A 57523-nucleotide genomic window follows, 5' to 3' on the forward strand; every position below is an offset into this window, starting at 1 on the left:
GCCTCACTCCTACAGGGATTGGGGTTACAGCAACAAACCGATTTGGGTTTTCTTCGGCAACTTGCTTACCACCAGTTGATGCGAACGCTGCAACAACTCCTTCAGTTCCTCGGCAGCCAACGGGTAGGGCGGATGCATGATGATCCACTGCGCCCGCGCCAGATACGGCGCCGGATGAATCCCCGGGCGGTCGCAATGACCGAGAAACAGATCCTTGTCGACCTTGAATGCCAACGAATCTCCACGCAGCCCCTGCAAGGCAAACATCTTGTTGCCGGCAATCGAAAACACCCGCACGCCACCCCATTTGTAATCTTCCCGAGCACCCGGCAATGCCAGGCAGAACGCCGCGACGTCGGCTTCGCTCATTTTTCCCTTGCTCATAACAACCGCTCCCCACAGGCATTGAACGACTCGACCAGATGATCGATCCATGCGCGCACCGCCGGCATCACCCCGCGTCGATGCGGATACACCGCTTGCAGCCAGCCGCCGGGCAGTGACCACTCGGGCAGCATCTGCACCAGCGTGCCGTTTTCCAGTTCCGCCTCGCAATACATCATCGGCAACAGGGTAAAGCCCTGACCGGCCAGCACGCAGGCCTTGCGTACGACAAAGTCATCGATGCCCAGGCGGGCTTCCATGTTCAGTTCGAAACTGTGGCCCTGCTGATCGAGCAAACGCACATGCACCATGCGATCGGCCTCCAGCGCCCCCAACACCGGCAGATTTTTCAGATCTTGCGGATGATTGATCGTCTGGCCTTGTAAAAACGCCGGGCTGGCGACCACGACCATTTGTGCCTGACGCAAACGCCGGGTCACCAGCAGCGGATCCTCATCACCGTGTTCACGCACGCGCAATGCGACATCAAAACCTTCGCCGACCAGATCGACCCGACGATTGAGCAGGACGACTTCCAGTTGCACCTGAGGAAATTTGCCGAGGAATTCGCTGATGACCCACGGCAACATTTCCCGGGCCAGACCGGTGGGGCAGGAAACGCGCAGGCGACCGCGCGGCTCACTGGACATGCTCGCCACCGCCTCATCGGCCATTTCCGCTTCCAGCAACATCGCCTGGCAGTGACGCAGATAACGTTCGCCAACGGCGGTGAGATTGAGTTGCCGGGTGGTACGTTGCAGCAAACGCGCACCGAGGCGTTCTTCCAGTTCGGCAATACGCCGCGACAGCCGTGACTTGGGAATCCCGAGCAATCGCCCGGCCGCAGCAAAACCGCCAGCCTCGACGACTTTGGCGAAATAATAGAGATCGTTGAGGTCTTGCATCGGTTAATTCCAACTGTTCTATCAGTGGGACAAACTATCGCATTTCAGGCGGCTAATCATCCATTGGTTTCTTGCGTAGGATTGTCTCCATTCCGTCGCCACCGGCGATTCCTTCCAGGAGATTCCACATGAAACTGCTGCATATCGATTCGAGCATTCTGGGCGACAACTCGGCTTCCCGTCAGTTGAGCAGCGAAGTCGTCAAAGCCTGGCAGGCCGCCGAGCCAAGCGCAGTCGTGACTTACCGCGATCTGGCCGCCGACGCTATCAGCCACTTCTCGTCGACCACCCTGGTCGCCGCTGGCACTACTGCTGAGCTGCGTAACGCCGCACAACAGCACGAAGCCGAACTGAGCGCTTCGACCCTGGCCGAGTTCATCGCCGCCGACGCCGTTGTTATCGCGGCTCCGATGTACAACTTCACCGTACCGACCCAACTCAAGGCGTGGATCGATCGCGTAGCAGTCGCCGGTCAGACCTTCCGTTACACCGAAGCCGGCCCTGAAGGCCTGTGCGGCGGCAAGAAAGTCGTGATCGTCTCCACTGCCGGCGGCATCCACGCCGGCCAAGCCAGCGGCATCGCTCACGAAGAATATCTGAAGCTGGTACTGGGCTTCCTTGGCATCACCGATATCGAAATCGTCCGTGCCGAAGGCCTGGCGTATGGCGAAGAAGTGCGCAACAACGCCATGACCGCTGCTCAGGCGAAGATCAGCGAGCAACTGTTCGCCGCCGCGTAAGGCTTGCGTAAAGAACAGCTGATGTTCAGGTAACCCCCAAAAAACTCTGTATTCTGGTTCCGCAAGGGGCGAATACGGAGTTTTTTGTTTCTGACTGTTACATAATCTGGCCCGGGTTATGCAGTCACACAATCAGTGTCTGAATGCATTGTCGTACCGGAACACCTAATCCCCGGGGGTTAAGGCCCGCAACGCAGCGGAACTTTCGATTGAGTAACAACAGGGTGGGGCATCCCATGATGCGTCTTTGTGCAGCGTTACTGATTTGCCTGCTCGGCGGCCTGAATTCAGTGCAGGCTGCGCCTGGGCGACACCCGGTGTGGAGCGTCGGCTACCACGAAATGACCTTTCTGGATCCGCTGGATCTGCAACCGATGCGCGCGATCGCCTTTTATCCCTCCAGCGACCGCGAACACATGAGCCTGCTCGAGGGTTATTCGGTCGAGGCTGGCGAAGACACCAAAGTCGCCATCGGCCGCTTCCCGATGCTGATGCTCTCCCATGGCAACACCGGCACGCCGCTGGCGCTGCATGACCTCGCGACCTCACTGGCACGCAAAGGCTTTGTCGTGGTCGCGGTGATTCACCCCGGCGACAACTCCAAAGACCACAGCCGATTGGGCACCCTGAGCAATCTCTATGGTCGGCCAATCCAGATTTCCGAAGCGATTACCGCCACGCTTGGCGACCGCATGCTCGCGCCGTACGTCAATGCCGATCAGGTCGGGGTGATTGGCTATTCGGCGGGCGGCGAAACGGCGTTGATCCTGTCGGGGGCGCAACCGGATCTTGATCGCCTGCGTCGTTATTGCCAGGAGCGTCCAGATGATCGTGATGCCTGCAACACGCAGGGTGAATTGATCGTTGATCGAGATGACCTGCAACCGGTCGCGGATCCGCGCGTTCATGCCTTGCTGCTGATGGCGCCGCTGAGCTTGAAGTTCGGCCGTCACACCTTGGCCGATGTGCATGTGCCGGTGCTGCTCTACAGCGGTGATGGCGACAAACTGGTCGCCTTCGACAAGAACGCGGCGGCGCTGGCGCGCAAACTGCCGACGGCGCCGGATTTCAAATTACTCGCCGGGGCAGGGCACTTCGTCTTTATGGCGCCGTGCAATGAAGAACAGATTCGCGCGATGCCGGCGTTGTGTACCGATGCTGATGGCGTGGATCGCGAGGATATCCATCGCAACCTGATCTCCGAGGCTGGACGGTTCTTCTCGCACACGCTGGGCAGACCAACCCGGGCCGGCATGCAAACCGCAGATCAATAACCCCGCAAATCCCCTGTAGGAGTGAGCCTGTTCGCGATAGCGGTTCATCAGAAAAGATTATGTCGACTGACACACCGCTATCGCGAGCAGGCTCACTCCTACAGGGGGCTGCGTCGGACTTCAGGTCGTTGCCCGGCGCTGGAGCAGCAAAGTCAGCCCCAGCCCAATCACCGACAACAGTGCCGCACTAAAGAAAATCCACGAATACCCCAGATTCAACGCCACCGCGCCCATCAACGGCCCGGCAATCGCCAGCGCCAGATCGAAGAACACCGCGTAAGCGCCCAGCCCGGAACCACGGCTGGAGCTGGGCACTTGCTTGATCGCCTCTACACCCAACGCCGGGTACACCAGCGACAAGCCAAACCCGGCCAATCCCGCGCCGATCAAGGCAAAAGCGGTGGACGGCGCCAGCCACAACAGCACCAGCCCGACGGTTTCTATAGTCATACAAGCAATGGCGGACCTGAACCCGCCGAAGCGACTGATCGCCGAGATAAACATCAGGCGCGACAGGATGAAGCACACGCCGAACACCGTCAGGCAGTACGCTGCGCCGGTCCAGCCACGGTTCAGGTAATACAAAGTGATGAAGGTGGTCAGCGTGCCGTAGCCGATCGAGGCCAGGGTCAGGCTGGCGCCATACGGGGCAATCCGTCCGAATACCGCCCAGAACGGCAGCCGTTCGCCGCGTATCACCGGCACCGAGGGTTTGTTGCGGATCAGTAGCAGCGCGCCTGCCGCCAGTACCGCCAGCGCGATGCCGAGGCTGGTAAAGCCGTAATCGGCGACCATCACCACACCCAGCGGCGCGCCAATGGCAATCGCGCCATAGGACGCGATACCGTTCCAGCCAATGGATTTCGCCGTGTGTTCGACACCCACTTGGCCCATGCACCAACTGATGGTGCCGACGCCGATCAAGCCCTGCGCGATACCGAGGAGCAAACGGCCGATGATCAGGATGATCAGGCTCGCCAGCGCAAACTCCTGCAGCAGTGTGGAAAGCAACGTCAGCAAGCCGCTGAGGACAATCCCCCACAAGCCATAAATGATCGCCCGTTTGGTTCCGAGCGTATCCGACATGCGTCCCGCCATTGGCCGGCTGAGTAGGGTGGCCAGGTATTGCGAGCCAATCACCAGACCGGCAATCACCGCGCTGAAACCCAATTGTTCATGCACATAACCCGGCAACACCGCAATCGGCAGACCGATGCAGAGGAACGCAATAAAGGTATAGAAAACGATGGAGACGATCTGCAGGGTGATCGCCATGGAGCTTTGCGGTGGCAGTTGCTGCGCAGACATGAGGACTCGTTCGCGGGCGGCGGTGGGAGAGCTCGCATCATGGCTTGGGCTTGAAATAAAAGAAAGCAGGCTAACTACTTTCCCTGAGGATCGATGTTGCTGCTGATGGCCCTATCGCGAGCAGGCTCACTCCTACATTTGAAATGCGAACCCTTGTAGGAGTGAGCCTGCTCGCGATGGTATCTGAACCAATGAATTTCTGACCGAACACATGCAAAAAGCCCCGTCACATGGACAGGGCTTTTCAGTTTCAACTGCTGTTTAGAACACGACGCCCTGACTACGCAGGTAGTCATCGTAAGTGCCGCTGAAGTCAGTCACGCCATCCGGGCTCAGCTCGATGATGCGCGTGGCCAGGGACGATACGAACTCACGGTCGTGGCTGACGAAGATCAGCGTGCCCGGATAGTTTTCCAGCGCCAGGTTCAGCGCCTCGATCGATTCCATGTCCAAGTGGTTGGTGGGTTCGTCCATGATCAGCACGTTCGGCTTTTGCAGAATCAGCTTGCCGAACAGCATGCGACCTTGCTCACCACCGGAAATCACTTTGACCGACTTGAGGATCTCGTCGTTGGAAAACAGCATGCGACCCAAAGTACCGCGAATCATCTGCTCGCCCTGAGTCCACTGACCCATCCAGTCGAACAGGGTGACGTCGTCTTCGAAGTCGTGCGCGTGGTCCTGAGCGTAGTAGCCCAGTTCCGCAGCGTCGGTCCACTTGATGCTGCCGGCATCCGGGGTCAGTTCGTTGACCAGGGTGCGCAGCAGGGTGGTTTTACCGATACCGTTCGGGCCGATGATCGCCACGCGCTCGCCGGCTTCAACCTGGAAGCTGAAGTCTTTGAACAGTGGTTTGCCGTCAAAGCCTTTGGCCATTTTTTCGACGATGACCGCCTGGCGGTGCAGCTTTTTGTTCTGATCGAAGCGGATGAACGGGCTCACGCGGCTCGAAGGCTTGACCTCGGCCAGCTGGATCTTGTCGATCGCCTTGGCGCGGGAAGTAGCCTGTTTGGCTTTCGAGGCGTTGGCCGAGAAGCGGCTGACGAACGATTGCAGCTCGGAGATCTGTGCTTTCTTCTTGGCGTTGTCCGACAGCAGTTGCTCGCGGGACTGGGTCGCCACGGTCATGTACTCGTCGTAGTTGCCCGGGAACAGACGCAGCTCGCCGTAATCCAGGTCAGCCATGTGCGTGCACACGCTGTTCAGGAAGTGACGGTCGTGAGAGATGATGATCATCAGGCTGTTACGCTGGGTCAGAACGTTTTCCAGCCAGCGAATGGTGTTGATGTCCAGGTGGTTGGTCGGTTCGTCGAGCAACAGCACTTCCGGATCGGAAAACAGTGCCTGCGCCAGCAATACGCGCAGTTTCCAGCCTGGCGAGACTTCGCTCATCGGGCCGAAGTGCTGCTCGATGCCGATACCCAGGCCCAGCAACAGTTCACCGGCACGGGATTCGGCGGTGTAGCCGTCCATTTCGGCGAATTCGGTTTCCAGCTCGGCCACGGCCATGCCGTCTTCTTCGCTCATTTCCGGCAGCGAGTAGATACGATCGCGCTCGGCTTTGACCTTCCACAGCTCTTCGTGACCCATGATCACGGTGTCGATCACGGTGAATTCTTCGTAAGCGAACTGGTCCTGGCGCAATTTACCCAGACGCACGTTCGGCTCGAGCATGACCTGACCGCCGGACGGGTCGAGGTCGCCGCCGAGGATTTTCATGAAGGTCGACTTGCCGCAACCGTTGGCGCCGATCAGGCCATAGCGGTTGCCCGCGCCGAATTTGACCGAAACGTTTTCGAAGAGCGGCTTGGCGCCGAACTGCATCGTGATGTTAGCTGTAGAGATCAAGAGTTATTCCTGCGAAGCATTCTGAGTAGCGAGGGTGCGGCTGCAGCGCTTGGCCCGAGTCGAAGTGCGCTGAAGCGGGAGAGTCCCGTCATCAACCAAGGGGGGCGCGTAAAGTTTGGCGGCGATTGTACTGGTCTGGCTCTCTAAACGATAGGGCGATCACGCCACGATTGCCGATTGGCGTCATCGCGGGACAGTTTTTCACAGTTGAAGATTCACTATCGGTTACAAACTGTGGCTAAAATGCCACCTTTCACCGAGCGTCCGGTAACGGCGCGGGCCAAGGACGTGCCATTTGTAATCAGACCACTGCATAAGACGCTGAGCCTCAGGCCGCCAGGCGCGCAGTTTGTTCACTTCTGACGTGTGACGATTTCCGTGAAACTCATCATTGCTGCTATTTATGTCATTTCCATTGCATACGTTCATTTGCGTGGGCGTGTGCGCCACAAGCTCGGTCGACAACTAAGCGACCACTCGACGTTTCTGGCGCCGATCAACTGCTTTCTTTATCTGTTTTCGAAGAAGCCGAACCAGCCGTACCTGGACCCGAGCGAGTTTCCTGACTTGAGCCCGTTGCAGGCACACTGGGAGGAAATCCGCGAAGAAGGGCAGAATTTGCTGCGTGCCGGCGAGATCAAGCGCTCTAACCAGTACGACGATGTCGGGTTCAACTCGTTCTTCAAAAGCGGCTGGAAGCGTTTCTACCTGAAGTGGTACGGCGAAAGCCATCCGTCGGCGATGAAGCTGTGTCCGCGCACCACCGAACTGGTGCAAAGCATTGGTTCGATCAAAGCCGCGATGTTCGCCGAGCTGCCACCGGGCTCGAAACTGGTGCGTCACCGTGACCCGTATGCCGGCTCGTATCGTTATCACCTGGGCCTGGACACGCCGAACGACGCCGGTTGCTACATCAACGTCGACGGTGAGAGCTACCACTGGCGTGACGGCGAAGCGGTGATGTTCGACGAGACGTTTATTCATTACGCCGAAAATACCACCGACAAGAACCGCATCATCCTGTTCTGCGACATTGAGCGCCCGATGAAGTACCGCTGGGCCGCCGCGTTCAACGCTTGGTTCAGCCGTACGGTGATGTCGGCTGCCGGCGCGCCGAACGATGCAGGCGACCGCACCGGCGGGATCAACCGCTTGTTTACGCGGATCTACAAGATTCGTCTGCGTGGCAAAGAACTGAAAAAGCGCAATCGCAAGCGTTACTACATGGAGAAGTGGGCGATCTTCGGTGGTTTGCTGGCGATCTTCATTCTGATCTGAGTTCCAGGCAGACGCTGCTGACGCCATCGCGAGCAGGCTCACTCCTACATTTGAAATGCGTTCCCCTGTAGGAGTGAGCCTGCTATCGATGACGGTCTCAAGGGCAACCAATCACTATCAGGAAGCCTTCTTGGTCTTCTTCGCCGGCGCAGATTTCGCCGTTTTCTCTGCTTTCGCTTTTGGCTTCGCCACCGCTTTCCCACCCAGACTGCGTTTAAGCAGCTCGGTCAAATCGATAACATCGGCTGTCTTGCGCTCTTCCTCGCCGCCCACCGACTCAACATCCTCGATCTTGCCTTCATGGGCCTTTTTCTCGACCAGAGCCATGATCTTGTCTTCGAACTCATCCTTGTAATCCTCGGGCTTCCAGTCCGCGCTCATGTCCTGCACCAACCGTTTGGCCATGTCCAGTTCACCCTTGGCCAGTTGCGGCTTGGTCACTTCGCTGCCCAACTCCAGCTCATCGAGGCTGCGCACCTCTTGCGGCCAGCGTAACTTCACCAGCACCAAGGCAGAATCCAGCGGCATCAACGCCGCGAGGTACTGGCGCGTATGCAGCACTACGCGGGCGAGGGCGACCTTGTTGGTTTTGCTCAGGGTTTCACGCAGCAATGCGTAAACCTTGCCGCCGCGTTTGTCGGGTGCCAGGTAGTAGGGCGTGTCGATGTTCTGCAGGGGAATCTGTTCGGCATCGACAAAGGAAAAGATGTCGATGGTCTGCGTCGATACGGGATGCGCCGAGCGAATCTCTTCCTCGCTCAGCACCACATAGCGGCCCTTTTCATAGGCCACACCTTTGACGATGTGCTCCTTGGTGACTTCTTTGCCGGTGACCTTGTTGACCCGTTTATAACCGACAGGATCCATGCTGCGGCTGTCGAGCCAATCGAAATCGACGCCCTGCGACGAGGTCGCCGAGACCAATGCGACAGGGATGTGCACCAGTCCGAAACTGATTGCGCCTTTCCAGATTGCCCGAGCCATGGTGAGTTCTCCGAGTGATGATCGGATGACCTGCGGCTGTGACTGAAAGTTTCCCCGAAATGCGCGGGTTTACAGGGACTCGGTCAAGCCGTGTTACATGTTGTTTAAGGCTTGCGGGTTAACAAATCCGAACCCTGAGCGTAGCGTGGACTCGAAGGCTCTATCCCCGGCCCATCGAGAGGCAGCGTCATGAACCGAATTCTGCTTGGCATCGTCGTCCTGACCCTCAGTGGTGGTCTGGTTCATGCCGACGTCCTGTTGGCGCAAAGCCCCACCGGCAATAGCAATAACCCCTACAACAGTCCGATCCGCCGGGCCAATCCGAACAGCATGCAGGGCACTCAGCCCAGCGCTCCACCCATTCGGGGACCGAGCACTGTACCGACGCCGCGCCAGCCTACGGTCGAGAACCGAGGCATTGGTAATGGCCAGCCGATCCGCTCGGTGCCGAGCACGCCGCCCACGTTCATTCCCAACCCACCTTCGCGCAGCGGAGACAGCAACCGTTGAGCGGCAGAACTGAGGTTCTGCCGGCCCTGCAAACGAACAAAAGGAATCGTGCATGTTGCGTAAAACCGTTCTAGCCACACTGTGTGCCGGCGCGCTGATCAGCGCGGCGGCCTTTGCCGCCGCCCCCAAAGAGCTGCAAAGCGAGCAGGGCACCCTCGAAGTCACGACCATCACCGCAGGCCTTGAGCATCCTTGGGCACTGGCGTTTTTACCGGATCGCCAAGGCATGCTGGTCACCGAGCGTCCGGGTAATCTGCGCGTGGTGGCCGCCGACGGCAAACTGTCGGCGCCGATCTCCGGTGTGCCGCAGGTCTGGGCCAAGGGGCAGGGCGGGTTACTCGATGTCGCGCTGTCACCGGACTTCAAACAGGATCGTCTGGTCTATCTGTCCTATGCCGAAGGTGGCGGTGCCGGCGACAAGGCCGGCACCGCTGTGGGGCGAGGACGGCTCTCGGATGACTTGAAGACGCTGAAGGATTTCAAAGTGATCTTCCGCCAGGAACCGAAGCTTTCGGTCGGCAATCACTTCGGCTCACGGCTGGTGTTTGATCGCGACGGTTATTTGTTCATTACCTTGGGTGAGAACAACGACCGGCCGACCGCGCAGGATCTCGACAAGCTGCAAGGCAAGGTCGTGCGCATCTACCCGGACGGCAAGGTGCCGGATGACAACCCGTTTGTTGGTCAGTCCGGCGTACGCCCCGAGATCTGGGCCTACGGCCTGCGCAACCCGCAGGGTGCGGCACTCAATCCATGGACCGGCACGCTATGGGAAAACGAGCACGGCCCGCGCGGTGGCGATGAGGTGAACATCATCGAGCGCGGCAAGAACTACGGTTGGCCTCTGGCGACCCACGGCATCAATTATTCGATGCAGCCGATCCCCGAAGCCCAGGGTAAAACCGCAGAAGGCACCGTGGCACCGCACCATGTCTGGGAGAAGTCGCCGGGCGTCACCGGCATGGCGTTTTACGATGCGGATCGCTTTAAACCGTGGCAACACAATGCGTTTGTCGGCGCCTTGGTGACTCAGGAACTGATTCGTTTGCAGTTCGATGGCGACAAGGTTGTGCACGAGGAGCGTTTGCTAGGTGAACTGAATCAGCGGATTCGCGATGTGCGGCAAGGGCCGGATGGTTATCTGTATGTGCTGACCGATGAAGAGAAAGGTTCACTGTACAAAATCGGCCTGAAGCCCGAACTTTAAAGAAGATTCCCCCTGTAGGAGCTGTCGAGTGCAACGAGGCTGCGATCTTTTGATCTTGTTTTCAAGATCAAGATCAAGATCAAAAGATCGCAGCCTGCGGCAGCTCCTGCATGTGGAGGTTTACGTTTCGCGGGAATACAGCACTACTGCAGCACGCAATTTACCCCGGCCAAACCGGCACATTTTCTCGAACTCCCCATGACTCACCGGCACATGCTGGCAATCCATGGGCTGTCGATGCTGGCTGTGGTCAACATCCGGGTCATGCAGGTAAACGAAGTCTTCGTCGCAATCGGTCACGATCACCCAGTGCGGCGATTTGGAGCGGGTCAGTCGATAGCTGCTGATCAACACCAACGGCTGTCCACCGGCATCCAGCAGTCGCGGCAGATCCAGCAATGCACCGATCACGCACTCGACATCGGTCTCTTGCAATTGCGCCGTAAACTCTTCGTGGACCAGGCGCATGACGTCTTTTTTATGCGCGTCACGCACACCGTCGAGGAACAGCGGCCCACTCATGCTCAGCGCCATACGCACGCGAAATCCCCGACGCCACGCCGCCAGTGCCAATCCCTGCGGGCTGCAACCGCCATGGCCGGAGGTCATGAACACCGTCGTTGCTTCCCGCCAGACCTGCAACTCTTCCCGACGCTCCAGCAAACGCTCCGATTGCAATGCGCCCATGGCCATCAACAGACACGCCGGGCCACAGGTGAAATCGGTGGTTTGCGGGTAGTAAGGCACCTTGATGCTGCGTGAATCACGGTGCTGGAGAATGCGTTTCTCCAGACGCAGCGCATCGCCGTGGTCTTCGTAGTAATCGTGAATCAGGGCAAAACGCCGGTAGCCATTGCGCTCGTACAGCGCGATGGCCGCAGGGTTGTCGAGGCGCACTTCCAGGCGCAGGTACGCGCAGTCATGTTCCAGGGCCATCGCTTCAATGCGCTGCAGCAATGCCTTGCCCAGGCCCGTGCCGCGCGCCTCGACGGCGATGGCGATGGAATACAGCCGCGCGAGCGAAGTGCCGCGATGAAACAACACCAACGCATAACCCAACAATTGACCGTCGTACTCCGCCACCAGCAACTGCCCGTGAGCACGGGTGATCATCCACTGAAAGCTGCGACTGGTGAGCCGGTCCGTGGTGAAACATTGCATTTCCAGTGCCAGCAACGCCGGCAAGTCTTCAACTACCGCCAAACGAAAAACAGCCTTCATATGACCACCGTAAAAGTTGCGTAACGAAACGAGACTTTCAAAAAACTTCGTGCTTAATAGAAAAGGTCTTGTTCTCCAACGGATCAATCTCTATGTCAGCGGTACAGGGTCATTGGCGCGAAGTATCCGAGCAAAGTTTGCCGGCGGCAACTTATTTAAAATCAGCGATTAAAACATCCAGTCAGGTTTTGATTATTGTCGAGCGCAAGGAAGACTGGGCCTCATATTTCCCCAGCGAAGACATCCTGACGGCGCAGGAATACCTCGAGCACAGCTGTGACAGCGAGCCGGGCAAGCGCGTGCAGGTGATCAATCTGTGCCGCAGCTACAAGTACCTGGGCCACGGTTACTACTGCTCGTTGCTCGCCGAGGCGCGGGGGCACAAGGTGATTCCGTCGGTGCGAACCATCAGCGAACTGACAAAAAAATCACTGTACGGTCTGGCATTGGACGATCTCGATAAAACCCTTGAGAAAGCCCTCAGTCATCATCTCTACAGTGATACCGAAGGCTTTACTCTGACCCTGTATTTTGGCCGGACCCATATCGAGCCATTACAGGATCTGGCCCGGCAGTTGTTTGAAGTGTTTCCCTGTCCGATTCTGTTAGTTGAGTTTCGCCGAACTAACGGATGGCATATTGAAGGCATCAAGTCCGGTGCCTTGCACAAGTTGCGCGACGATCAGGAAGATCAGTTTGCCAATGCGCTGGACGGTTTCAGCCGTAAAGTCTGGCGAATGCCGCGCTCGCCACAAGTAGCGCGCTACGACCTGGCGATTCTGCATGATCCGCAGGAGGCGTTGCCGCCGTCCAACGCCAAGGCACTGGCGAACTTCGTCCGGGTCGGCAAAACCATGGGCATCGACGTTGAACTGATTGAACGCAAGGATTACGCACGTCTCGCCGAGTACGACGGTTTGCTGATCCGTGAAACCACCAGCGTCGACAACCACACTTATCGCTTCGCCAAGAAGGCCGAAAGTGAAGGGCTGGTGGTCATGGATGACCCAACGTCGATATTGCGCTGCACCAACAAGGTTTACCTGACCGATCTGCTCAACAGCCATCAACTGGGCATGCCCGCCACCGAAATCCTCTACAAGGAGCGACCCGAAGACTTCGAGCGGGTAGGCGAGCGCCTCGGCTTTCCGCTGGTGCTGAAGATTCCCGACGGCTGTTTTTCCCGCGGCGTGATCAAGGTCGAAAGTCAGCAAGCGCTGCTTGAGGCGACCGCCGAATTGTTTGAGCACTCGGTGTTGCTGCTGGCTCAGGAGTTTTTCTACACCGAGTACGACTGGCGCATCGGCGTGCTCAATCGCAAACCGATCTTCGCCTGCCAATACTTCATGTCCAAGGGCCACTGGCAAATCTACAACCACAAGGCCAAAGGTCAGGACGTCAACGGCGAATGCCGCACGATGGCGATCCACGAGGCGCCGCGTGCGGTGGTGGAGCTGGCAGTGAAGACCGCCAATCTGATTGGCGACGGCCTCTACGGTGTCGATCTGAAGCAGGCCGGCGACAAAGTGGTGGTGATCGAAGTCAACGACAACCCCAACCTCGACGCCGGCATCGAAGACGCCTATTTGCACGACGATCTGTACTCACTGGTGCTGGAAGAGTTCGTGCGCCGCCTGGAACTCAAGCGTCGCGGCCAGGCCTGGTGAGGCGCCGATGATCAACAGCTTCGCACTGAGCCACGGCGCCCTGCAGCGGGTCGAGCGACTGGACGCCGAGGTGATGCTGTTCAGCAACCCCGATGCCGCCGAGCGCGACTTGCTGCACAGTCATTTCAAGGTCGATGAACACGCATTGGCGTCAGCGCTGGACCCGGATGAGGTGTCGCGCATCGAGTTTCATCCCGACCATTTGTTTCTGATCTGGAAACGCCCGGAAAACTACTCCGGTGGCGGCAGCCTGGCATTTGAAGTGTCGTCCTGCGGATTGCTGTTTGCCCCCGGACAACTGCTGGTGATCGCCACCGACGACACGCCGCTGCACGGCCTCGGCACTCGCCAGCCGTTGAACACGCCGCTGGATGTGTTGCTTGATTTGCTGTTCAGCAATATCCATCACTACCTCGGGCACCTGAAGGTGATCAAACTGGTCGCCCGCGAACTGCAGCAGAAATTCAACCACTCGATGCAGAACCAGCATCTGGTGCAGATGTTCAACCTCAGCGAAAGCCTGATCTATTACATCAACGCGCTGCACAGCAACGGCGCGGTCCTCACGCGCCTGCGCAATCATGCCGAGAAACAGCATTTCGGCAGTGAAGCGCTCGGCCTGATTGACGATCTGATCATTGAGAACAATCAGTGCTACAAGCAGGCGGAAATCTACTCGACGGTGTTTTCCGGGTTGATCGATGCGCGCGGCAATCTGATGAACAACAGCATGAACAACCTGCTGCGCAAGCTGACGTTGATCAACGTGGTGTTTCTGCCGTTGAACCTGATTGCGAGCATTGGTGGCATGTCGGAGTTCAGCATGATGACGGCGGGGACGCCGTGGTGGATTTCTTATCCGCTGTTTCTGGCGGTGATGTTGTTGGGGGCGGGGGGGATGATGTTTGGGTTGCGGCGTTTGGCTCGATGAGTGGGGTTGTGCAATAACCCGGGTAGGAGCTGCCGAAGGTTCGGGCCGCGATCGGACGATCTTTTGATCTTGGCTCTTAAAAACAAAATCAAAAGATCGCAGCCTTCGGCAGCTCCTACAGGGGAGAACGCGCACTGCAGTCCCGCATTTGGCCGAACCGCCGCCGTGATGCCTTGTTATAGTTCGGGCCTCATTTTCTGCCCGGTAAAGGATCACTGCCATGACTCAATACTCCGCCTTCAACGTCGAACTGGCCGACAACATCGCCCATGTGCAGATCAATCGCCCGGAAAAGATCAATTCGATGAACGCGGCGTTCTGGAGCGAGATCGTCGAGATCTTCCAGTGGGTCGACGACACCGACGAAGTGCGCGTGGTGGTGCTCAGCGGCAACGGTAAACATTTCTCCTCCGGCATCGACCTGATGATGCTCGCCGGCGTCGCCAATGAACTGGGCAAGGACGTCGGCCGCAACGCGCGCCTGCTGCGTAAAAAAATTCTGACCCTGCAAGCCTCGTTCAACGCCGTCGACAACTGCCGTAAACCGGTGCTTGCGGCCATTCAAGGTTATTGCCTGGGCGGCGCCATCGATCTGATCGCCGCGTGCGACATGCGCTATGCCGCCGAAGACGCACAATTCTCGATCAAGGAAATCGATATCGGCATGGCCGCCGATGTTGGCACTTTGCAACGGTTGCCACGGATCATCGGTGACGGCATGCTGCGTGAACTGGCTTACACCGGTCGCACTTTTGGCGCCGAAGAGGCGCGCAGCATCGGTCTGGTCAATCGCGTCTACAGCGACAAGGACGCGCTGCTCGAAGGTGTGCTGGACATCGCCCGCGAGATCGCTTCGAAATCGCCGATCGCGGTCACCGGCACCAAGGAAATGATCAGCTACATGCGCGACCATCGCATCGACGACGGCCTCGAATACGTTGCCACCTGGAATGCCGCCATGCTGCAATCCACCGACTTGCGCGTGGCCATGGCTGCCCATATGAGCAAACAGAAACCCGAATTCCTGGACTGAGAAACCATGACATCTCGCTGGACCACTGCAGTACTGGACACCGATCAACCGGGCGGCTGGGCCGTGGCGCGCAGCCCGGAAGGCTTTTTGTTCGACGACAACGGCGCGTTGTTCCCTCGGGAATGGCTCAAGCGTCAGGACTTGTCGGTTCTCGCCGAGCATGGCATTGGCCATCTCGATGGCGAGCCGGTGTATTTGCTGGAACTGCGCAGTGCCAGCGAAGTGTCGGGTTGCAACTGGAAAGGCCTGCGGGCGTTCATGCTCGACGGCGATCACACCATCTACAAGGTGCTTGGGTATGCCGCGCAGATCGGCACCTGGGCCCGTGAGCACCGTTTCTGCGGCAACTGCGGGCAGGCCATGACGCAGGTGCCGCGCGAGCGGGCGATGTATTGCCAGCCGTGCGACCTGCGCAGTTATCCGCGGATTTCGCCGAGCATGATCGTGCTGATCACCCGTGGCGACGAAATCCTGTTGGCGCGCTCACCGCGTTTCGTCACCGGGGTTTACAGCACGCTGGCCGGGTTCGCCGAGCCGGGCGAGTCCGCCGAGGATTGCCTGATTCGGGAAGTGCGCGAAGAAGTGCAGATCGAGGTGAAGAACATTCAGTACATGGGCAGTCAGTGCTGGCCGTTCCCGCATTCGATGATGCTCGGCTTCCATGCCGAATACGCCGGTGGCGAAATTGTCTGTCAGGAAGACGAGATCGAAGACGCCCAGTGGTTCAACGTGCACGACTTGCCGCCGTTGCCAGCGTCCAAGTCGATTGCCCGTTACCTGATCGACGTCTACGTGGCGCGGCGTTTAGGCCACGCTGAACCAGTGCTGCCAGGCTAGGCGTACGGTCAAACCCAGCACCACGGTGATGAACACCGGGCGAATGAATTTAGCGCCACCGCTGATTGCGGTGCGCGCGCCAAAGAACGCGCCGACCATCACCGACAGGCCCATGCTCAGGCCGATGATCCAGTCCACCTGCCCGGAAAACACGAACACCGACAGCGCCGCAATGTTGCTGACGAAGTTCATGCTGCGCGCCACGCCGCTGGCCTTGACCAGATCGATTGGGTAGAGCAGCAGGCTGCTTACTGTCCAGAATGCGCCGGTACCGGGGCCGGCCACACCGTCGTAGAAACCGAGGCTGAAGCCTTGGGTCGATTGCCATTTCTTTTTGATCGGGGCGTCGCTGTCCAGTGGCGCTTTTGGCGTGCCGCCGAACAACAGATACAGGCCGCAAGCGAAGACGATTACCGGAAGCATCTTGTTCAGCCATTCGGCCGGCAGGTAATGGGCGACGACGGCGCCGGTCAATGCGCCAACCAGTGTGCCGACAATGGCGTGGGTCCACTGTCGCGGGTGGAACAATTTGCGTTTGTAGAAGGTGAAACTGGCGGTGGCCGAGCCGAAGGTCGAACTCAACTTGTTGGTGCCCAGCACCAAGTGCGGCGGCAGGCCAGCGGTCAGCAGCGCAGGCGTGGTCAGCAGACCGCCACCGCCGGCGATGGCGTCGATGAAACCGGCAATGAAAGCGACAAGGGCCAGTATGGCGAGGGTGGTGAGGTCAACGCTGAGTTCGAAAGGCATGGAATCGGCTTATTCGGCAGGGCGCAGAACGTGAGCTGCGGGGAGGGCGGTCATGTTACTCATTTCCAAGTGTTGCGGCGACCCGTCTGACGCCATCGCTGGCAAGCCAGCTCCCACAGGTTTTTGCGTTGCACTGAGGATCATTGTTCACCCCGATCCTTGTGGGAGCTGGCTTGCCAGCGATGAGGGCAGTCGAGCCAACAAATAAACCAACTGTTGCCCACACAACAACCCGCCAACAAATCCCCCTTCCACAAAACATCAACCCCATCCCGAAACCCAACAAAACCGGACATTCCAAGGCTGGCACGCTTGCTGCTCTATGACTCCCATCTCCGCAAATGTCCCGAGGACACGCCAATGAGTCAGCAAGCCGTAAAATTTGCCTACTGGGTGCCGAACGTCAGCGGTGGGCTGGTGGTCAGCAAGATCGAACAGCGCACCGATTGGGGCATCGACTACAACCGCAAACTGGCGCAGCTCGCCGAGACGGCCGGGTTCGAATACGCGCTGACGCAGATCCGTTTCACCGCCGGGTATGGTGCGGAGTTCCAGCATGAATCCGTGGCGTTCAGCCACGCGTTACTCGCGGCCACCAGCAAACTCAAGGTGATCGCCGCGATTCTGCCCGGCCCATGGCAACCCGCGCTGGCGGCCAAGCAACTGGCAACCATCGACCAACTCACCAATGGCCGTATCGCGGTGAATATCGTCAGTGGCTGGTTCAAAGGCGAGTTCCAGGCCATCGGCGAGCATTGGCTGGAGCATGACGAGCGTTATCGCCGTTCCGAGGAGTTCATTCGCTCATTGCGCGGCGTGTGGAGTCAGGACAACTTCAGCTTTCGCGGCGACTTCTACCGCTTCGACAATTACAGCCTGAAGCCGAAACCGCTGGGCCGTCCGGAGATCTTCCAGGGCGGCAGTTCCCGTGCGGCGCGCGACATGGCCGCGCGGGTTTCGGACTGGTATTTCACCAACGGCAACAGCGTTGAGGGGATCAAGGCGCAGGTTGACGATATTCGTGCCAAAGCAGCGGCGAACAATCATTCGGTGAAGGTTGGTGTGAATGCCTTTGTCATCGCCCGTGACACCGAAGAAGAGGCCAGAGCCGTACTGGCGCAGATCATCGATCAGGCCGATCCAGAGGCAGTGAATGCTTTTGGCGACGCGGCGAAGCAGGCGGGCAGGGCGTCGCCGGAAGGTGAGGGCAACTGGGCGAAATCGACGTTTGAGGATCTGGTGCAGTACAACGATGGCTTCAAAACCAATCTGATTGGTACGCCGCTGCAGATTGCCGAGCGGATTGTCGCGTTGAAAGCGGTGGGTGTGGATCTGGTGCTGGCGGGGTTTCTGCACTTTCAGGAAGAAGTCGAATATTTCGGCCGGCGGGTGTTGCCGCTGGTGCGTGAGCTGGAGGCCGAGAAGACCGCCGCCGTCGCTTGAACCCCACACATCCCCTGTAGGAGTGAGCCTGCTCGCGATGGCGTCTGAACATTCAACTTATATGTTGACTGACACACCGCTATCGCGAGCAGGCTCACTCCTACATTTGGAGCTGTGTTGGCTTACAGGTCGAGGTCGGACAGGCCTGGGTGATCATCCGGGCGCCGGCCCAGTGGCCAGTGGAACTTGCGTTCGCTCTCCTTGATCGGCATGTCGTTGATGCACGCGTAGCGCTGGAACATCAGGCCTTGCTCGTCGAATTCCCAGTTTTCATTGCCATAAGAGCGGAACCAGTTACCCGAGTCATCGTGCCATTCATAGGCGTAACGCACGGCGATGCGAGTATCCGAGTAAGCCCAGAGTTCCTTGATCAAACGGTAATCCAGCTCTTTCGCCCATTTACGGGTGAGGAAGGCCTTGGCTTCTTCGCGGTTGTTGGCGAACTCGGCGCGGTTACGCCACTTGGTGTCGAGGGTATAGGCCAGCGATACCCGTTCCGGGTCGCGGGAGTTCCAGCCATCCTCGGCCAGACGAACTTTCTCGATCGCCGATTCACGGTTGAAGGGCGGCAATGGCGGACGTACCTGGGCTGCAGTAGACATGTTCAGTCTCCCAATCTAATTAATAATTGAACAACAAGTCCGGCTTATTAAGGCGTTACAGGTCCAATAACTTTCGCGCCATGCATTGCGCATTATCGGCGGCACTGTGATCACCCATCACAAGCGCTACGGTAATGGCACCGTCAATCAGGATCAGCAACTGTTTGGCCAGCAGTTGCGGGTCCTCGGCGCCATGTTCGGTACACAGCTCGCACACGTAGTCGAGCAGCTTCTGTTTGTGTTCTTTGGCGACCAGGCGCACCGGGTCCTGTGGATCGCCGGTCTCGCCGCTGGTGTTGATGAAGGCGCAGCCACGGAAACCTTCCGAGGCGAACCAGCTCTTGAGCACCGTGAACAGGTTAAGCAGGCGATCGGCCGGGGTTTCGGCCTGATCGACAGCGCTGCGGTACCAGTGCATCCAGCGCACGTCGCGACGCTGCAAGGCGGCGACGGTCAGCGCGTCTTTGTCGGCAAAGTAGCGGTAGATGCTTTTTCTGGAGACGCCGGCGGTTTTCACCAGAAGGTCCATGCTGGTGGCAGCGATGCCACTTTTATAGATCAACTTTTCGGTGACATCCAGGATGATGTCGCGTGTGTCGTTGCTAGTGATTTCGTTCATGTGGCGAACAGTAGAACGATTGTTCTCCTTTGGCAATGGTTTTTTAAAATCAAAAGATCGCAGCCTTCGGCAGCTCCTACATTGGCCTGTGTAGGAGCTGCCGAAGGCTGCGATCTTTTGATCTCATTACGGGCACTAACAAGACCCGAAGGATGCGATGGTGTAAGCTCTCGGGTTCTTCGGATTCGACCCATTGCGAGCCCTATGCCGTTGCTTTTCAAACGCTCCTTGCTGCCCAAATTGCGCAGCTTCCCGCTGACCGCCGAGGCCGTGACCATTCTGTCCGGCGCCGCTGAATTTCGTCGTTGCCTGCTCGAGAAAATCGCTGCAGCGACCCAGCGCATCTACATCGTTGCGCTGTATCTGCAGCAAGACGAAGCCGGTCAGGAAATTCTCGATGCACTCCACGCCGCCAAGCTCAAGCGTCCCGAGCTGGAAATCGCCGTGGTGGTCGACTGGTTGCGCGCTCAGCGCGGGCTGATCGGCGCCGGCAAGCAGCCGGGCAATTCGGCGTGGTATCAGGAAATGACCCGCACGCACCAGAGCGAAGTGCCGGTGTACGGCGTTCCGGTGCAGACCCGCGAGTTGTTTGGTGTACTGCATTTGAAAGGCTTCGTGATCGACGACTGCGTGGTCTACAGCGGCGCGAGCCTGAACAACGTTTACCTGCACAAGTTCGACAAATACCGTTTCGACCGCTACCACGTACTGCAAAGCCACGAGCTGGCGGACTCGATGCATCACTTGGTCAAGCACGGCCTGATCGAATCGAAAGCGGTGCATCGCCTCGATCTGCCGAACCTGCCGACCACGCGTAGCTTGCGCAATGACATCGGTGATCTGCGTAGCCGCCTCAAATATGCAACGTACGACACGGCCACCGGCAGCACCGCCAGAGACAGTCTGTCCGTTACCCCGTTGCTCGGCGTCGGCAAGAACAACCCGCTGAACCGGGCGATTCTCGAACTGATCGCCAGCGCGCAAAAACAGCTGACCATCTGCACGCCATACTTCAATCTGCCGCTGGGGGTGATTCGCGAGATCAACCGCGCATTGGCCCGTGGCGTGAAAATCGACATCGTCGTCGGCGACAAAACCGCCAACGACTTCTACATTCCGCCGAGCGAGCCGTTCAAGGTGATCGCAGCGTTGCCGTATCTGTACGAGATCAGCCTGCGGCGCTTTGCCAAGCGCCATCAGCGCAACATCGACAGCGGTCAGTTGAACCTGCACCTGTGGCGCGACGGCGATAACACCTATCACCTCAAGGGCATGTGGATCGATCAGCGTTATACGCTGCTCACCGGTAACAACCTGAATCCACGGGCGTTCCGCCTGGATCTTGAGAACGCGTTGTTGATTGATGACCCGAAGGGCGAGTGGCTGGAGCCGCGAGCGAAGGAACTGGAGGAGATTTTCCGCCATACCACGCGGATCGACAGCTTTCAGAGTCTGGAGACGCTGCCGGAATACCCGGCCGGGGTGGCCAAGTTTCTCAAGCGCGTGAGTCGGGTGCGGATTGAGCGGTTGCTCTACCGGATTTTGTAAGGCTGCTGAAAATGCCATCGCTGGCAAGCCAGCTCCCACAGGTTCTATGGCGTACACAATATTTGTGAATGACCGAGAACACTGTGGGAGCTGGCTTACCAGCGATGGGGCCCGCTTAGACGCTACAAAAAATCAATTCAGACCCAGCTTGCCACGCAACGTGGACAGGTCTTCCGCCAGTGTATTCACCGGCCCGACCAGCGCCTTACGGTCGTTATCCTTTACCTTGTCATAAGTCTCGAAACCACCGTCCTTGGTCTTGTACTTGGCCAGAATCTTGTCGACCGTGGCAAAGTTCTTGTCCACTTTCGCTACAAACGCCTTGTCCTGTTTTTCGATCTGCGGACGGAACAGATCAACGATTTTCTTCGCGCCGTCGATGTTGCCCTGGAAGTCATACAGGTCAGTGTGGCTGTAGCGATCTTCTTCGCCGGAGATCTTGGTCGCGGCCACTTCTTCCAGCAGCGCGGCAGCACCACCGACGACTTTTTCCGGCGGGAAGGTCAGCCCGGCGACGCGGGTCTGCAGGTCTTTGACGTCGCTATTGAGCTTGTCCGCCAGTTCGTTCAGGCCTTGGGTGCTTTTCTCCGAAAACAGTGAGTATTCGATGCGGTGGAAACCGGTGAAGTCATCGGCCTTCACGCCTTTCTCGTGGTCGTCGACGCGGGAGTCGATGGACGCATCGAGGTCACTGAACAGTTCGGCAATCGGCTCGATCGACTCGTAGTAAACGCGGGTCGGTGCGTAGAGCTTTTGCGCGGTGGCCAGGTCACCTTTCTTCACGGCGTCGGTGAATTGTTGGGTGTGGCTACCCAGTTCATCCAATTGCTCGGTGACGTAAATCTTGTAGTCCGAAACCGGCCCGACCAGATCCAGCGGTGCCATGGCGGCGAACGCCGACAGCGGGGTGTTGAGCAAACCTAGGGTCAGCAATAACGCGAGTGGCGTCTTTTTCATGGGGGCGGCTCCAGTGTTGAGATGTGGTTTCAGGCAGCGGTTTTCGGTTGTGTGGCGTTGAGCAGCGAGCGGCCGATGAAGTCCTTGTCGCCCGTGACACCCGGCAGGGTGAAAAAGTACCCGCCGCCGACCGGTTTGAGGTATTCCTCCAGCGGCTCGCCGTTGAGGCGGGTCTGCACGGTGATGAAGCCTTTTTCCAGGTCGGCCTGGTAACAGATGAACAGCAGGCCCATGTCGAGCTGGCCGTTCTTGTTCACGCCATTCGAATAGTTGAACGGCCGGCGCAGGATCAGATTGGCCTGGGTTTCAGCCGTACGCGGATTAGCCAGGCGAATGTGCGCGTCGAGCTTGGTCAGCTTGCCGGCCGGGTCTTTGCTGTAATCCGGGACTTCGGTCTCATGCTGCGCACCCATCGGCGCGCCGGTGGTCTTGACCCGGCCGATGATGCTTTCCTGTTCCTGCAACGGCGTACGGTCCCAGCGCTCGACAAAGTTGCGGATGATCCGCACCGCTTGGTAACTGCCATGGGCAGCCCAGGCCGGTTCATCGCTGCCCGGTTGCACCCAGACCAGACGATCCATGGCTTTGCTGTCGTTGGAGTCGGGGTTGGCCGAGCCATCACGGAAACCGAGGAAATTGCGCGCCGATTGCGCTGGCAACCCCGGTTTCGCCGGGGCTTGCGGCGGCACGCTGCCTTCCTGTTTCCAGCGCACCAGCAGCAGGTCGGGGAGGTTTTTGACGATGTCGCGCAGGGCGTGAATGTTGGTGTCGGCGGTGTTCGAGCAGAACTGCAAACTCAGATCGCCATGGCAGCAATCGGCGTCCAGCGCATCGTTGGGAAAACCGACCATGCGCATCAGGCGTTTCGGTTTGGCGTCGGCCAGACCGAAGCGCTCGTCGAACAGCGATTCACCGACGGACACGGTGATGGTCAGGTTGTCCGGCGTGACGTTCGGGCCGAGGATGCCAGAATCCGGCGGCGGCAGTTTCGGGTCGATTTGTGCGACCGGGCCGCCCTTCATCAGAAAGGCAATGCGCTCGTTGAGCGTGCGGAACAGCCGCTCCAGATCTTCGCGATCACTGGCCAACACATCGAATGACACCAGCATGCCCGACGCCGGACGCGGAGTGACGATGCCGGCCTGGTGCACGCCGTGGAAATCGTGGCGGTCTTCGGTCTTGTCGCTGCTCGGTGCTTCGGTGACCTGCGCCGGCGCGGCGGCCATGGCCGGGCAGCTCAGGGCGGACCCGGCGAGGGCGACACCGGCGGCGCCCATGCCCATCAAGACACGGCGGCGTTGCAGGTTGAGCGTTTCTAAATCTTTCATCGGGAATTCTTCTTCTGCTTACAGGCCGGAGAGGCCGAGGGCGGGATCGATGCCATCCAGTGCGTCGGCCAGAGCCTGGGCCTTGTCGGCGATCTGCTTGCGTTGTTCGCCGCTGACGGAGTCGTAGCTGGCGTAGCCGTCCTTGATCTTGTAGCTGTTGAGTTCGCTGTCGAAGTCGGCCAGTGCCTTGTCGATTTTCGGCAGCAGGTCGGCGGCAGACTTGGTCAGCATCGGCCGCAGCAGATCGACGACTTTGCGCGCGGTCTGTGCGTTGGCGGCGAAACCGTTAAGGTCGCTGTGGCTGTAGCGTTCTTCTTCGCCACTGGCGGCGCGTACGTCGGCCAAGGTGTTGAGGTTGCGCACGATGATGTTGACCAGTTGCTCCGGTGGCAGCGACTGCGCGAGCAATTGCTGTTTGAGCGCGGTGACGTCGCTGAGCAGGCGCTGGGCCACGGGTGTCAGCTCGTCGAGTTTGCGTTGCTGGAACAGCGCGTATTCGAGGCGGTGGAAACCAACGAAGGCCGGATCCTGCTCGCGTTTCTCGAAGTAATCGGCGCGGGCGTTGATGCTGTTGTCCAGTTCGGCCAGACGTTGCGCGGCCGGGGCCAGACGTTGATAAGCCGCACGCGCGGGCAGGTACAGCGCCTGGGCCTGGCTGAGATCACCGCTTTCAATCGCTTGATCGAGTGCCGTGACGGCTTTGATCAGCGCGCTGCTCTGGCTGGCCAGGTACACGCGAAATTCCGACAGCGGCCCGACGAAGGCGACCATCGACGGTTTGGCTTTGGCCGCAGCATCAGACGCGGCAGTCGGCGTCACGTGCAGGGTGCCGCGCGGGTTGCTCAGCAGGCCGCAGGTGATCGCGTAATCGCCCGGTTGCAGGTTGGCGTTGATCACTTGGCTCAGGCCCGGCGCGATGTTTTCGCGTTCTTCAACGACGAGTACGCCGTCGAGAATTTCCCATTCCACCGCACGGTCGGAGCGGTTGACGATGCGGAAACTGGCGCGGCCAGCCGGCACCGTCAGCGCATTCGGCTCGCAGCTGCCCGGATGAATGTTCACCACCACTTCATCGTGGTTGTGCTGACGCTTGGCCGCAGCCATTTTCGAGGCGTAATAAAACAGACCACCGGCGGCGATCATCACCACCACTGAACCGGCCACCGCCCAACGCAAGGCGCGAGGAGGGGAGGCCTGAGGAGTATTAGGCTTTGACATGGATGCCCTTATTGGCTGGAAACGGAAGACGATTGCGTGGAGGGCTTGGGCGCGGGAAGGAAGAACATCACCAGCGCCACCAGCAGATAAAGCAGATAGGCACCGAGGGTGCTGACGGTCGGCGCATCCTGATAACCGAACATGCCGGCCAGCACCGAGCCCAACGGGCCATCCATCGGCAGCGTCGCGCTGAAGTCGAAGAGCACGGTCTGCAGGTGATTCCACAGCCCGGCTTCATGCAGGGCCTGCACCGAGTTGGCGAGAATCCCGGCGGCGACCACCAGAATGAACAGGCCGGTCCACTTGAAGAACGCCGAAAGATTGAGGCGCATGCTGCCGCTGTAGATCAGGAACCCGACGATGATCGCCAGAATCAGCCCGAGCAGGGCACCGATCGGCGCGCCCGGGCCTTCGCTCTGCTGGAAAACCGCGAGCAGGAAGAACACCGTTTCCAGACCTTCACGGGCGACCGCGAAAAACACCATGGCGATCAGCGCGATCACTTGATGTCTGGAAGATGTCAGCGCGTGATCGAGCGAGGCTTGCAGCGAATGTTTGATTGAACGCGCGACCTTGCGCATCCAGAACACCATGGAACTGAGAATGCCCACGGCCACCAGCCCGACGATGCCTTCGAACAGTTCCTGCTGTTTTTGCGGGAATTCAGCGCTGACCAGTTCCAGGCCACCACCGACCAGCAGGGCGAGGGCGGCAGCGAGAAACACGCCGATCCACACGGCAGGCATCCATTGACCACGGCCAGTCTGTTGCAGGTAGCTGGCGATAATGCCAACGATCAGCGCGGCTTCAATGCCTTCGCGCAGCATGATCAGAAAGGGAACGAGCATTCGGCATCCAAGAGGTCATTTCTAGAGGTTACAAGTTGTAACATAATGAAAGTCATTCTCACATGACATTGATTGACATAAACCTGAACAGTTGCTGAACGACCTCAATTTTTGCCTCGCATTGATCCCTGTAGGAGTGAGCCTGCTCGCGATAGCGGTGTGTCAGAACATTCAGCGCTAAATGACACGACGCCATCGCGAGCAGGCTCACTCCTACAGGGGATTCGTGTTGAATTCGTGTCCTGCGGTAATATGCCTGCCACCCAAAACAACAAGGTTTATCGCGCTCCATGTCGGAAAAAGACACCATCGCCGTTCAACTGGTGCGTGAAGCGCTGCTGCAAAGTTGTGCCCCGGGCGTGGCCATGGAAGAAGTCTTGAACAAGGTCGGGATTGATCCGCTGCTGCTGCAAACCGAGCACGGCCGGGTGCCGGCCTCGCAGTACGCGAAACTCTGGCGGTTATTGGCGCGCCGTGGCGATGACGAGTTCTTTGGCATGGACCCGCGCAAGCTCAAGTCCGGCAGCCTTGAATTCCTGTGTCGCAGCGCGATGGCGCAACCGACGCTGGCAGCGGGTTTGAGCACGGGTTTGAGCTTTCTGTCGCTGATGCTTGAGCGCATGCCGGCGCAACTGGTGCACCAGCAAAGTCTGGCGGAAATCGTTCTGCTGGAGGATGAGCCCGAACCGCGCCGCGCCTTCACTTATTTCACTTATTGGATGATCGTCCACGGTGTGGCCTGCTGGCTGGCCGGGCGGCGGATTCCGATTCTGGCGATTGAACTGCGCTGCCCCGAACCGAATTTCACCGATGACTATCGGGTGATGTTTTCGGAAAACCTGCGTTTTGATCGGCCGCGAACCCGGATGATTTTCTCTGCCGATTGCCTCGACCTGCCGATCAAACGCACGGCCGAGGAGTTGAAGCGTTTTCTCGCCCACGCTCCGGCCAATATTCTGGTGAAGTACCGCGACCCGGAAAGCCTTGCCAGTAGGATCAAGCAGGATTTGCGGCAACTGCCGGCTGAACAATGGCCGGAAACCGAGGCGCTGGCGCAACAATTGTGCATGTCAGCCTCGACGTTGCGCCGGCGACTGGCTGAAGAAGGGCAGACCTATCAGGGCCTCAAGGACAGTGTGCGCAAGGAGCTGGCGATCATTTGGCTGGCGGAGCCTTCGATCAGTTTTGTCGAGATTGCCAGCCGCTTGGGCTTTGCTGATGCGAGTTCGTTTTACAAGGCGTTTCGCAAGTGGTCGGGTTCGAATCCGGGCCATTACCGCACGTTGATCCTGAACGAGGTTGTCTGATCCAACACATCCCGCCGCTTGATCGTCCCCACGATCTGCGTGGGAATGCCTCAAGGGACGCTCCGCGTTCCAGCTCTGGAGCGGACGCAGAGCGTCCAAGGCTGCATTCCCACGCAGAGCGTGGGAACGATCAGTGTGGTAGCAGTATTGGCCAAACCAGTCAGCCACATTGATGGCTTTGACCATTGCCGCCGCTGCCCCACAGCGCGACTATCTCCCTGTTGTTTACGCTTCCCAGCCTAATAAAAAACAGAGGGATTCTGGCAATGCGCGATTACTTGTCTGCCACCGCACAGTTCAACTATCAGCACACCGTGGATGCCGCGCTTAGCGGTACGCTTGAGGCGCTCAACGCCTGCGTCGAATGTTGCGACCGCCACGCCTTGCCTGGGCGCATTGCGCTGTTCTGGGAAGGCCGCGACGGTGCCAGTGCGACGTACACGTTCAACGATCTGCAGGACAAAGCCGCGCGTTTCGCCAATTTCCTTCTCGCCCAAGGCGTGCAGAAGGGCGACAAGGTCGCCGGCCTGCTGCCGCGCAACGTCGAATTGCTCATCACCGTGTTGGCCACCTGGCGCATCGGCGCGGTGTATCAGCCGCTGTTCACCGCGTTTGGCCCCAAAGCCCTCGAACATCGCCTGAACAGCTCCGGTGCCAAAGTCGTGGTCACCGACGCGGTCAATCGGTCGAAACTTGCTGAAGTCGCCGATTGCCCGACGCTCGTTACCGTCGGCGGGGCCAAAGGCCAGGGCATCGTCCGTGGCGATTTCAGTTTCTGGGCCGAACTGGCCAACTATTCCAGCGTCTGCGAACCGGTGCTGCTGAGCGGCGAAGACCCGTTTCTGCTGATGTTCACCTCGGGCACCACCGGTCCGTCGAAAGCGCTGTCGGTGCCACTCAAGGCCATCGTTGCCTTCCAGAGTTACACCCGTGATGCCGTGGACCTGCGCCCGGAAGATGCGTTCTGGAACGTCGCCGATCCGGGCTGGGCCTACGGCATCTACTTCGGCGTCACCGGGCCGTTGTCGATGGGCCACCCGATCACCTTCTACGATGGCCCGTTCACCCTCGAAAGCACCTGCCGGGTGATCAACAAGTACGGCATCACCAACCTCACCGGATCGCCAACCGCTTATCGCTTGCTGATTGCCGGCGGCGACGAGTTCGCCAAGTCGATCAAAGGCAAATTGCGCATCGTCAGCAGCGCCGGTGAGCCGCTGAACCCGGAAGTGATCCGCTGGTTCGCCGACAACCTCGACGTGGTCATTCATGACCATTACGGCCAGACCGAACTGGGCATGGTCCTGTGCAATCACCACGGCCTCGACCACGCGGTTCATGTCGGCGCCGCCGGTTTCGCTTCGCCGGGCCATCGCATCGTCGTGCTCGACGACCAATACAACGAACTCGGCGTCGGCCAGCCGGGCATTCTTGCCATCGACCGACCGCAATCACCGATGTGCTGGTTCGGTGGCTACGAAGGCGCGCCGACCAAAGCCTTCGTCGGCAATTACTACCTCAGTGGCGACACCGTGGAATGGAACCCGGACGGTAGCATCAGCTTCGTCGGCCGCAGCGACGATGTGATCACCACCTCCGGCTACCGTGTCGGGCCGTTCGACGTGGAAAGTGCACTGATTGAACACCCGGCCGTGGTCGAGGCGGCGGTGGTCGGCAAACCCGATCCGGAGCGCACCGAACTGGTCAAAGCTTTCGTGGTGCTGAGTGCGCAATACCGTGCGGCTCCGGAGTTGGCCGAAGAGCTGCGCCAACATGTGCGCAAACGTCTGGCCGCGCATTCGTACCCGCGTGAAATCGAATTTGTCAGCGAATTGCCCAAGACCCCAAGTGGCAAATTGCAGCGCTTTATCTTGCGCAACCAGGAAATCGCCAAAGCTCAAGAGGCTGCGGCGCATAACGTTTCAGCTTGAATCAGGAAATACAGTCATGCAGATCGAGAACAAGGTTTTTATCGTCACCGGCGGCGCATCGGGCCTCGGTGCGGCCACCGCTGAATTGTTGGTCAGTGCCGGCGCCAAAGTGATGCTGGTGGACATGAACGCCGAAGCCGTCGCCGCTCAGGCTCAGCGTCTGGGCGCACAAAGTGTGGTCGCCGACATCAGCAACGAAGCCGCCGCTGAAGCTGCCGTGCAGGCCACCGTCAAAGCCTTTGGCAGCCTCAACGGTCTGGTCAACTGCGCCGGCATCGTCCGTGGCGAGAAGATCCTCGGCAAGAACGGCCCGCATGCGCTGAGCAGTTTTGCCCAAGTGATCAACGTCAACCTGATCGGCAGCTTCAATATGCTGCGCCTGGCCGCTGCGGCGATTGCCGAATCCGAGGCGAACGCAGACGGCGAGCGCGGTGTGATTATCAACACCGCCTCGGTCGCGGCGTTCGACGGTCAGATCGGCCAAGCGGCGTACTCGGCCTCCAAAGGCGCGATCGCCAGCCTGACGCTGCCAGCCGCCCGCGAACTGGCGCGTTTCGGCATTCGCGTGATGACCATCGCCCCGGGCATTTTCGAAACACCGATGATGGCCGGCATGACCCCGGAAGTCCGCGATTCGCTGGCCGCCGGCGTGCCGTTCCCGCCGCGTCTGGGCAAGCCTGCCGAGTACGCCGCGCTGGTTCGGCATATCATCGAAAACAGCATGCTCAACGGCGAGGTGATCCGTCTCGACGGTGCCTTGCGCATGGCCGCCAAGTAAGGAGGAATTGTCATGACTATTTCCAACGATCCGATTGTTATCGTCAGCGCTGTGCGCACGCCAATGGGTGGATTTCAGGGCGAACTGAAAAGCCTCACCGCGCCGCAACTCGGTGCTGCGGCGATCAAGGCTGCGGTTGAACGCGCCGGTGTCGCCAGTGATGCAGTCGATGAAGTGCTGTTTGGTTGCGTATTGCCTGCGGGCCTCGGTCAGGCGCCTGCGCGTCAGGCCGCTTTGGGCGCCGGCCTGGATAAATCGACCCGTTGCACCACGGTCAACAAAATGTGCGGTTCGGGTATGGAAACCACCATTCTCGCCCACGACATGCTGGTGGCTGGCAGTGCCGATGTGGTCATCGCTGGCGGTATGGAAAGCATGTCCAACTCGCCGTACCTGCTGGATCGTGCCCGCGCCGGTTACCGCATGGGCCATGGCCGCGTACTCGATTCGATGTTCCTCGACGGCCTCGAAGACGCCTACGACAAGGGCCGACTGATGGGCACCTTCGCCGAGGATTGCGCCGAAACCAATAGTTTCAGCCGTGAGGCGCAGGACGCTTTTGCCATCGCCTCGACCACCCGCGCGCAGCAGGCGATCAAAGACGGCAGCTTCAAGGACGAAATCATCCCGCTGACCGTGACCGTCGGCAAAGAACAGGTGCTGATCAGCAACGACGAACAACCGCCAAAAGCCAAACTGGACAAGATTGCCTCGCTGAAACCGGCGTTTCGCGAAGGCGGCACGGTGACGGCGGCGAACTCCAGCTCGATTTCTGACGGTGCGGCGGCACTGGTGCTGATGCGTCAGTCGCAGGCGCAGAAACTCGGACTGAAAACGTTGGCCGTGATCCATGGCCACGCCGCGTTCGCCGATACCCCGGGCCTGTTCCCGGTGGCGCCGATTGGTGCGATCAAGAAGCTGATCAAGAAAACCGGTTGGTCGCTGGGTGATGTCGATCTGTTTGAGGTCAACGAGGCGTTTGCCGTGGTTGGCATGGCGGCGATGACACACCTGGAAATCCCGCATGACAAGTTGAATGTGCATGGCGGTGCTTGTGCCCTGGGCCATCCGATCGGCGCGTCGGGTGCGCGGATTCTGGTGACGTTGCTCTCGGCTTTACACCAGAGAAAGCAGAAACGCGGCATCGCGGCGATTTGCATCGGCGGCGGCGAAGCCACGGCCATGGCCGTGGAATGCGTCTACTAAACGCACTAATCCTGTAGGAGCTGACGAGTGCAACGAGACTGCGATCTTTTGATCTTGTTTTTAGATCAAGAGCAAAAGATCGCAGCCTGCGGCAGCTCCTACAGGGGACCGCGTGTAACCCGGATTAAGGATTCACCATGATTCCCAACGAAGACCAAACCCAGATCCGCGACATGGCCCGGCAGTTTGCCGAGGAACGCCTCAAACCGTTCGCCGCCGAGTGGGATCGCGAGCACCGCTTCCCCAAGGAAGCCATCGGCCAAATGGCTGAGCTGGGCTTCTTCGGCATGCTCGTGCCGGAGCAGTGGGGCGGTTGCGACACCGGCTACCTGGCCTACGCCATGGCCCTGGAAGAAATCGCCGCCGGTGACGGTGCCTGCTCGACGATCATGAGCGTGCACAACTCGGTCGGCTGTGTGCCGATTCTCAAGTTCGGTAACGACGATCAGCGTGAACGCTTCCTCAAACCGTTGGCCAGCGGCGCCATGCTCGGTGCCTTTGCGCTAACCGAACCGCAGGCCGGCTCCGACGCCAGCAGCCTGAAAACCCGTGCACGGCTGGAAGGCGATCACTACGTGCTGAACGGCTGCAAACAGTTCATCACCTCCGGGCAGAACGCCGGGATCGTGATTGTGTTTGCGGTGACCGATCCGAGTGCCGGCAAACGCGGCATCACTGCGTTTATAGTGCCGACCGATTCGCCGGGCTACAAAGTCGCTCGCGTCGAAGACAAGCTCGGTCAACACGCGTCCGACACCTGCCAGATTCTCTTCGAAGACGTCAAAGTGCCGGTGGCCAACCGTTTGGGCGAGGAGGGGGAGGGCTACAAAATCGCCCTGGCCAACCTTGAAGGCGGCCGCGTCGGCATCGCCTCGCAATCGGTGGGCATGGCCCGCGCCGCGTTTGAAGCGGCGCGTGATTACGCCCGTGAGCGCGACACCTTCGGCAAACCAATTATTGAGCATCAAGCCGTGGCATTCCGCTTGGCCGACATGGCCACGCAGATCGCCGTCGCCCGACAGATGGTGCATTACGCCGCCGCCCTGCGCGACAGCGGTCAACCGGCACTGGTCGAGGCGTCGATGGCCAAACTGTTCGCTTCGGAAATGGCCGAGAAGGTCTGTTCGATGGCGTTGCAAACCCTCGGTGGTTACGGTTACCTCAACGACTTCCCGCTGGAACGCATCTACCGCGACGTGCGTGTCTGCCAGATCTACGAAGGCACCAGCGATATTCAGCGCATGGTCATTTCGCGCAATCTTTGACAAGGAATTTTAATCATGACTTACGAAACCATCCTGCTCGAAACCCATGGCCGCGTTGGCCTGATCACCCTGAACCGCCCGCAGGCGCTGAACGCGCTGAATGCGCAACTGGTCAGCGAAGTGAACCAGGCCCTTGATGCGCTGGAAGCCGATGCGAACATCGGTTGCATTGTCCTCACCGGCTCGAAAAAGGCCTTTGCCGCCGGCGCCGATATCAAGGAAATGGCCGAGCTGACCTACCCGCAGATCTACATGGACGACCTGTTCAGCGACAGCGATCGCGTGGCCAACCGCCGTAAGCCGATCATCGCGGCGGTCAACGGTTTCGCCCTCGGCGGTGGCTGTGAGCTGGCGCTGATGTGCGATTTCATTCTGGCAGGCGACAACGCCAAATTCGGTCAACCGGAAATCAATCTCGGTGTGTTGCCGGGCATGGGCGGCACCCAGCGCCTGACTCGCGCCGTCGGCAAGGCGAAAGCCATGGAAATGTGCCTGAGCGGACGTTTGATCGATGCAGTGGAGGCTGAGCGTTGCGGGATTGTCGCGCGGATTGTGCCGAGCGATGAGTTGCTCGACGAAGCGCTGAAAGTGGCGGCGGTGATTGCCAGCAAGTCGCTGCCGATTGCGATGATGATCAAAGAGAGCGTGAATCGTGCCTTTGAAGTGAACCTGACCGAGGGCGTGCGCTTTGAGCGTCGGGTGTTCCATGCAGCGTTTGCCACGCAGGATCAGAAGGAAGGGATGGCGGCGTTTATTGCCAAGCGTGAGGCCGACTTCAAGGGCAAGTAACGCGACTAAAGCGAAAAGCCCCTCACCCCAACCCTCTCCCGGAGGGAGAGGGGACTGATTGGGGGATATTTCAGATTTACGCCGACCTGGGTGCTCATCACCGAATCCGTAATCGACTCAGTCTTTCAGGTCGACGTATAACGCCAGACACCTCGGTCGGCTCCCTCTCCCAGAGGGAGAGGGACTGATTGGGGGATGCTTGGAAGGTACGCCGACCTGAAAGAGTTTTTACCGAATCCCTGATTGACCTGGCTTACCGAATCGATAATCGACTCGGTCTTTCAGGTCGACGTATGACGCCAGACACGTCGGTCGGCTCCCTCTCCCAGAGGGAGAGGGACTGATTGGGGGATGCTTGGAAGGTACGCCGACCTGAAAGAGTTTTACCGAATCCCTGATTGACCTGGCTTACCGAATCGATAATCGACTCGGTCTTTCAGGTCGACGTATGACGCCAGACACCTCGGTCGGCTCCCTCTCCCATTGGGAGAGGGCTGGGGTGAGGGAAAGGGGCCAACACCGTTACAACTGATAGTTCTTCAACTCCCGCGCAATCACCATCCGCTGAATCTCGCTCGAGCCTTCATAGATCTGGGTAATCCGCGCATCACGGTAGTACTTCTCGACTGGGTAATCCTCCAGATACCCATACCCGCCATGAATCTGAATCGCCGACGAACACACCTTCTCGGCCATTTCCGAGGCAAACAGCTTGGCCTGCGACGCTTCAGACAAACACGGTTTACCCGCCGTGCGCAGACGCGCTGCGTGCAGGATCATCAAGCGCGCCGCGTTGATTTGCATGTGCATGTCGGCCAGCAGGTTGGCGATGCTCTGATGTTCGTTGATCGGTTTGCCGAACTGGATGCGATCGCGCGAATACACCAACGCCGCCTCAAACGCCGCCCGAGCAATACCCAGAGCCTGCGCGGCGATGCCGATGCGTCCGCCTTCAAGATTGGACAGGGCAATCGCCAGGCCTTTGCCGCGCTCGCCGAGCAGATTGGCCTCTGGAATGCTGCAGTTGTTCAGCGTCACCGCACAGGTGTCGGAAGCGCGGATACCCATTTTGTGCTCAGTACGATCAACGATAAAACCGGCGGTATCGGTCGGTACCAGAAACGCCGAAATACCTTTCTTGCCGAGGTCCGGATCGGTCACGGCAAAGACGATCGCCAGCTTCGCCCGTTTGCCGTTGCTGACAAATTGCTTGGCGCCGTTGATCACCCACTGGCCGTCACGCAGTTCCGCGCGGGTGCGCAGGTTGTGGGCTTCGGAACCGGCCTGCGGTTCGGTCAGGCAGAAGCAGCCGATGGTTTGCCCACTGGCCAGATCCGCCAGCCAGGTCTGTTTCTGTGCTTCGCTGCCGTAATTGAGTACCGGGCCGCAGCCCACCGAGTTGTGGATGCTCATGAAGGCGCCGGTCGCGCCGTCACCGGCAGAAATCTCTTCCACGGCCAATGCATAAGCGACGTAATCGACGTAAGTGCCGCCCCATTCTTCAGGCACCACCATGCCAAGCAAACCGAGCTCACCCATCTTCGCAACGAGCGCATCGTCGATCCAGCCAGCCTTTTCCCAGGCCTGCGCGTGCGGCGCGATTTCACCACGGGCGAAGTCCCGGGCCATGTCGCGGATCATCACTTGTTCTTCAGTCAGTTCGAGATCGTGCATGGCTCAGCTCCCGCTCTCAGCAAACCCGTGGAAGAAACTCGCGACATGCGCAGCGTCCAGCGCAGCGAGGGTCGGCGGGTTCCAGCGAGGTGTCTTGTCTTTATCGATCAGCAGGGCGCGGACGCCTTCGATCAGGTCGCCGCGGGCGAACCACTGGCGATCCAGATGCAACTCCAATGCGAAGCACTGTTCCAGGCTCAAGTGGCGGCCGCGACGCAGCATTTCCAAGGTCACCGCCATGGCCAGTGGCGAGCGGGTTTCCAGCAGGTCAGCGGTAGTGGTCGCCCATTCGTGGCTGTCGGCGACGGTCACTGCGCGCAATTGTTCGACCATGCTCGGTACGTCCGGCAAGGCGAAGAAATGGTCGATGGCCGGGCGCAAAGCCTCAAGTGGCGCATCGGGCAAGGTTTGCACGGCGTGTTTGGCCAGCAGGTTTTGCAGTGCTTTGAGCGGCGTGTCCTGCCATTCCATCTGATCGAGTTTTTCGTCGAGCAGCGCCAGTTTGCTGCTGTCCAGATACCAGTCGGCCAAGCCGCAATACAGCGCATCCGCCGCACGGATCTGCACGCCGCTGACACCCAGATAAATGCCCAGCTCACCGGGAATGCGCGGCAGGAAATAGCTGCCACCGACATCGGGAAAATAACCGATGGCCACTTCCGGCATCGCCAGACGACTCTTCTCGGTGACCACGCGCAGATCGGCGCCTTGCACCAGGCCCATGCCGCCGCCGAGGACGAATCCGTCCATCAGCGCCAACACCGGTTTGCGGTAGTGATGAATCGTCAGGTCGAGGGCATATTCCTCGACAAAGAAATCTTCGTGCAGCGTGTCGCCGCTTTTGAAACTGTCGTACAGCGAACGGATGTCGCCCCCGGCACAGAAGGCCTTTTCACCGGCACCGCGCAGGACCACGGCGTGAACATTGGCGTCAGTCGCCCAGGCATCGAGCTGGCGCTGCAGCAAACGCACCATGTCGAGGGTAATGGCGTTGAGACCGGCGGGGCGATTGAGGGTCAGGTGACCGATATGATTGCGAACGTCGGCCAGCACTTCGTTTTGCGTGGCATCCATGGACGGTGTCCGCGGAGATGAAGCCTGAGCTGTCATCAGTAACTCCCTGCTTTTATTGTCTTTATTCGAGAAGCTCGCGCGCGAGCATTACCGGATCGTAACAGTGCAAATTTGCCGTGTACAACCGGGATATTCGCAGGGGGAGTTTGCGTTTTTACCTTGGTCGAAAATGTGCGCGCTCATGTAGGAGCTGCCGAAGGCTGCGATCTGTTGACCGTTAAAAAGCAAGATCAAAAGATCGCAGCCTGCGGCAGCTCCTACACGGAGTCAGCGGAAGGTTTGGGTAATGCTGCGGCGCTTGGCGTGCAGTTCGCTGGCGTGGATCAGTTGTTCGAGATCCTCGGGGGTGATGTCGATGAAGGCTTCCATATCGGCCAACGCGAGTTTGAGGTCTTCTGCGGTGATTGCCTGACTGTCGACCGGGGCAACCATCGGCGCTGGTTCAGCGGGGCGTTTCGGGTAACGGATACGGGTCAGGTTGTTGTAGGCCAAGGCACTGAGCAGCATGCACGCCGCGCCGAGCATCACCGGTTCCATGGCTTTCCAGTCCATCGCGATGGTCGCTGGATCGGCCAATACGAGCGTCAATGCCAACGCGCCGGCCGGTGGGTGCAGGCAACGCAGCCAGCACATCAGAATCAGTGCCATGCCCGCCGCCAGGCAGGCGCTGCCAAGGGTTCGGCCGAGCACGTGAGCCACCAGCAACGCCACAACGCCGGCACACAAATAACCACCGAGAATCGACCAGGGCTGGGCGAGGGCGCCGGATGACACGGCGAACAGCAACACCGCCGATGCCCCCAGCGGGCCAATCAGGTGATAGGCGACGTCATGACCGAACACCTGCGCGCACAACCACACGCTGAACAATGTGCCCAATGCCATGCCGATGGCGGCGCGGCTCCATTCGGTCGGGCGGGTATTGATGGCGGCGGGCAACCAGCGAGCGAGCATGTAAATCCGGTCCTTGCAGCAAATTCGGGGCAAAAAAAAGGACTTGTCCGGCATATCCGGAAAGCCCTCGAAGTGTTCCAACATTGGGGGAGGAACGTGCACAGTGTGCCGGGCAAACTCGATGCTGACAAATTCATATTAATGAAGATTTAGTGCATTAATTTTGCATTGAAGCGACGCGACGGCCACTGACGAAGCACAAGTAGCCGCCCACAGCCGCCAGTGCGCTCAAGGCATAAAACATGCTCGGCGCCGGTGTGTGCATCAGCAGAAATCCGCACATGACTGGACTGGCCGCACCACCCAACGCCGCCAGATTCTGCGCGCCGTAGTAGCTGCCGCGCAGTTCTTCCGGGGCGAGGGTGTCGACGAACAAAAAGTCGGCCGGGTAAATGATCATCTCGCCCAAGGTGAAGATAAACATCGCCACGCACCAGCCGAGCAGACTGTCGGCCAGACTGAAACCGATCAGCCCGACGATGAACAACGCAGTGCCGCCGGCAATCCAGTGACGCAGGTGTTCTCGGCTGAGCAGGCGGCCGATCTGGTACTGCAACAGGATCACCGTGATTGCATTGCAGGCGAGCAGGGCGGCCATGGTCTCCAGCGTCTGTTGCTGGGTGTGGGTGACCAGCAGGTATTGCGACAGGTACAGGGTGAAACGCCCGTGCACCAGCGTGCTGAGCAGGCAGCCCAGGGTAAACAGGATCATCGTGCGGTCGTTTTTCAGGATGATCAGGGTTTTCAGAAAGCTGGGTGGCGCAGCGACTGGAGCGATCTGGCTGGCTTCCCGGGCGGCGCCGAGCAGCAAAAATATGCTGCCGATGGCAATCGCACCGGCAACGATGAAGGGCGCCGAAGGCTGCACCCCGGCAATCACCACGCCGATCATCGGGCCGACCGCATAGCCGATATTGGTCAATGTGTAGTTGAGGGAAAACGCCTTGACCCGCTGGCCCACCGGCAGGTTTTCACTGAGGATGGCTTTGGCGCAGATGAGGAACAGCGCCGACGCCGTTTCGCTGATGATCAGCACCAGGGTGACCAGATACAGGTTCTGCGCGAAGGTCAGCAGGATAAGGCCGATGCCGCTGGAGAGCATGGTCAGGATCAGCAACCGGCGCTTGTCCAGCCGATCGATGATGTAGCCGCCATACAGCGACAGCAACGTGGCGCTGAACACCGCAATGCCCAACAGCAGACCGACATCCTGCGGGTTGAGTTTGAGCTTGTTGCTGAGGAACAGGGTCAGCAGCGGGCTGATCAGGGCGCGGCTGATAACGACGGTCAGCGAACTGATCATCAACCGGCGGATGAGGCGCGAGTAGGTGGCCACGAAGGGTCAATGTCCTTATTTCAAATGCTGGGCGGGCGTACGCCATCCTTACCGGGCAGTCACCACCGGTCAAGCCGCCACACCACAATTCCTGTGGGAGCCGTTGTACCAGATACATCAATGTTGACTGACACTCCGCCTTCGCGAGCAGGCTCGCTCCCACAAGGATCTTCATTGCTTTCAAATCAGGCGCAGGCGCATGGCGCAGCGCCGCTCTGGGGGAAATCCGCAGACGATTTCGGCTTGCAGCGCATCGCGTAAATGGCGTTCGGCTTTTACATTCGCCAACTCGACAAACCCCATCCTCTGATAAAACGTTGCATTCCATGGCAGATCGCGAAAGGTGGTCAATGTCACTGAGTTCAACTGCATCGCGCGCGCTTGTTCAATGACTGCCGCAACCAGTGCGCGACCGATGCCTTGTCCTTGAAAAGCCTGACTGACGGATAGCTCCTCAATGTGCAGGTGCTGATCAATGTCGACAGCACGAACAAATCCAGTCAGTTGCCCACCGCTATGTTCAGCAACCCACACGTACGCCTGTTCGATGGCCAGCAGATGTTGGCCAGCATCGGGCACCTCGGCATCAGCCAGCCACGCCAATGGCGGATCAAGACGAAACAATTGCGCTGCCGAATGCTCGATCGCGGGGAGGGCTTGCGCGTCAGCAAGGCTGGCGCGGCGTACGTCGAAGGTCATGTTGAGGCGCATCCTGCCGGTCGAGAGCTGGACAGGTTACGGTTTCAGCCACAGCAATACATAGTCGTTTTTGTCGAAACGCCCATTCAACACTGGCTGCGCGCTTTCCAGCGGCGTGCCCTTGAGGGATGCCAGATCACTGCGGTCCATCATCAGCCACGCCGGGCCTTTGATCGCCTCCAGTTGCTGGATCGAGTCACTGAACTGCGGTTGCAGATCCTGCGGGAGATTGACCATGAACTTGATCGCCTTCGCGTCCTTGCCCATGCCGTGCAGCACCAGCGGTGCGGGGTTATGCTGGATCTGAGCGAAGACCTCGCGGCTGAACGTTTGCGTGTCGTACAGACGCCGCTCCACCGGTTCGAACACGGCCGCATAAACCGACCACAGCGCCAACACGGCACACAACGCCAGCACTTCGGCTCGCCAACGCGGGACCAACAATCGCGACAACGCCAACAGCTGCAGCACGCCCAACGCGATCAAAACAATCGAAACCTCACCCAATTGCTCGGGAAACCGCCGTCGGGCGATCAGCAACACCACCATCAACAAGCCCGGCGTGACCAGCCACACACCCAGCATCAACCCGCGCAACCAACGAAATACCCAACCATGCGCGACCTGAAACGGATACGCCGCAATGATCGCGGCCATGGGCAACATCGGCAGCAAATACCGCGCCTTCTTCGCCTGGGGAATCGACAAGCCGACCATCACAATCAGTCCGGCTGCCGCGCAATACTGCACCAGGCGTAACGCCGGGCCACGCTGCTGTGGTTTGCTCAGCCAGGCCGCCGCCAACACCAGCAATGCCAACGGGTAGGCGAGGGCATAGTTACCAAAGGAGCTGGTGAAGTAATACAGCGAACCGCTGACGCCTTCGCTGCCGTCCATGCGCCCCATGAACTGCATGCGGATCACGTCCTGCAAAAACACCGGCCCACCGCTGACCTGCGCTAGCCATAACAACAACCCGACACACGCGGCCAGCAACAGCGAAGCCAACACACCGAACACCAAGAGTCGCGACCATTGCCGGTTGAACAGGTAATAACTGCAGAGCATGCCGGTCGGCACCACCAGACCAATCGGCCCGCGAATGCCGAAACCGAGCAATAGCAAAACGAAGATCAGCGGCCAGTGACGCCTGCCGCCAAAATGATCATGGGCATACCCCAGATAGAACACCGCGAACGCCACCGCCGCGAGCATCAAATCCTGCGACACCGCGCGCACTTCGGTGACAAAGCCACTGGTGAGCATCAGCCACGCAATACTGATCAACGCCCAGCGCCGCGAGTACGGCGCCAGCAGTCGATACATCAGTGTCACGATCAGTGCGCCGGCGATCGCACTCGGCGCCCACGCGGTCAACGCATTCACCGCACCGAACGGCAACGACAGCAGCCAGATAAACAGCGTCGAAACTGCTGAATAATCCGCGTACGGCTGACCATAAGTCGTCGGAAACACCGTCGGCCCATGGCGCAGCATTTCCTGCGCGAACAACACAAACCGCGAATCGAAACCAATCGGGGCCTGCCCGAAGACCCCGGCGATGAACAATAAAAACGCCAGCAGCCCTGCGATCAGCGACTGCCGGCGAATCTCAGGCGACAGCGTAATCAAGCGACGTCGGACGCGTGCGGCCACTGTTGCAGCGGAATCGGCAGTTTTCGCGATTCACCACGGCCCATCGGGAAGTAATGGAAACCGTTGCGCGCCAGACGCTCGGCGTCGTACAGGTTGCGCCCGTCGAAGATCACCGGGGTGTTGAGGCGTTGCTTGATCAGGTCGAAGTCAGGCGCCTTGAACTGCTGCCATTCGGTGCAGATGATCAGTGCGTCGGCGCCGGGCAACACCGATTCGGGCGTGCCCATCAGCATCAGCTTCGACTCGTCCGGGTAGAGGTTCTGGGTTTCCTGCATGGCTTCCGGGTCGAAGGCGCGCACGCTGGCACCGGCGGCCCAGAGTTCTTCCAGCAGGACCCGGCTCGGCGCGTCGCGCATGTCATCGGTGTTGGGTTTGAATGCCAGCCCCCACAGGGCAAAGGTCTTGCCACGCAGATCGCCGCGGTAGAACGCGTTGATACGCTCGAACAGTTTGTGTTTCTGGCGCTGATTGATCGCCTCGACCGCTTGCAGCAAGTCGCTGGAGCAATGCGCTTCTTCGGCACTGTGGATCAGCGCGCGCATGTCTTTGGGAAAGCAGGAACCGCCATAGCCGCAGCCCGGGTAGATAAAGTGGTAACCGATGCGCGTGTCGGCACCGATGCCCTGGCGTACCGATTCGATGTCGGCGCCCAAGTGCTCGGCCAGTTCGGCGATCTGGTTGATGAAGCTGATCTTGGTCGCCAGCATGCAGTTGGCGGCGTACTTGGTCAGCTCGGCGCTGCGCAGGTCCATGAACATGATGCGGTCATGGTTGCGGTTGAACGGCGAGTACAGATCGCGCATCACGTCGCGCACTTCATCGCCTTCGCAACCGATAACGATACGGTCCGGGCGTCGACAGTCGGCAACCGCCGAGCCTTCCTTGAGAAATTCCGGGTTGGAGACGATATCGAACTGCAGCAGGCGGCCGACCTTGATCAAAGCCTTTTCGATGTGCGTGCGCAGCGTATCGCCGGTGCCCACCGGCACCGTGGATTTCTCGACGATGATCAACGGCTGCTCACGATGGCGGGCAATCGCATCACCTACCGACAGCACATAACGCAGATCGGCCGAGCCGTCCTCACGCGACGGCGTACCGACGGCAATGAACGCCACCCGAGCGTGCTGCACGGCAAGTTGTTCATCGGTGGTGAATTGCAGGCGTTTCGAATCCAGACCTTCACGTACCAGGCTGGCCAGCCCCGGTTCGAAAATGCTCACGTGACCCTGGCGCAACAGGTCGACCTTCTTCTGGTCGACGTCCATGCACACGACATCATGGCCGACTTCGGCCAACACAGCCGCTTGCACCAGACCGACATAACCGCTGCCAAATACTGTGATTTTCATGGAGCACTCCTGAATTCGGGCGCACGAGCCGGACGAGTGTTGATGGTGATGACCCCGAGCATGACCAACGCCACGCCCAGTGATTTAGTGAAACTGAAGGATTCGTTGAACAGCGGCAGACTGGCCGCCAGCAGGTACACCAGCGCATAGCTGATGCTCAGCAGCGAGTAAGCGCGGCCCAGCGGCAGATCGCGCAGGGCGGCGAGCCAGCAGAGCATCGACAGCGCGTAGGTGAAAATCGCCGCGACGACCACGGCCAACGCTCGCAGGTCGAGGCTGTCGATGTGCAGCCATTGTTCCGGCGCGGGCAGGCGGGTCATGCTCCAGCGCATGCCCAGTTGCGCAGCGCTGACGAGAAACACGCTGCCCAACGCGAAGGTGATGCCACGGCGCGGGTTCATGATTGTTGCCCCAACAAAACCACGCCGCCGATCACCAACGCCACGCCAAGCCAATCCTGGCGGTCGATGGGCTCACGGAAGACAAAGCGCGCGATCAGGGTGATCAGCACGAAATTGAGGCTGAGCATCGGATAGGCAATGCCGACTTCCAGCCGCTGCAACACCAGCAGCCAGACCAACAGGCCCGAGCCGAGGGCGAGCAGGGCCAGCCATAACCACGGCGAGCGCAGTTTGGCGGTCAGCGAAGAATCGCCCCCGCGCCAACTCTCCACGGCGTACTTCTGCGCAATCTGCCCCAGACAAGTCAGCAGGCACGCAGCCAGCAGCAGCAACAGGCTCATGACGCCTCCTTGGGCAGGATCATGATCACCAGGTTGCCCTGCTCATAACGGACGCCGTCCTTAGGCAATCTATCGATTTCGTCCAGTTCGTCCTGCCCCTTGACGCGCATCACCACGCCGACTGAACCGCTGCGGCGCGCCTCGCGCATCCACTGTTGTACGTGTTCGGGATCGACCCGCTGTTGGATGCCGTCAGGATAGGCAAGGCCATATTTCAATTCGCCTATCGTGTTGTACAACGCCACTTGCGGGGTTTTCAGGCGCCAGGCCAGTGCGGACGCGGCACCGAGATCGTTGCTCAGCAGGTGGGTGGTCTGCGCCAGTTCCGTGACGTGGTGCTTGATGAACTGATCGGGCATCTTGTTGGCGACCACCGACTTCGGCAGCGCTGCCGGCAACACTGCGATCAGCAACAGGCTGCCCAGCGCCGGTGCTGCCCAGCATTGCAGCGGCAGAAAGGCTTGCAGCAGGTTGGCGATGATCCAGCCGATCAGCGCGATAAACACCAGCACCATGCTGTGCAGTTCGTGGTCGTAGACCGGTTTGGTCAGTTGCAGATAGACCAGCGCGATCAGCGTGACGACGCCCAGCAACAGATTCAGCACACCGTTGATGCTCAGCGCCCGACCTTGCTCCAGACGCAAACGATCGGCCAGCGCATGACCGAGCAGCAACGCCATCGGCAGCAGGCACGGCAGGATGTAGGTCGGCAATTTGCCGTTGCTCAGGCTGAAAAACAGCAGCGGCATCAGCAGCCACAGCAGCAAAAACACGACGTTGGGCTGAGCGCGGCTTTGCCAGGCTTGCTTGAACGCCGTCGGTAGCAATCCCGCCCACGGCAAACTGAACGCCACCAGCAGCGGCAGATAGAACCACCACGGCGCATCGTGTTGCGCGTCATCACCGGCAAAGCGACGAATATGTTCGTGCCAGAAGAAGAACCGCCAGTAGTCCGGCTCCTGTGCATGCACCGAAAGCACCCACGGCAGGCTGACGAGGATCGCCACGGCAATCGCCACCGGGCCGAACATCAGCAGTTCACGCCAGCGTTTTTGCCAGAGCATCCACGGCAGGGCGATCAACACCGGCAGTAGCCAGGCGAGGAATCCCTTGGTCATGAAACCCATGCCGCAGGCCAGGCCCAATAGTGCCCAGGCCGCCATGCGCTTGCCGCTGGTGTGGCTGTCGAGGGCAAACCACAGCGCCACCAGACTCAGGTTGACCCAAAAGGTGAATTGCGGATCGAGGTTGGCGTAACCGGCCTGCCCGGCGACGATGGTGAAACTCATGTAGAGCAGGGCGCAGACGAAGCTTTTGCGCGGTTCGTTCCACAAACGCCGGGCGAGCAGATAGCACAGCAGCACGCTCAATCCGGTGCTCAGCGCCGACACAAAGCGCACGCCGAACAGGTTCTGTCCAAACAATTCCTGCCCCAGCGCGATCATCCAGTAACCGGCAATCGGCTTCTCGAAATAGCGCAGGCTCATGAAGTGCGGCGACACCCAGTTGCCGCTCAGCAGCATGTCCTGACTGATCTGCGCGTAACGGGTTTCGTCGGGAATCCACAAGCCGTGCGTGCCCAGCGGCAGCAGATAGGCCAGCAAGCAAATGACCAGCAACAACAGTGGCAGCGTCCAGCGTTTAGTCATGCGCCTTGCACTCCCAGCCAGCCTTCACGGCCGTCGAGGGCGCCGCGTTGCACACGGCCCACGGGCAAGGTGTTGAAGAACTCGGGCAACAAATCGCCCAGCGGTTTGAACTCGATGTTGCGCTGACGTGCAGCGGCCAGCAATTGACGAAAATCCTCAGCCATCAGAATCCCTTCCACTTCGGCATGAATGGTGTAGACGTTGAGCTGTTGCGGGCGGAAGTGATCGAGAATGAAACTGTTGAAGTCGCGCGCTGCGACGATGGGGCCAACGATTTCGTCGAAGGTCGGCAGGTCCACGGGAATCTGTGGAGTACCCGGCGTACCGTCGGCCAGCAACGGGCGAAACAGGCGTTGCCCACGACAATCGCTGTTGTAGCGAAAGCCGAAGGCTTGCTTGGCTTCGATCACGCGTTCATCCGCACGCCAACCGGCGGCGGCCGAACACTCGACTTTTTCGCCGAGAATGTCGCTCAAGGTGTCGACGCCCTGACGGATCTGCTCGATCAGTTGCGCATTGCTCCAGCGCCCGGCGTTGGCCTGCCAGCCGTGGTGATCCCAGGCATGCAGACCGACTTCATGACCGGCATCGCGCGCCTGACGCATCAGGTGCCCGAGGTCACGGCCAATCGGTTTGCCCGGCCACGCGGTGCCGGCCAGTAGAATGTCCCAGCCATACAGGCCGGCGGCATTGGAGCGGAGCATTTTCCAGAGGAACTGCGGGCGGATCAGGCGCCACAGATGCCGGCCCATGTTGTCGGGGCCGACACTGAAGAAAAACGTCGCCTTGATCTGCGCCTCGTCGAGCATTTCCAGCAAGCGCGGCACCCCTTCACGGGTGCCGCGAAAGGTGTCGACGTCGATGCGTAGACCGGCCTGCATCAACGCTTGTCCGCTTGTTCGAGCATGGCTTCACGCAAGAAGAAATCCAGCGTATTGCCGATGGTCTCGCGCATTTCCACGGTCGGCGTCCAGTCAAGCAGGCGCTTGGCGTTGGCGATGCTGGGCTTGCGGTGCTCGACGTCCTGGTAACCGGCGCCGTAGAACGCCTTGCTCTCGACGTCGCGGAAACCGGCGAACGGCGGGAAGTTGTCGCGCAGCGGATGCGCTTCAAACTGACGCAGCAACTCTTCGCCCAACTGACGGATGCTGGCTTCGTTGTCCGGGTTACCGATGTTGATGATCTGGCCGTTGCAGACGTCGTTGTCGTTATCGATGATCCGCGCCAGTGCCTCGACGCCGTCAGCAATATCGGTGAAGCAGCGTTTCTGCTCGCCGCCGTCGAACAGGCGAATTGGCGTGCCTTCAACCAGATTGAGGATCAACTGAGTGATGGCGCGGGAGCTGCCTATGCGTGCCGAATCCAGGCGGTCGAGACGCGGGCCCATCCAGTTGAACGGGCGGAACAGGGTGAAATTCAGACCCTTGGCGCCGTAGGCCCAGATCACCCGATCCAGCAGTTGTTTGGACACCGAGTAGATCCAGCGCTGCTTGTTGATCGGGCCGACCACCAGATTGGAAGTGTCTTCGTCGAAATGCTTGTCCTGGCACATGCCATAGACTTCCGAGGTCGACGGGAAGATCACGCGCTTGTTGTACTTGACGCAGTAGCGCACCAGTTTCAGGTTTTCTTCGAAGTCGAGTTCGAACACGCGCAGCGGGTTGCGGGTGTATTCGATCGGCGTGGCGATGGCCACCAGCGGCAGGACCACGTCGCACTTCTTGATGTGGTACTCGATCCACTCGGAGTGAATGCTGATGTCGCCTTCGACGTAGTGGAAGTGCGGATGACTGCGCAGACGGTCGATGGCATCGGAACCGATGTCCAGGCCATAGACTTCGTAGCGGTCATCGCGCAGCAGACGCTCGGACAAGTGATTGCCAATGAAGCCGTTGACGCCAAGGATCAGCACGCGAGTGCGACGCGGTGCGCGGCCGGATTCAGCTCCGCGCAACAGCGAGCCGTCGACCAGACCGAGTTCGTTGGCCAGTTGCGGGCCACTGAGGAACAGGCCGTTGTCGTTGCGTTGGCCGGAGAGGATCACCAGCGAATCTTCACCACAAGCAATGCGCAGGGGATCAACGCTGATTACGCGGCCGGGGGCCTGGCCGTCGTTGCCCTTGACGACTTCGGCGCTCCAGACGATGAGTTTGTGCTCACCGACCGCGCAGAAAGCGCCCGGATACGGTTGGGTCACCGCGCGAACCAGGTTGAACAATTGCTCGGCAGGTTTCGCCCAGACCAGTTTGCCGTCCGCTGCGGTACGACGACCAAACACCGTGGCTTTGGATTCGTCCTGCGCGGTTTCGCTGGTCTTGCCTTGCAGCATCGCCGGCAGCGTGTCGCGCAGCAGATCGGTGGCGGCGATGCGCAGCTTGCCGTGCAGGCTCAACGCGGTGTCGCTGCGTTCGATGGCCACGCGCTGCTGGGCAACAATGGCGCCGGCATCGGCACGTTTGACCATGCGGTGCAAGGTGACGCCGGTTTCGCTTTCGCCATTGACCAGCACCCAGTTCGCCGGGGCGCGGCCGCGGTAGCTCGGCAACAGCGAGCCGTGCAGGTTGAACGCGCCTTTTTTGGCCACGGCCAGCAACGACTCGCTCAGCAGGTTGCGATAGTAGAAGGAGAAAATGTACTCAGGCGCGAGCTTGGCAATCCGTTCGATCCACAACGGATGGTTGACGTCTTCCGGCGCGTGCACCGGGATGCCTTTGTTGGCACAAAGTTGCGCAACCGATCCGTAGAACGCGTTCTCTTTCGGGTCATCGGCGTGAGTGAACACCGCCGCAATGTCATAGCCGCTGTCGAGCAGCGTTTGAATGCCGGCGCAGCCAATATCGTGATAAGCGAAGACAACAGTTTTTGCGCTCATGAGAGAACCTGATCATTGGAGGAGGAGAGACCGTCGACGGTGATGGCGCGCGGCGGCATGGCGGGTTGGCCGCGCAAGACTTTTTCCACGAAGAAACGCGGGCGGGCGCGCACGTCGCTGTACATGCGCCCGAGGTATTCACCGAGCAGGCCCATGCCGATGAACTGGCCACCGGTGAACACAAACAGCACGGCGAACAGTACGAACATGCCGTCACCGGCCCAGCCGGCACCGAACGCCAGGCGCATGACGATCAACGCGAAGGCAAACAGCAATCCAAGCCCGGCCATGGTGAAACCGACGATGCTCAGCAGGCGCAAAGGCGTGGTGGTCATGCAGGTGATCAAGTCGAACATCAGATTGATCAAACGCATCGGGCTGTACTTCGAATCGCCGTGCTCACGCTCGGCGTGGGCGACGACGATTTCGGTGGTGTGGCGGGCGAAACTGTTGGCCAGAATCGGAATGAAGGTGCTGCGTTCACGGCAGGCGAGCATCGCGTCGATGATCGTCCGCCGGTAGCCGCGGAGCATGCAGCCGTAGTCGCTCATGGCGACGCCCGTAGAGCGCTGCACGGCGAGGTTGATCAGCTTCGACGGATAGCGGCGCAGGGCCGAATCCTGACGGTTGCCGCGCACGGTGCCGACCACGTCGTAACCCTTTTCCGCTTCGGCAACCAGCCGGGGGATTTCTTCCGGCGGGTTCTGCAGGTCGGCGTCGAGGGTGATGACCACATCGCCTTTGCACTGCTCGAAACCGGCCATGATTGCTGCGTGCTGGCCGTAGTTGCGGTTGAGGATGACCGCCACGAACGGGCTGTCCTCACGGCTCGCAGCTTCTTCCAGAAGGTTGGCGGACTCGTCACGGCTGCCGTCGTCGACGAGGACGATTTCATAGTCGTGACGCAGCATCCGGCAGGCCGCTTCAGTGCGGCGCAGCAGTTCTGGCAGGCTGTCCTGTTCGTTGTAGACCGGGATAACGATCGACACACAGCGGATCGGATAGGGTTTCACGGGCGTTTGTCCATAAGAGTGGCGATGGCACCGACCACGCGATCAAGGTCTTGATCGCTCATGTCGGGAAACAACGGAATCGAGCACAGCCGCGCCGAGTTCCACTCGGTGTCGGGCAAATACAGATCGGGATCACGCTGGCGATACCAGGTGTGCAGGTGGGTGGCGATGAAATGGATACCGGTGCCGATGCCCTGGTCCTGCAAGCCTTTCATGAAGGCTTCGCGATCCATGCCGCAGCGCTCGCTGTCGATGCGCAGGATGAACAGGTGCCAGGCGTGGGTTTGTGCGTGAGCGGGCAGGGCCAGCGGTTGCACCGGCAGGCCTTCGAGTTTTTGCCGGTAGGCGGCGGCCAGTTCCGTGCGGCGGGCGTTGATTGCGTCCAGACGCTCCAGTTGCACCAGCGCAATCGCGGCGTTGATGTCGGCGAGGTTGTATTTGAACCCCGGCTCCATCACTTGCGCCTGCGGCTTGCGGCCACCGGTCAGGCGATCGTAGGCGTCAACGCCCAGACCGTGGAATTTGAGCATGCGCACGCGGCTGGCCAAGGCTTCGTCGTCGGTGACGAACATCGCGCCTTCGGCACAGGTCATGTTCTTGATCGCATGGAAGGAGAAAATCGCCGTGCCCTGCGCGCCGACGTGACGCCCCTTGTAGCGGGTGCCAGCAGCGTGCGCGGCGTCTTCAATCACCGCGATGCCGTGCTTGTCGGCCAGCGCATACAGCGGATCGAGATCAAACGCGGCGCCGGCGTAATGCACGGGAATGATTGCTGTGGTGCGTGGGGTAATGGCGGCTTCGATGCGCGCGGCGTCGGTCATCAAGGTGTCGCGATCAACGTCAACGAACACCGGTGTGGCGCCGAGCAGCGAGATCATGTTGGCGGTCGAGACCCAGGTCTGCGACGGGGTGATGACTTCGTCACCCGGGCCAATGCCCAAGGCCAGCAAGGTGATGTGCATGCCGCCGGTGGCCGAGGAAAGTGCCACTGCATGCTTGCAGCCGACATAGTCGGCAAACTGTTCTTCCAGTGCCTGGCTTTTAGGGCCTGTAGTAATCCAGCCCGAACGCAGTACTTGTTCAACTGCGGCTATTTCTTCATCGCCGATACTCGGCCGGGAAAACGGCAGAAACGCTTGACTCATAAGAACCTCGGGGCGACAGCCATCCTTCAGCCGATTGTCTGAAAAACACGGAATTTCAAAGGGTTGAGATACCGGCCGGGGAATGCCTGATTGACTTTTAAGTCCACGGACGGCAGGGTTGCAGGCCTTTCGGGGCAACCTGTTGTAACTAAGGTTATGCGCGTTTTTTTCAAAGGAACATGAAAAAACGGTCGGCGATTCGTCTATCTGTAAGCCATACAGCCACCGTTCAGACTTCTTCCGTTCATCGGCTCTTTTAATCGAAAAGTCCTACGGAAGAGTCGCTCTTTATATAAGTTTGTTTGCACTTTTAAGTTGTTTTGTTGAACTGTTTTCTATTCAAGGCCGTTTCGTTTGATTGACTTGTCGAGTACTGAATCCACCCCGTCCACCACTAATCCGCTGACGCTTTATCTGGCCCGCCTGGCGCCGTCCAGCCAACTGACCATGCGTTATGTCTTGCAGGATGCCGCTGACCGTCTCGGTTTCGAAGACGTGGGTATCGAAGAAATCCCCTGGCACGGGCTGCAACCGGAAGACGTCGTGGCGCTGGTCGCCGCGTTGCGCGCCGACGGCTATGCACCGAATACCTCGTCGCTGTATGTAAATGCCGTGCGCGGCGTTATGAATGAAGCCTGGCGCATGAGCCTGATCAGTCAGGATCACTTGTTGAAGATGCGTTCGGTCAAAGCCATTGCCGGCACGCGCTTGTCGCAGGGGCGCAACTTGAAGCGCACTTTGATCCACGAACTGATGGAAGTTTGCGCCGCCGATCCACGCCCGCAAGGGCTGCGCGATGCGGCGGTGATTGCGTTGTTGTACGGCACCGGCATGCGTAAATCGGAGTCGGTGGATCTGGACTTGAATCAGGTCGACTTCACCGAGCGCAGCCTGACCGTCACCGGCAAGGGCAACAAACAACTGATCAAGTACGCACCGGCGTGGGCGTTCGCCAAACTCGATGCATGGCTGGAACTGCGCCGTTCAGAACTCAAGGAAGGCGAGACTGACGATGCCTTTCTGTTCAATCGCATCCGTCGCGGCAGCCATATCACCCGCGAGCGCATCACCAAACACGCGATCTATTACATCGCCCGTCAGCGTGGCACGCAGGTCGGGGTGAAGATCATGCCGCACGATTTCCGCCGTTCGTTTATCACGCGGGTGATCGAGGAGCATGATTTGTCGATTGCGCAGAAGCTCGCACACCACAGCAACATCCAGACCACCGCCAACTACGATGTGCGTGATGACAACGAGCGGCGGCGTGCGGTGGATCGTTTCGATCTGTAGGCCCCGTCAGGACGGCGAAGGGCAGGTGCGCGCGTTGCCGGTTGCCGCCCGACTGATCTGCTCGGCCAGCCGTTTGACGTTGTGCTGCTGGGCACCCACCAGATCATCGATGGTCGGGCCGGATGGGGTTTGCAGGGTCGAACGGCAGGTCAGCAAGCCATTGTCAGTGGCGCCGACGGGACGCAAGCGCCATTTGGCGTCGATCAGGCCGTACTGACCGGGGATCGAGTCGAAGCGTTGCACTTCGATGCGCACCGAAACGTTGCCTTGGCCACTGCTATTGCTCAATTGATCGGCCAGTGCACCGCGCAATTCATCTGCCAATGTCGCCCCCCACCAATCGGTTTCCAGAATCGCCAGGCCGCTGTTGCCCTGGCGGATAACGATTTGTGCACGGTCGACCTGCGGCGGCACGCTCAGCGCTTCAATCGGAATCTGCGCGCCGGTCCGGGTGTTGGCGATCTGCACCGGCGTCAGGGTGTGAAAGCTGATCGGGTCGCTGCGGCACGCGCCCAGCAGCATGAAGGCAGCGAGCACGGTGATCTTCAGCGGTAAAGCCATTGGGTTAGCTCCTGTGCTCAATTGCGCGGCGGTCCTTTCAGATCCAGCGGCGCGGCGTTATCGGGGCGACCGCGGATCAACGATTCCGGATGCCGGCCGAGGTAATCCGACAGCTCACGCAGCGAGCGCGACATACGCCCGAGTTCGTCGAGGGTTTCCGTGAGTTTCTCGCGTTGCGGTGAATCTTCGGCCAGGGTCGAGCTGGCGGACTGCAAGGTCCTGCTGACGTCGGCCAGAGTGCTCTGCACGCCCGGCAGAGTCTTGGCGTTGAACTGGGTCAGGCCTTTGCGCAGCTCGACCAGATTGCTGTCGAGGTTGCTGGCGATGCGATCGACCGGCAGCTTGTTGAGCTTGTCGACCACGGCTTCGAGTTTTTCCTGCAACTGTTCGAGGCTGCCGGGCACGGTTGGAATCACCACCGGGCGCGCCGTGGGGTCAAAGGCAACTTTTTCGGCTTTCGGGAAGAAGTCCAGCGCCACGTACAGTTGCCCCGTCAGCAGGTTGCCACTGCGGGCCTGGGCGCGCAGGCCATTGTCGATGAAGGTGCCCATCAGACGAATGCCGGCGGCCTCATCGTTGGGATCATGCTTGAACGCGGTGAGCATTTTTCCGTAAGCCATGCCCAAACGTTGCGGGTAAATAACGATGCCGACGTTAAGCGGGAAGCTGCGTTTTTTCGCGTCGAAATCCAGATTGATCGCCACCACCCGACCGATTTCCATGCCGAGGAATTCCACCGGTGCGCCGACCTTCAAGCCGCGCAGGGATTGGTCGAAACGCAGACTCAGGTATTGCGCCTTGCCATTGGGCGGGGCGAGGGCGGTGGTCTGGTCGGCGAACAGTTCGAAGTCTTTGTCATCGGCGGCGGCGACGTCGTTGGGGCTGTAATCCGGGGCGCGAAAAGCGATGCCGCCCACCAGCATGGAGGACAGGGATTCGGTTTTCACCTGAAAACCGTTGGCGCCGACGCTGACGTCGATGCCACTGGCGTTCCAGAATCGGGTGTTTTCGGTGACGAACGCATCGTTGGGCGCGTGAATGAATACTTCGATGTTCACGCCTTTACCGTCAGGCGCCAGCGCGTAGGTGACGACCTGGCCGACAGGGATCTTGCGGTAATACACCGGCGACCCGATGTCCAGCGAACCGAGATCCTGGGTGTGCAGCATGAAACGCTTGCCCGGTTCGCCGTAGGTGATCGGCGGCGGGTTTTCAAGGCCTTTGAAGTTTTTCGCTCGGGAGTTGGACTGGCCGATGTCGGCACCGATGTAGTCGCCGGAGAGCAGAGTGTCGATACCCGACACGCCTCCGGCACCGATTCGCGGGCGTACCACCCAGAACTGTGAGTCTTCACGGGTGAAGGTTTCGGCCTGTTTGGCCAGTTTGATCGTGGCGTTGACGCTTTTCTGGTCGTCGCTCAACTCGACATCGGTGACCTGGCCAATCACCACATTACGGTATTTGACTTCGGTCTTATTGGCCGTCAGACCACTGCCGGTCTTGAAGGTGACCACGATGGTCGGCCCTTCCTGCATGATGTTGTGCACCACCAGCGAAATGCCCACGAGCACCGCCACAATCGGCACAATCCAGACGAGTGAAATGCCGAAACGGCGGGTTTTGACGGGTGCTTGGCCTGGCGCTCGCGGCTCGTCGGTGGTTGACGACTTCATCCATGTCTCCTCGATTGAATGGGCACTGAGCGTCAGGAACGCAAAAGCACCTCATCAATATAGAAGTGCTTGGCGATAGAGCAAATGTGTATAGCTCACCTGTGCTTGATGATCGTTCCCACGCAGAGCGTGGGAACGATCAGATCGCGACAGCGCTGCTTGTGCTGTCAGCCGAGCATTTCCCGCAGGCGATACCAGAACATCCCCAGTGCCAGCAGTGGCGAACGCAGGGCCGGGCCGCCGGGGAAGGTCATGTGCGGCACGCCGCTGAACACGTCCATGCCTTGGCTGTGGCCGGCATGAATGGCTTCGCCAAGCAGTTTCGCGCACCAGTGGGTGACGTTCAGACCATGGCCGGAATAGCCCTGCGCATAGAAAACGTTCGGGTGCTGTTTGAGCCGGCCGACCTGTGGGAAACGATTGGCGGTGATGCCGATCTTGCCGCCCCACTGGTAATCGATGCGCACGTCAGCCAGTTGCGGGAAGACCTTGAGCATCTTCGGCCGCATATAAGCGGCGATGTCCGCCGGATCGCGCCCGGAATAGTGACAGGCACCGCCGAACAGCAGGCGTCGGTCCGCCGAGAGCCGGTAGTAATCGAGGCCGACTTTCTGGTCGCACACTGCCAGATTGTGCGGAATCAGCTGCGCGGCGCGGGCCTCGGACAATGGTTCGGTGGCGATGATGTAACTGCCGGCCGGCAGCACCTTGCCACTGAGTTGTTGTTCGAGCTCGTCCAGATGCGCATTGCAGCCGAGCACCAGACTGCCAGCGCGCACCGTGCCGTTTGCGCAACGCACCTTCACGGTTGGGCCGTGGATGATTTCCAGCACTTCACTCTGCTCGAAAATCCGCACGCCAAGCGACGCTGCCAGCCGCGCTTCGCCTTGCACCAGATCCAGCGGGTGCAGGTGCCCGGAACCCATGTCGACCAGCCCACCGGCATAAATGTCGGAGTTGACCACCTGCTGGCGGATCTGCTCCGGGCCGATCAGCCGGGTTTCGTGGGCGTAACCGAGTTCGGCGAGATCGACTAGCTCATCCTTGAACGCAGCGAATTGCGCCGGGGTGTTGGCCAGGTCGCAGAAGCCCCAGCGCAGATCACATTCGATGCCGTTGTCGCCGATGCGCTGGCGCACCAGTTCCACCGAATCGATGCCGGCGCGCTGCAAATAACGCACGCCTTCCTGACCGACATATTTGGCGAAGCCTTCGACCTCATGACCGATCCCGCGAATCAACTGACCGCCATTGCGTCCGCTGGCGCCCCAGCCGATGCGCCGGGCTTCGATCAAGATCACCGACAGCCCGCGCTGGGCCAGTTCGATCGCGGTGTTGACCCCGGTGAACCCGCCGCCGATCACGCAGACATCGGCGCTCAGATCACCTTCCAGTTGCGGATAAGGTGTAGTCGCCCGAGCGGAGGCTGCGTAATAGGAACGGGCGTGTTCTTGGGTGTACTGATTCATTTGTTCGACTTCACTTTGCTCCAGGAGCGGGTCATCAGACGCATGATCGCTTGAGGCGGGGTGGTAGAGATGTAGAGTTTGTCGAGGACTTCTTGAGGTGGATACACCTCAGGATTGTTGACCAGCTCCGGATCCATGTATTGCTTGGCCGACGGGTTCGGGTTGGCGTAACCGACCGAGGCGCTGACCTTGGCAATCACCTGCGGATCGAGCAGGTAATTAATGAAGGCGTGGGCTTCTTTGGTGTTGCTGGCGTCGGCCGGGATGGCCAGCAGGTCGAACCAGAGGTTGGCGCCTTCCTTTGGAATCGCATAGGCGATGTTCACGCCGTTCTTGGCTTCCTTGGCGCGGTTGGCGGCCTGAAACACGTCGCCGGAATAACCGAAGGCTACGCAGATATCGCCGTTGGCCAGATCCGATACGTATTTCGAGGAATGGAAATAGGTGATGTACGGACGGATGCTCAGCAGTTTCGCTTCAGCCTTTTTATAGTCTTCGGGGTTTTCGCTGCGCGGGTCCAGGCCCATGTAATTAAGCACGGCGGGGAAGACTTCGTCTGCGGAATCCATCATCGACACGCCGCACTGGGTGAGTTTCTTCAGGTTCTCGGGTTCGAACAGCACCGCCCAGGAATCGATGTGGTCGATGCCCAGCACCTGTTTGACCTTGTCGACGTTGTAGCCGATGCCGTTCGTACCCCACAGGTACGGCACCGAGTGCTCGTTGCCCGGGTCGTTTTTCTGTAGCAGTTCGAGCAGTTTCGGGTCGAGGTTCTTGAAGTTCGGCAACTGCGAGCGATCAAGTTTGAGAAATGCGCCGGCCTTTACCTGACGCGCGAGGAAGTGGTTGGAGGGTACGACCACGTCGTAACCGGTACGACCGGCGAGCAGTTTGCCTTCGAGGGTTTCGTTGGAGTCGAAAACGTCGTAGATCACCTTGATCCCGGTTTGGCTCTGGAAGTCGGCGAGGGTGGTTTCGCCGATGTAGTCGGTCCAGTTGTAGACGCTGACCTGAGGTTGGGCTTGGGCTTCGATGCTGCACGTCAAGGCCAGAGCGGCGGGAACCAGGGTTTTCAATAGACGCATATCTACACCTCTAATTTTTTGGATTTTTCAGGTGGTTCTTTGCTGTTTGAGCTGCCGCCATCGCGAGCAGGCTCACTCCTACATTTTGGAATGCATTCCCCCTGTAGGAGTGAGCCTGCTCGCGATAGCGGTGGTACAGACAACGAAGGTCTTAAACGCTGAGCATCAGGAACTCACGCTCCCACGAGCTGATCACGCGCTTGAAGTTTTCATGCTCGGCACGTTTCACCGCGACATAGCCACGGACAAACTTGTCGCCAAGGTATTGCGCTACGGCTTCGCATTCTTCCATCTGCGTCAGCGCTTCTTCGATGGTGATCGGCAGGCGCAGATTACGGCGTTCGTAAGCGCGGCCCTGGACCGCAGCGCTCGGCGCGATGCCTTCGACCATGCCGATGTAACCGCAGAGCAGGCTCGCGGCAATCGCCAGGTACGGGTTGGCATCGGCGCCCGGCAAGCGGTTTTCCACGCGCATGGCTTCCGGACTGGAGGTCGGCACACGCAAACCGACGGTGCGGTTTTCTTCGCCCCATTCGACGTTGACCGGTGCAGAAGTGTCCGGCAGGAAGCGGCGGAACGAGTTGACGTTGGGCGCGAACATCGGCAGCACTTTCGGGATGTATTTCTGCAAACCGCCGATGTAATGCAGGAACAGCTCGCTCATCTGCCCGTCTTCATTGGCGAAAATCGGTTTGCCAGTGGCGATGTCCACCACGCTCTGGTGGATGTGCATGGCGCTGCCCGGCTCATCGCCGATCGGCTTGGCCATGAAGGTCGCGGCGACGTTGTGCTTGAGCGCGGCCTCTCGCATGGTGCGTTTGAACACGGTGATCTGGTCGGCCAGATCGAGGGCGTCGCCGTGACGGAAGTTGATTTCCATCTGCGCCGGGCCGTCTTCGTGGATCAGCGTGTCCAGATCCAGTCCTTGCAGTTCGCACCAGTCATAGACGTCTTCGAACAACGGATCGAATTCGTTGGCAGCATCAATGGAGAACGACTGCCGACCGCTTTCTGCACGGCCCGAGCGGCCCAATGGTGCCTTGAGCGGCAAGTCCGGGTCTTCGCAGCGTTGGGTCAGGTAGAACTCCATTTCCGGCGCAACAATGGGCTTCCAGCCTTTATCGGTGTACAGCTGCAGGACTTTTTTCAGCACGTTGCGCGGCGACAGTTCGATCGGGTTGCCGAACTTGTCGAAGGTATCGTGAATGACGATGGCGGTCGGCTCGATCGCCCATGGAATCACGTAGACCGCGTCAGCCACGGGCTTGCAGACCATATCGATATCGGCAGGATCGAGCAGGTCGTAGTAGATGTCGTCGTCGACAAAATCCCCGGTTACCGTTTGCAGCAGCACACTTTCCGGCAGACGCATGCCTCGCTCATGCAGGAACTTGTTGGTCGGTGCGATCTTGCCGCGGGCAATGCCGGTCAAGTCGCTGACCACACATTCGACTTCGGTAATCTTGTGATCTTTCAGCCACGTGAACAGCTGATCGAAAGGGGCATTCATAAAGACCTCGTTATTGGTTTTATAGACGCCGGGGAGGGCGGGGTTCATCTTCCGCCCCTTCCCCTGTGGCGCGTTGACGACTATCTTGGGCGAGCCTTGCAGTTCCATCTATCCACTTTAAGCAGCACAAAAGCGCACCAAAAGAGTGCGCAAGGTCACCCCATGACAACGTGCAATCCGCTCCAGGTTCAAGCATTCAACACCGCCGATGTGGCTGAGCAAGTCCGCGCCACACCGGGCTGGGTCCAGCATTACCAACAGATGTCGCCGGGTCATTTCGCTGGGCAGATCCGCTATCTGGATCTGCAGGGCGTCGAGGTCTACGAAGAGCAAATGAACACCCGGGTCGAGCAGAATTTCAGTGCGCCATCGGGTGCTTTGGCGTTCTGTTTTGATCGCAGTGACAACGCGCTGTACCTGCTCAATGAAGACAGCCGCAACATCTGGATCACCCCGGAGAACTATCAGGAAATCGCCGTCGTGTTCGGCCCGGAGTTTGTCCGTCAGCACGGTCTGAATGTGGCGAAGCTCGAAGGCTTGTTCATGACCCAACTCAATTGCGGGCAGAACGCCTTGTTCAGTCGCTGGTTAAGCTCGATTCTCACAAAGTTGTCGCAAGCTGTTGATTCACTTGATAAAGATGCGCTGACACAGCAGCTGCTGGAAGACTGTCTGTTCATCCTCGACAACGCTCATACAAGTCTTGATCGCGGTGGGTTACAGCGGCGCACCGAAGAGCGAATGATCATGAAACGGGTGGGAGAGTGGGCGGCGGATTCGCCGGAAGACACCGTCAATCTGCTCGAACTGTCGCACGTTGCGGGCGTGCCACTGCGCCAGTTGCAACAAGCCTTCAAGGCCTACACCGGCATGACGCCAAGTCACTGGCTGCGCCTGCGCCGGTTGAACAGCGCACACCGTGAATTGCTCAAGCGCCGGCCCACGGAAACTACAGTTGCCGAGGTGGCGATGCAGTGGTCGTTCTGGCATTTGGGAAGGTTTTCCAGCAGTTACCGGGCGTTGTTCAAGGAGTTGCCGAGCGAGACCTTGAAG

Annotated in this window: 51 protein-coding genes (1 of these 51 cut by a window edge); 19 read left to right on the top strand and 32 right to left on the bottom strand. The window is 59.4% G+C overall.

Going from position 1 to position 57523, the window contains the following annotated elements:
• Positions 1–24: 24 nt before the first annotated feature.
• Complete coding sequence (locus ACM6JQ_RS16015; protein ID WP_007914790.1) at positions 25–384, bottom strand: MmcQ/YjbR family DNA-binding protein; 360 nt, start codon at positions 382–384, stop codon at positions 25–27.
• On the bottom strand, positions 381–1289 hold the full coding sequence (locus tag ACM6JQ_RS16020) for a LysR substrate-binding domain-containing protein (protein WP_095113263.1): 909 nt from the start codon (positions 1287–1289) through the stop codon (positions 381–383). The genes ACM6JQ_RS16015 and ACM6JQ_RS16020 overlap by 4 nt, the downstream gene beginning before the upstream one ends.
• Positions 1290–1417: 128 nt before the next feature.
• On the opposite strand from ACM6JQ_RS16020, the gene ACM6JQ_RS16025 reads away from it, so the two are divergent.
• Both ACM6JQ_RS16025 and ACM6JQ_RS16030 read left to right on the top strand, forming a co-directional pair.
• Entirely contained in the window at positions 1418–2029 is a 612-nt protein-coding gene (locus ACM6JQ_RS16025) for an FMN-dependent NADH-azoreductase (protein WP_007914786.1), read from the top strand.
• Between the two features lie 236 nt (positions 2030–2265).
• Complete coding sequence (locus tag ACM6JQ_RS16030) at positions 2266–3303, top strand: alpha/beta hydrolase family protein (RefSeq protein ID WP_095113262.1); 1038 nt, start codon at positions 2266–2268, stop codon at positions 3301–3303.
• Positions 3304–3423: 120 nt separating this feature from the next.
• Here ACM6JQ_RS16030 and ACM6JQ_RS16035 read toward each other — a convergent pair whose 3' ends face one another.
• Positions 3424–4611 carry an MFS transporter gene (locus ACM6JQ_RS16035; RefSeq protein ID WP_414894173.1) on the bottom strand — a complete coding sequence of 396 codons (1188 nt, stop codon included), beginning with the start codon at positions 4609–4611 and terminating at the stop codon, positions 3424–3426.
• 261 nt (positions 4612–4872) lie between these two features.
• A complete protein-coding gene (locus ACM6JQ_RS16040) occupies positions 4873–6459 on the bottom strand; it encodes an ABC-F family ATPase (RefSeq protein ID WP_007914779.1) in 1587 nt (528 codons plus the stop codon).
• A 378-nt stretch (positions 6460–6837) separates the two neighbouring features.
• Between ACM6JQ_RS16040 and lpxO the strand changes: the two genes are divergently transcribed.
• Positions 6838–7737 carry a lipid A hydroxylase LpxO gene (gene lpxO, locus ACM6JQ_RS16045; protein ID WP_007914777.1) on the top strand — a complete coding sequence of 300 codons (900 nt, stop codon included), beginning with the start codon at positions 6838–6840 and terminating at the stop codon, positions 7735–7737.
• Between the two features lie 117 nt (positions 7738–7854).
• Here the strand turns inward: lpxO and ACM6JQ_RS16050 are convergent, their stop codons facing one another.
• Positions 7855–8721 (bottom strand): Ku protein, encoded by an 867-nt coding sequence (locus tag ACM6JQ_RS16050; RefSeq protein ID WP_414894174.1) that lies wholly within the window; start codon positions 8719–8721, stop codon positions 7855–7857.
• A 189-nt stretch (positions 8722–8910) separates the two neighbouring features.
• Between ACM6JQ_RS16050 and ACM6JQ_RS16055 the strand changes: the two genes are divergently transcribed.
• Entirely contained in the window at positions 8911–9231 is a 321-nt protein-coding gene (locus ACM6JQ_RS16055) for a hypothetical protein (RefSeq protein ID WP_077572772.1), read from the top strand.
• 52 nt (positions 9232–9283) lie between these two features.
• On the top strand, positions 9284–10438 hold the full coding sequence (locus tag ACM6JQ_RS16060) for a PQQ-dependent sugar dehydrogenase (RefSeq protein WP_414894175.1): 1155 nt from the start codon (positions 9284–9286) through the stop codon (positions 10436–10438).
• Between the two features lie 120 nt (positions 10439–10558).
• On the opposite strand, the gene ACM6JQ_RS16065 is transcribed toward ACM6JQ_RS16060, so the two are convergent.
• Positions 10559–11659, bottom strand: coding sequence for a peptidase C39 family protein (locus tag ACM6JQ_RS16065; RefSeq protein WP_414894176.1), 1101 nt, complete (start codon positions 11657–11659; stop codon positions 10559–10561).
• Between the two features lie 92 nt (positions 11660–11751).
• Here ACM6JQ_RS16065 and ACM6JQ_RS16070 point away from each other — a divergent pair, with 92 nt between their 5' ends.
• From ACM6JQ_RS16070 to nudC, 4 genes are all read left to right on the top strand, one after another.
• The gene (locus ACM6JQ_RS16070; RefSeq protein WP_095113257.1) at positions 11752–13326 is read left to right on the top strand and encodes a RimK family protein; all 1575 of its coding nucleotides are present in this window, start codon (positions 11752–11754) and stop codon (positions 13324–13326) included.
• A gap of 7 nt (positions 13327–13333) precedes the next feature.
• Positions 13334–14257 carry a magnesium transporter CorA family protein gene (locus ACM6JQ_RS16075; protein ID WP_007914763.1) on the top strand — a complete coding sequence of 308 codons (924 nt, stop codon included), beginning with the start codon at positions 13334–13336 and terminating at the stop codon, positions 14255–14257.
• Positions 14258–14477: 220 nt separating this feature from the next.
• A complete protein-coding gene (locus tag ACM6JQ_RS16080) occupies positions 14478–15290 on the top strand; it encodes a crotonase/enoyl-CoA hydratase family protein (protein WP_007914761.1) in 813 nt (270 codons plus the stop codon).
• Positions 15291–15296: 6 nt separating this feature from the next.
• The gene (gene nudC, locus ACM6JQ_RS16085) at positions 15297–16127 is read left to right on the top strand and encodes an NAD(+) diphosphatase (protein WP_122607227.1); all 831 of its coding nucleotides are present in this window, start codon (positions 15297–15299) and stop codon (positions 16125–16127) included.
• Here nudC and ACM6JQ_RS16090 read toward each other — a convergent pair.
• Entirely contained in the window at positions 16095–16874 is a 780-nt protein-coding gene (locus tag ACM6JQ_RS16090; RefSeq protein WP_007914752.1) for a TSUP family transporter, read from the bottom strand. The two genes, nudC and ACM6JQ_RS16090, sit on opposite strands and share 33 nt — an antisense overlap.
• A 360-nt stretch (positions 16875–17234) precedes the next feature.
• Here ACM6JQ_RS16090 and sfnG point away from each other — a divergent pair, with 360 nt between their 5' ends.
• A complete protein-coding gene (gene sfnG, locus ACM6JQ_RS16095; RefSeq protein WP_007914750.1) occupies positions 17235–18317 on the top strand; it encodes a dimethylsulfone monooxygenase SfnG in 1083 nt (360 codons plus the stop codon).
• Positions 18318–18439: 122 nt separating this feature from the next.
• Here the strand turns inward: sfnG and ACM6JQ_RS16100 are convergent, their stop codons facing one another.
• Positions 18440–18919, bottom strand: coding sequence for a DUF1348 family protein (locus tag ACM6JQ_RS16100; RefSeq protein WP_007914738.1), 480 nt, complete (start codon positions 18917–18919; stop codon positions 18440–18442).
• A 55-nt stretch (positions 18920–18974) separates the two neighbouring features.
• Positions 18975–19538, bottom strand: a complete 564-nt coding sequence (locus tag ACM6JQ_RS16105) for a TetR/AcrR family transcriptional regulator (protein WP_007914737.1) — start codon at positions 19536–19538, stop codon at positions 18975–18977.
• 204 nt (positions 19539–19742) lie between these two features.
• Between ACM6JQ_RS16105 and pssA the strand changes: the two genes are divergently transcribed.
• Entirely contained in the window at positions 19743–21086 is a 1344-nt protein-coding gene (pssA, locus tag ACM6JQ_RS16110) for a CDP-diacylglycerol--serine O-phosphatidyltransferase (RefSeq protein WP_007949921.1), read from the top strand.
• A gap of 132 nt (positions 21087–21218) precedes the next feature.
• Here the strand turns inward: pssA and efeO (ACM6JQ_RS16115) are convergent, their stop codons facing one another.
• From efeO (ACM6JQ_RS16115) to efeU, 4 genes are read right to left on the bottom strand one after another with little or no spacing between them, the layout of a single operon-like run.
• Positions 21219–22043, bottom strand: coding sequence for an iron uptake system protein EfeO (gene efeO, locus ACM6JQ_RS16115; RefSeq protein ID WP_414894177.1), 825 nt, complete (start codon positions 22041–22043; stop codon positions 21219–21221).
• Positions 22044–22072: 29 nt separating this feature from the next.
• Positions 22073–23371: an iron uptake transporter deferrochelatase/peroxidase subunit gene (gene efeB / locus ACM6JQ_RS16120; protein WP_414894178.1), complete on the bottom strand. Its 1299-nt coding sequence runs from the start codon at positions 23369–23371 to the stop codon at positions 22073–22075.
• A gap of 18 nt (positions 23372–23389) precedes the next feature.
• Positions 23390–24589, bottom strand: coding sequence for an iron uptake system protein EfeO (gene efeO, locus ACM6JQ_RS16125; protein WP_414894179.1), 1200 nt, complete (start codon positions 24587–24589; stop codon positions 23390–23392).
• Positions 24590–24597: 8 nt separating this feature from the next.
• Positions 24598–25437 (bottom strand): iron uptake transporter permease EfeU, encoded by an 840-nt coding sequence (efeU, locus tag ACM6JQ_RS16130; RefSeq protein WP_007918853.1) that lies wholly within the window; start codon positions 25435–25437, stop codon positions 24598–24600.
• A 290-nt stretch (positions 25438–25727) separates the two neighbouring features.
• Between efeU and ACM6JQ_RS16135 the strand changes: the two genes are divergently transcribed.
• The 6 genes from ACM6JQ_RS16135 (at position 25728) to ACM6JQ_RS16160 (ending at position 32713) form a co-directional block, all read left to right on the top strand.
• Positions 25728–26744, top strand: a complete 1017-nt coding sequence (locus tag ACM6JQ_RS16135; protein ID WP_414894180.1) for an AraC family transcriptional regulator — start codon at positions 25728–25730, stop codon at positions 26742–26744.
• 266 nt (positions 26745–27010) lie between these two features.
• On the top strand, positions 27011–28675 hold the full coding sequence (locus ACM6JQ_RS16140) for an AMP-binding protein (protein ID WP_414894181.1): 1665 nt from the start codon (positions 27011–27013) through the stop codon (positions 28673–28675).
• Between the two features lie 16 nt (positions 28676–28691).
• Entirely contained in the window at positions 28692–29453 is a 762-nt protein-coding gene (locus ACM6JQ_RS16145) for an SDR family NAD(P)-dependent oxidoreductase (RefSeq protein WP_007918867.1), read from the top strand.
• A gap of 12 nt (positions 29454–29465) precedes the next feature.
• Complete coding sequence (locus ACM6JQ_RS16150) at positions 29466–30659, top strand: acetyl-CoA C-acyltransferase (protein WP_414894182.1); 1194 nt, start codon at positions 29466–29468, stop codon at positions 30657–30659.
• A 137-nt stretch (positions 30660–30796) separates the two neighbouring features.
• Positions 30797–31924, top strand: coding sequence for an acyl-CoA dehydrogenase (locus ACM6JQ_RS16155; protein WP_123375190.1), 1128 nt, complete (start codon positions 30797–30799; stop codon positions 31922–31924).
• A gap of 15 nt (positions 31925–31939) precedes the next feature.
• Entirely contained in the window at positions 31940–32713 is a 774-nt protein-coding gene (locus tag ACM6JQ_RS16160) for an enoyl-CoA hydratase (RefSeq protein ID WP_007918876.1), read from the top strand.
• Positions 32714–33235: 522 nt separating this feature from the next.
• Here the strand turns inward: ACM6JQ_RS16160 and ACM6JQ_RS16165 are convergent.
• From ACM6JQ_RS16165 to arnB, 14 genes are all read right to left on the bottom strand, one after another.
• On the bottom strand, positions 33236–34387 hold the full coding sequence (locus ACM6JQ_RS16165; RefSeq protein ID WP_003224706.1) for an acyl-CoA dehydrogenase family protein: 1152 nt from the start codon (positions 34385–34387) through the stop codon (positions 33236–33238).
• 3 nt (positions 34388–34390) lie between these two features.
• Entirely contained in the window at positions 34391–35497 is a 1107-nt protein-coding gene (locus ACM6JQ_RS16170) for an enoyl-CoA hydratase/isomerase family protein (protein WP_414894183.1), read from the bottom strand.
• A 231-nt stretch (positions 35498–35728) separates the two neighbouring features.
• The gene (locus tag ACM6JQ_RS16175; protein ID WP_007910169.1) at positions 35729–36415 is read right to left on the bottom strand and encodes an HPP family protein; all 687 of its coding nucleotides are present in this window, start codon (positions 36413–36415) and stop codon (positions 35729–35731) included.
• Between the two features lie 157 nt (positions 36416–36572).
• Positions 36573–37751 (bottom strand): MFS transporter, encoded by a 1179-nt coding sequence (locus ACM6JQ_RS16180; protein WP_095112188.1) that lies wholly within the window; start codon positions 37749–37751, stop codon positions 36573–36575.
• Positions 37752–37931: 180 nt separating this feature from the next.
• Positions 37932–38450 carry a GNAT family N-acetyltransferase gene (locus ACM6JQ_RS16185; protein ID WP_414894184.1) on the bottom strand — a complete coding sequence of 173 codons (519 nt, stop codon included), beginning with the start codon at positions 38448–38450 and terminating at the stop codon, positions 37932–37934.
• A gap of 36 nt (positions 38451–38486) precedes the next feature.
• Positions 38487–40082, bottom strand: a complete 1596-nt coding sequence (locus tag ACM6JQ_RS16190) for an ArnT family glycosyltransferase (protein WP_414894185.1) — start codon at positions 40080–40082, stop codon at positions 38487–38489.
• Entirely contained in the window at positions 40079–41458 is a 1380-nt protein-coding gene (locus tag ACM6JQ_RS16195; protein WP_414894186.1) for a UDP-glucose dehydrogenase family protein, read from the bottom strand. Before ACM6JQ_RS16195 ends, ACM6JQ_RS16190 begins: the two co-directional genes overlap by 4 nt.
• Positions 41455–41859, bottom strand: a complete 405-nt coding sequence (gene arnF / locus ACM6JQ_RS16200) for a 4-amino-4-deoxy-L-arabinose-phosphoundecaprenol flippase subunit ArnF (protein ID WP_414894187.1) — start codon at positions 41857–41859, stop codon at positions 41455–41457. The genes ACM6JQ_RS16195 and arnF overlap by 4 nt, the downstream gene beginning before the upstream one ends.
• Positions 41856–42200 (bottom strand): 4-amino-4-deoxy-L-arabinose-phosphoundecaprenol flippase subunit ArnE, encoded by a 345-nt coding sequence (gene arnE, locus ACM6JQ_RS16205; protein WP_095112184.1) that lies wholly within the window; start codon positions 42198–42200, stop codon positions 41856–41858. Before arnE ends, arnF begins: the two co-directional genes overlap by 4 nt.
• Complete coding sequence (gene arnT / locus ACM6JQ_RS16210) at positions 42197–43849, bottom strand: lipid IV(A) 4-amino-4-deoxy-L-arabinosyltransferase (protein WP_414894188.1); 1653 nt, start codon at positions 43847–43849, stop codon at positions 42197–42199. Before arnT ends, arnE begins: the two co-directional genes overlap by 4 nt.
• Positions 43846–44730 (bottom strand): 4-deoxy-4-formamido-L-arabinose-phosphoundecaprenol deformylase, encoded by an 885-nt coding sequence (gene arnD, locus ACM6JQ_RS16215; RefSeq protein ID WP_414894189.1) that lies wholly within the window; start codon positions 44728–44730, stop codon positions 43846–43848. The genes arnT and arnD overlap by 4 nt, the downstream gene beginning before the upstream one ends.
• On the bottom strand, positions 44730–46721 hold the full coding sequence (arnA, locus tag ACM6JQ_RS16220; RefSeq protein WP_414894190.1) for a bifunctional UDP-4-amino-4-deoxy-L-arabinose formyltransferase/UDP-glucuronic acid oxidase ArnA: 1992 nt from the start codon (positions 46719–46721) through the stop codon (positions 44730–44732). The genes arnD and arnA overlap by 1 nt, the downstream gene beginning before the upstream one ends.
• Positions 46718–47734 carry an undecaprenyl-phosphate 4-deoxy-4-formamido-L-arabinose transferase gene (arnC, locus tag ACM6JQ_RS16225; protein WP_414894191.1) on the bottom strand — a complete coding sequence of 339 codons (1017 nt, stop codon included), beginning with the start codon at positions 47732–47734 and terminating at the stop codon, positions 46718–46720. Before arnC ends, arnA begins: the two co-directional genes overlap by 4 nt.
• Positions 47731–48879: a UDP-4-amino-4-deoxy-L-arabinose aminotransferase gene (arnB, locus tag ACM6JQ_RS16230; protein ID WP_414894192.1), complete on the bottom strand. Its 1149-nt coding sequence runs from the start codon at positions 48877–48879 to the stop codon at positions 47731–47733. The genes arnC and arnB overlap by 4 nt, the downstream gene beginning before the upstream one ends.
• A gap of 447 nt (positions 48880–49326) precedes the next feature.
• Here arnB and xerC point away from each other — a divergent pair, with 447 nt between their 5' ends.
• Positions 49327–50172, top strand: coding sequence for a tyrosine recombinase XerC (gene xerC, locus ACM6JQ_RS16235; protein ID WP_238539512.1), 846 nt, complete (start codon positions 49327–49329; stop codon positions 50170–50172).
• Positions 50173–50178: 6 nt separating this feature from the next.
• On the opposite strand, the gene ACM6JQ_RS16240 is transcribed toward xerC, so the two are convergent.
• From ACM6JQ_RS16240 to ACM6JQ_RS16260, 5 genes are all read right to left on the bottom strand, one after another.
• Positions 50179–50733 carry a membrane integrity-associated transporter subunit PqiC gene (locus tag ACM6JQ_RS16240; RefSeq protein ID WP_414894193.1) on the bottom strand — a complete coding sequence of 185 codons (555 nt, stop codon included), beginning with the start codon at positions 50731–50733 and terminating at the stop codon, positions 50179–50181.
• A 17-nt stretch (positions 50734–50750) separates the two neighbouring features.
• On the bottom strand, positions 50751–52406 hold the full coding sequence (locus ACM6JQ_RS16245) for an intermembrane transport protein PqiB (protein WP_414894194.1): 1656 nt from the start codon (positions 52404–52406) through the stop codon (positions 50751–50753).
• Between the two features lie 167 nt (positions 52407–52573).
• Positions 52574–53875 carry an NAD(P)/FAD-dependent oxidoreductase gene (locus tag ACM6JQ_RS16250; protein ID WP_414894195.1) on the bottom strand — a complete coding sequence of 434 codons (1302 nt, stop codon included), beginning with the start codon at positions 53873–53875 and terminating at the stop codon, positions 52574–52576.
• Positions 53872–54960 carry a polyamine ABC transporter substrate-binding protein gene (locus tag ACM6JQ_RS16255; protein ID WP_414894196.1) on the bottom strand — a complete coding sequence of 363 codons (1089 nt, stop codon included), beginning with the start codon at positions 54958–54960 and terminating at the stop codon, positions 53872–53874. Before ACM6JQ_RS16255 ends, ACM6JQ_RS16250 begins: the two co-directional genes overlap by 4 nt.
• Before the next feature lie 151 nt (positions 54961–55111).
• Positions 55112–56470: a glutamine synthetase family protein gene (locus ACM6JQ_RS16260; RefSeq protein ID WP_042704900.1), complete on the bottom strand. Its 1359-nt coding sequence runs from the start codon at positions 56468–56470 to the stop codon at positions 55112–55114.
• Positions 56471–56632: 162 nt separating this feature from the next.
• Between ACM6JQ_RS16260 and ACM6JQ_RS16265 the strand changes: the two genes are divergently transcribed.
• Positions 56633–57523, top strand: the 5' portion of a protein-coding gene (locus ACM6JQ_RS16265; protein ID WP_414894197.1) for a helix-turn-helix domain-containing protein. The gene runs 9 nt beyond the window's last position; 891 of the gene's 900 nt are visible here — the first part of the coding sequence; its start codon is at positions 56633–56635; the stop codon falls past the right edge of the window.

This window comes from Pseudomonas sp. IT-232MI5, assembly GCF_949767845.1.
Taxonomy (GTDB): domain Bacteria; phylum Pseudomonadota; class Gammaproteobacteria; order Pseudomonadales; family Pseudomonadaceae; genus Aquipseudomonas.

Bases quoted from the DNA above. Each gene is read 5' to 3' on its own strand.
- ACM6JQ_RS16015 (WP_007914790.1), bottom strand. From the start codon at position 384: ATGAGCAAGGGAAAAATGAGCGAAGCCGACGTCGCGGCGTTCTGCCTG.
- ACM6JQ_RS16020 (WP_095113263.1), bottom strand. From the start codon at position 1,289: ATGCAAGACCTCAACGATCTCTATTATTTCGCCAAAGTCGTCGAGGCT.
- ACM6JQ_RS16025 (WP_007914786.1), top strand. From the start codon at position 1,418: ATGAAACTGCTGCATATCGATTCGAGCATTCTGGGCGACAACTCGGCT.
- ACM6JQ_RS16030 (WP_095113262.1), top strand. From the start codon at position 2,266: ATGATGCGTCTTTGTGCAGCGTTACTGATTTGCCTGCTCGGCGGCCTG.
- ACM6JQ_RS16035 (WP_414894173.1), bottom strand. From the start codon at position 4,611: ATGTCTGCGCAGCAACTGCCACCGCAAAGCTCCATGGCGATCACCCTG.
- ACM6JQ_RS16050 (WP_414894174.1), bottom strand. From the start codon at position 8,721: ATGGCTCGGGCAATCTGGAAAGGCGCAATCAGTTTCGGACTGGTGCAC.
- ACM6JQ_RS16055 (WP_077572772.1), top strand. From the start codon at position 8,911: ATGAACCGAATTCTGCTTGGCATCGTCGTCCTGACCCTCAGTGGTGGT.
- ACM6JQ_RS16060 (WP_414894175.1), top strand. From the start codon at position 9,284: ATGTTGCGTAAAACCGTTCTAGCCACACTGTGTGCCGGCGCGCTGATC.
- ACM6JQ_RS16065 (WP_414894176.1), bottom strand. From the start codon at position 11,659: ATGAAGGCTGTTTTTCGTTTGGCGGTAGTTGAAGACTTGCCGGCGTTG.
- ACM6JQ_RS16070 (WP_095113257.1), top strand. From the start codon at position 11,752: ATGTCAGCGGTACAGGGTCATTGGCGCGAAGTATCCGAGCAAAGTTTG.
- ACM6JQ_RS16075 (WP_007914763.1), top strand. From the start codon at position 13,334: ATGATCAACAGCTTCGCACTGAGCCACGGCGCCCTGCAGCGGGTCGAG.
- ACM6JQ_RS16080 (WP_007914761.1), top strand. From the start codon at position 14,478: ATGACTCAATACTCCGCCTTCAACGTCGAACTGGCCGACAACATCGCC.
- nudC (WP_122607227.1), top strand. From the start codon at position 15,297: ATGACATCTCGCTGGACCACTGCAGTACTGGACACCGATCAACCGGGC.
- ACM6JQ_RS16090 (WP_007914752.1), bottom strand. From the start codon at position 16,874: ATGCCTTTCGAACTCAGCGTTGACCTCACCACCCTCGCCATACTGGCC.
- sfnG (WP_007914750.1), top strand. From the start codon at position 17,235: ATGAGTCAGCAAGCCGTAAAATTTGCCTACTGGGTGCCGAACGTCAGC.
- ACM6JQ_RS16100 (WP_007914738.1), bottom strand. From the start codon at position 18,919: ATGTCTACTGCAGCCCAGGTACGTCCGCCATTGCCGCCCTTCAACCGT.
- ACM6JQ_RS16105 (WP_007914737.1), bottom strand. From the start codon at position 19,538: ATGAACGAAATCACTAGCAACGACACACGCGACATCATCCTGGATGTC.
- pssA (WP_007949921.1), top strand. From the start codon at position 19,743: ATGCCGTTGCTTTTCAAACGCTCCTTGCTGCCCAAATTGCGCAGCTTC.
- efeO (WP_414894177.1), bottom strand. From the start codon at position 22,043: ATGAAAAAGACGCCACTCGCGTTATTGCTGACCCTAGGTTTGCTCAAC.
- efeB (WP_414894178.1), bottom strand. From the start codon at position 23,371: ATGAAAGATTTAGAAACGCTCAACCTGCAACGCCGCCGTGTCTTGATG.
- efeO (WP_414894179.1), bottom strand. From the start codon at position 24,589: ATGTCAAAGCCTAATACTCCTCAGGCCTCCCCTCCTCGCGCCTTGCGT.
- efeU (WP_007918853.1), bottom strand. From the start codon at position 25,437: ATGCTCGTTCCCTTTCTGATCATGCTGCGCGAAGGCATTGAAGCCGCG.
- ACM6JQ_RS16135 (WP_414894180.1), top strand. From the start codon at position 25,728: ATGTCGGAAAAAGACACCATCGCCGTTCAACTGGTGCGTGAAGCGCTG.
- ACM6JQ_RS16140 (WP_414894181.1), top strand. From the start codon at position 27,011: ATGCGCGATTACTTGTCTGCCACCGCACAGTTCAACTATCAGCACACC.
- ACM6JQ_RS16145 (WP_007918867.1), top strand. From the start codon at position 28,692: ATGCAGATCGAGAACAAGGTTTTTATCGTCACCGGCGGCGCATCGGGC.
- ACM6JQ_RS16150 (WP_414894182.1), top strand. From the start codon at position 29,466: ATGACTATTTCCAACGATCCGATTGTTATCGTCAGCGCTGTGCGCACG.
- ACM6JQ_RS16155 (WP_123375190.1), top strand. From the start codon at position 30,797: ATGATTCCCAACGAAGACCAAACCCAGATCCGCGACATGGCCCGGCAG.
- ACM6JQ_RS16160 (WP_007918876.1), top strand. From the start codon at position 31,940: ATGACTTACGAAACCATCCTGCTCGAAACCCATGGCCGCGTTGGCCTG.
- ACM6JQ_RS16165 (WP_003224706.1), bottom strand. From the start codon at position 34,387: ATGCACGATCTCGAACTGACTGAAGAACAAGTGATGATCCGCGACATG.
- ACM6JQ_RS16170 (WP_414894183.1), bottom strand. From the start codon at position 35,497: ATGACAGCTCAGGCTTCATCTCCGCGGACACCGTCCATGGATGCCACG.
- ACM6JQ_RS16175 (WP_007910169.1), bottom strand. From the start codon at position 36,415: ATGCTCGCTCGCTGGTTGCCCGCCGCCATCAATACCCGCCCGACCGAA.
- ACM6JQ_RS16185 (WP_414894184.1), bottom strand. From the start codon at position 38,450: ATGACCTTCGACGTACGCCGCGCCAGCCTTGCTGACGCGCAAGCCCTC.
- ACM6JQ_RS16195 (WP_414894186.1), bottom strand. From the start codon at position 41,458: ATGAAAATCACAGTATTTGGCAGCGGTTATGTCGGTCTGGTGCAAGCG.
- arnF (WP_414894187.1), bottom strand. From the start codon at position 41,859: ATGAACCCGCGCCGTGGCATCACCTTCGCGTTGGGCAGCGTGTTTCTC.
- arnE (WP_095112184.1), bottom strand. From the start codon at position 42,200: ATGAGCCTGTTGCTGCTGCTGGCTGCGTGCCTGCTGACTTGTCTGGGG.
- arnT (WP_414894188.1), bottom strand. From the start codon at position 43,849: ATGACTAAACGCTGGACGCTGCCACTGTTGTTGCTGGTCATTTGCTTG.
- arnD (WP_414894189.1), bottom strand. From the start codon at position 44,730: ATGCAGGCCGGTCTACGCATCGACGTCGACACCTTTCGCGGCACCCGT.
- arnA (WP_414894190.1), bottom strand. From the start codon at position 46,721: ATGAGCGCAAAAACTGTTGTCTTCGCTTATCACGATATTGGCTGCGCC.
- arnB (WP_414894192.1), bottom strand. From the start codon at position 48,879: ATGAGTCAAGCGTTTCTGCCGTTTTCCCGGCCGAGTATCGGCGATGAA.
- xerC (WP_238539512.1), top strand. From the start codon at position 49,327: ATGCGTTATGTCTTGCAGGATGCCGCTGACCGTCTCGGTTTCGAAGAC.
- ACM6JQ_RS16240 (WP_414894193.1), bottom strand. From the start codon at position 50,733: ATGGCTTTACCGCTGAAGATCACCGTGCTCGCTGCCTTCATGCTGCTG.
- ACM6JQ_RS16245 (WP_414894194.1), bottom strand. From the start codon at position 52,406: ATGAAGTCGTCAACCACCGACGAGCCGCGAGCGCCAGGCCAAGCACCC.
- ACM6JQ_RS16250 (WP_414894195.1), bottom strand. From the start codon at position 53,875: ATGAATCAGTACACCCAAGAACACGCCCGTTCCTATTACGCAGCCTCC.
- ACM6JQ_RS16255 (WP_414894196.1), bottom strand. From the start codon at position 54,960: ATGCGTCTATTGAAAACCCTGGTTCCCGCCGCTCTGGCCTTGACGTGC.
- ACM6JQ_RS16260 (WP_042704900.1), bottom strand. From the start codon at position 56,470: ATGAATGCCCCTTTCGATCAGCTGTTCACGTGGCTGAAAGATCACAAG.